This is a genomic window from Kitasatospora sp. NPDC101157 (assembly GCF_044768255.1).
Lineage (GTDB): Bacteria > Actinomycetota > Actinomycetes > Streptomycetales > Streptomycetaceae > Kitasatospora.
Genome location: NZ_JBIWPL010000016.1, coordinates 1 through 53,804 on the forward strand (window position 1 = coordinate 1; position 53,804 = coordinate 53,804).

The following is a 53,804-nucleotide window of genomic DNA, read 5'->3' on the forward strand; positions in this document are numbered from 1 at the left end:
CGGCACCTGGCCCGGGTGTTGCGCGGCCAGGGACCCCGCCATAGTCGGGTGGGGGGGGGGGCCGTCCCCCGCGGCCCCGGGCCCCACGTCCGCAGGCGCTCAGCGGGCGTCGCCCTCCGGCCGGGTCCGGCGGCGGCCGGCCATCCAGACGTAGACCAGGATGCCGGCGAACAGGAACAGCACGCCCTGGTAGACGGCCGCGTAGCCCGCGCCGGCGAGGAGCCACAGCGAGAAGGCGAAGGCGCCGAGGCCGAGGACGGCGTCGCGCACCAGGTGCGGGCCGTCGACCTTCTCGGTGGCGCCGCGGACCAGCCAGTACAACTGGGCGGCGGTGGACAGCAGGTAGGGCACGACGGCGGTGAAGGTGGTGACCAGCACCAGCATGTCGAACGCGCCCTTGGCGCCGCTGGCGAAGTTGGCGACGGTCAGCACCGAGGCCAGGGCCACGCTGACGATCACGCCGAAGGTCGGCACGCCGCGCCTCTCCTTGCCGAAGGCGGCCGGGAACAGCCCGTCCCGGGCGGCCGCGTACGGCGCCTGGGCGGCCAGCAGGGTCCAGCCGTTGAGCGCGCCGGTCATCGAGATGAGCGCGGCGACGGCGATCACCGTGCCGCCCCAGGTGCCGCCGAACATCGCGTTCATCGCGTCCGAGAACGGCGCGCTGGAGTCGACCAGTCGCTGGTGCGCGACGGTGCCGAACACCGCGAGGGTGCCGAGCAGGTAGACCACCGCGGCGCCGCTGGTGCCGAGCACGCTGGCCCGTCCGACGTTGCGCTCGGGGTCGCGGACCTGCCCGGCGCTCATCGCGGCCGACTCCACGCCCAGGTAGCTGAACAACAGGATCGCCGCGGAGGCGGTCATCCCGCCCATCCAGCCCTGGCCGCTGCCGTCGAAGGGCCCGGTGTTCTTCGGGTCGAAGAAGCACAGTCCGCCCACCGAGACCAGCAGCAGCGGGATGAACTTCAGCACCGTGGAAACGAGTTGGACCGCGCCGACGAAGCGGGTGCCGGCCAGGTTGGCCAGCGCGGGCAGCCACTGGAAGGCCAGCGCGGCGGTGATCTCCAGCGGGACGCTGTGGTGCAGCGGCACCAGTACGTCCAGGTAGCCGACGGCGGCCACGGCGAGCGCGGCGTTGCTGACCCAGGTGGTGATCCAGTACGACCAGGCCGAGAGGAACCCGGCGAAGTCCCCGAAGGCCTCGCGGGCGTAGACGTACGGCCCGCCGGTGCGCGGGGTACGGCGGGCCAGCTGCCCGAAGACCAGCGCCAGCGCGATCGCGCCCACGGTGAGGACGGCGAAGGCGAGCAGGCTGACCGTCCCGAACGGCGCCACGGCGGCCGGGATCATGAAGATGCCGCCGCCGATGATGTTGCCCATCACCAGGGCGGTGGCGGTCGGCAGCCCGAAGCGGCGGCCCTTCGCGGGAGCGGGAGCGGGGTCGGGGATGACCGGGTCCGCGCCGGCCGGGCCGCTGGGTCGGGCCGCCTGCCGGGTCGCCTGCCGGGTCGCGGCGGGGCTGGTCTGCATGAGGGTGGTGCGCCTTTCGTGGTCCTGCTCGTGCTCGGTGGAGCGACCGTTCATGCTCGGACCGGGCGGTACCTTGCACCAAATCGACGGGATTTGTTCATCCGGAGCGGCCGATCGCCGCAAGACTTGCGGTCGCACACCCGTCGGACGGGCACTCGTCCGGCGCACTCCGAGCGGCCGTTCGACCCGGAAATGCTGGCGTACGACCGGGTTCGTCCCGACCGTTCGTCCGGCCGGGGGAGATGTGTCACCCGGATGCCCCAGCGCGGTTGCGGCGCGCGCTCCGGTTGCGTGTTCGTGTGCCAGCCTTGGCGCGGCGCCTCCCCGGTGGGGCGCCGCCCGGCCCGTCGATTCGGCTCGAACTGGCCGTCCGGGGGCCCGGGTTGAGGACCACAGAGACGAACCAAAAGGACATCAGATGTCGCTTCGTGGGAACATCCGCAAGCTCGCCGTGATCGTTGCCGTGGCCGGTGCCGTCGTGGCGGTCCCGACCTCGGCGATGGCGGGGGGCCACACGCCGATGCAGTCGCAGGAGTCCGGCCAGAGCCTGGAGTCCGGCTCCGCGGGAGTCGGCCTGTTCGGCCCGCACGCCAACTGGTTCAACTTCCACGAGCACAACGAGAGCGAGAGCGACTGCGGCTGCTGATTCCCACCCGCACCCCGAGCCCGGAGGCCGCCCGTCGGCCCCCGGGCTCGGCGCTGCCCGCCGCCCCCGAGGCCGCCGCTGCGGTGCCGGGAGCCCTCTCAGGCCGGAACGGCCGCCCGCTCGCGCAGCTCCCGCAGCACCGCGATGTCCATCGCGTGCCCGGTGCCGTCCCCGCCGTGCTTGCGGTCCGGGGTCTCCACGAGCAGCGGCACCCCGGCCGTCTCCGGGTGCTCGAACAGCTCGCGGAACGGCTCCGCGCCGATCATCCCGGCACCGATGTTGGCGTGCCGGTCCTTGCGGGCGCCGACCACGTCCTCCGAGTCGTTGGCGTGGATCAGCCGCAGCCGGCCCGGACCGGCCGCCGAGGCCAGCGCGTCCAGCGCGGCCGTCACCCCGCCGGGCACGGCCAGGTCGTGCCCGGCGGCGAAGGCGTGGCAGGTGTCCAGGCAGACGCCCACCTTGGGGTGCCGGTCCAGCGCCTCCACGTACTCGGCCAGCTGTTCCAGCCGCGAGCAGAGCGAGCTGCCCTGGCCGGCGGTCGGCTCCAGCAGCAGCCAGGGCGCGTCGTCGCCGAGCGCGTCCAGCTCGTCCAGCAGCGGCCGGACGTCGGCGCGCACCTGCGCCATCGCCTCGGCCCGCCGCGAGCCGCCGCCGGGGGCCGTGCCGACGGCCGAGCCGGTGTGCAGCACCACGCCGAGCGCGCCGATCGCGTGGCCGCGGTGCAGCGAGTGCCGCAGCGACTCGGCCGAGCGCTCCCGGGTGGCCGGGTTGTCCGAGCCGAAGTTGATCAGGTACGGCGCGTGCACCCAGGCCGGGATGCCCAGCTCGGCACAGGCCGAGCGGAACGCCTCGTCCTGCGCCGGACTGCCGGCCGGAGTGGCCCAGCCGCGGGGGTTGGCCACGAACACCTGCACCGTCTCGGCGCCGACCTTCGCCGCGTACGCCAGACCCGTCCCGGCCAGGCCGCGGCCGGCGACCGGGACGTGGGCCCCGATCGGGTTGCGTCGGGCGGCGGCGGACGGGGCGGGCGCGGTGCTCATGCCCCCGAGGATGCCACGGGCCGGGTCGGCGGCGGCGCGCGGGCCCGTCGTCCCGGCGGACGGGCACGCCACGCCGGGCCGTCCCACCGGCGGCCGACGCCCCGTCAGCCCGGCAGCCCAGCCCTGGTGGCGGCCCCTGCGGAGCGCCCGTACCGTCGACTCGGTCGCACTCACCGTCCGTCACCACCCGCGCACAGCGGGTCGGACCGAATCCCCGAACATCCCGAAGACCGTCCCACCCGTCCCGCCGTCCCCCCACATCACCCGCCCGTCCCACCGCTTCACCCGTCCCACCCGCCGAACCGCAAACCCGCCCCGTCGCGCACGCCGAAAGACAGGTCACCACTCATGTCCATGTGTCGGGTCCACCACCTCGCCGCGGCCACCGCCGCCGCCACCGCCCTGACCACCGCCCTCGCCACCCTGGCCGTCGCACCCGCGGCCCACGCCGCCGGCGGCACCATGCACCTCGTCCGGCCGGGCGACTCGATCCAGCAGGCCGTCGACGCCGCCCAGCCTGGCGACACCGTCGAACTGCTCCCCGGTACCTACCGCGGCAGTGTCCGCATCACCACCCCCGGCCTCACCCTGCGCGGCGCCGGACCGGCCAGCGTGATCACCCCCGGGACCGGCACCGAGAACGCCTGCGCCACCGCCGGCCACGGCGTCTGCGTGGTCGGCACCGAGGCGGCCCCGATGTCCGACGTCACCATCGAGGCCCTCGCCGTCACCGGCTTCGCCAAGAACGGCATCGACGCCAGCGGCACCACCGGCCTGAGCGTCCGCTCCACCTACGTCCACGACAACGGCCAGCAGGGCATCAGCCAGGAGATGTCCACCAAGGCCGCCATCCTCGGCAACCGCGCGACCGACAACGGCCAGTCCGGCGTCTTCCTCGCCAACTACGCCTACCGCGAGGGCGGCGCGCCGGACACCGGGGGCACCGTCGTCGAAGGCAACGAGCTCTCCGGGAACCGGGTCGGCGTCACCGTGCGCCGGCTGCGCGCGCTGACCGTCCAGGGCAACGAGATCAGCGGCAACTGCGCCGGCGTCTTCGTGGTCGGCGACGAGGGCGTGCCCCGCGCCGGCGACCTCGACGTCCGGAAGAACCGGGTCGTCGGCAACAACAAGTTCTGCCCGGCCAACCCGCGCCTCGGCGCCATCCAGGGCGCCGGCATCGTGCTCACCGGCACCGAGGACACCCGGGTCACCGACAACGAGGTCCGCGACAACGCCGGCACGACGGACTTCTCCGGCGGCATCGTCCTGTTCAAGAGCGTCGTCGGCATCCCCAACACCCGGGCGACCGTCACCGACAACAAGCTGAGCGGCAACGGTCCGGCCGACCTCGCCGACCGCGACACCGGCACCGCCAACACCTTCGCCCGCAACACCTGCGCGGTCTCCGAGCCGTCCGGCCGTTGCTGACGCCCCCGATCGGGAAGGACCATCCATGACCACCGCCCCCGTCCACACCACCCCCCAGGCCGCGATGCGGCTGCGCGAGCTCGTCTTCGGCGCCGCCTGCGCCGCCGCCGTCCGCGCGGCCGCCCGGCTCGGGGTCGCCGACGTCCTCGACGACACCCCGGCCGACGTCACCGAACTCGCCGCCCGGCTCGACATCGAACCCCGCCAGCTGCGCCGCCTGCTGCGCGCGCTCACCTGCTACGGGCTCTTCGCCGAGACCGGCGACGACCGGTTCGAGCACACCGAGATGTCCCGACTGCTGCGCGAGGACGCCCCCAACTCCCTGCGGCACATCGCCCTCTGGTGCACCGAGCCGTGGACCTGGGAGGCCTGGCCGAAGCTGGACGAGGCGGTGCGCTCCGGGCGCAACGTCTTCCCCGAGCTGTTCGGCAAGGAGTTCTTCGACTACCTGCACAGCGACGCGGGCGACTCGGCGAAGGTCTTCGACAAGGCGATGACCACCTCCAGCCGGCAGTCCGCCCAGGACTTCGCCGAGTACCTGGACCTCACCGGCATCGACTCGGTGGCCGACATCGGCGGCGGCCAGGGCCACGTGCTGGCCAGCCTGCTGGAGAAGCACCCGGCCCTGCACGGCACCCTGCTCGACCTCCCCAAGGTCGTCGCCGGCGCCGACCCCCGGCTCCAGGACGGCGGCGCCTTCTCGGCCCGCGCCCGCCTCGTCCCGGGCGACTGCCGCCAGGCCATCCCGGTCCGCGCCGACCTCTACATCATCAAGAACATCCTGGAGTGGGACGACGACAGCACCCGCCGCACCCTCGCCAACGTGGTCGCCGTGGCCCGTCCCGGAGCCCGGGTCGTGGTGGTGGAGAACCTGGTCGACAACAGCCCGTCGATGCGCTTCACCACCGCCATGGACCTGATGCTGATGCTCAACGTCGGCGGCGCCAAGCACTCCGAGGAGAGCATGGTCCAGCTGATGGAGGAGGCCGGCCTCGACGTCGTCGCCGTCCGCCCGGTCAACTCCTACCTGCACGCCTTCGAGGCCACCGTCCGGGTCTGACCCGGCGCCGCCCGCGAGGGCGCACGACGACGGCCGCTGCTCCCCGACCCACCGGGGAGCAGCGGCCGTCCGACGTGCCGGCCTCAGGCCTTGTGCGAGGACTCCAGGTGCGCGAAGACCACCACGTTGTCCAGGTAGTCCTTCTTCTTCTTGTCGTACGTCCCGCCGCAGGTGATCAGCCGCAGCTGGGCGTCCGGGGTCTTGCCGTACACCTTCTTGTCGGGGAAGGCGTCCTTGGCGAAGGTCTCCACCGAGTCGACGGCGAACACCGCGACGGTGCCGTCGGCGCGGCTCACCTCGACCTTGTTGCCCGGGGTCAGCAGTCTCAGAAACAGGAACACCGCCGGGCCCTTGGTGGTGTCCACGTGCCCGGCCACGACCGCGCTGCCGAGCTCGCCCGGGGTGACGCCGTCCCGGTACCAGCCGACCAGGTTCTTGTCGTCCGGCGGCGGGGCGTTGAGCTGGCCGGCCGCGTCGAGGGTGAGCTCGGTGAACGGCGCGTCCACGGCGATCTGCGGGATCCGCAGCCGGGTCGGCTTGGAACGCGTGAGCGCGGGTGCGCCCGGGGCGCCGGCGGGCGTCGCCTGCCCGGCGGCGGTGGCCGACGGGCCCGGGGTGGTGGGCGCGACGGCCGCCGGGGGAGCGGCCTGGCCCACGAACGGGCCACCGCCCAGCTCGGTGTCCACCGAGTCGTAGATCAGCAGCAGGCCGACCGCCGCCGCGGCAATCCCGCCGCGCAGCAGCCGGGTCATTCCGGAGCCGGGACCGCCGGTCATTCCTGTCCTCCTCGAAGTCTTCGTCAGGTAACTGCTCCGCAACGGCCCGCCGCCCCCGTGCGCCCCACCCCGGTTGGGGGAGGCGCCCAGAGGCGGCGGTATCAGGCGTCAGACCGCGGCGGAACCGGACGCGCGACGCCCGCGGCGCAGCGCGTACGCGCCGGCCCCGAGGCCGCCGATCAGCAGCACGGCACCGGAGGTGAGGCCACCGCCGGTCAGCGCCATGCCGCCACCGCCGGTGTGCACGCCACCGTGCGGGCTGCGCTCGTCACCCCGGCCCTCGTTGCCCCGGCCCTCGTTGCCGCGACCCTCGTTGCCGCGGCCCTCGTTGCCGCGGCCCTCGTTGCCCCGGCCTTCGTTGCCGCGGCCTTCGTTGCCGCGGCCCTCGTTGCCCCGGCCTTCGTCGCCGCGGCCCTCGTTGCCGCGGCCTTCGTTGCCGTGACCCTCGTTGCCGTGGCCCTCGTTGCCCCGGCCTTCGTCGCCGCGGCCTTCGTTGCCCCGGCTGTCGTTGCCCCTGTCGGACTGCTTCTCCTGCCAGGTGAGGTTCTTGGCCTGGTCCGAGGAGGAGCCGTCGGCGAAGGCCATGGGGGTGCCGACGGTGAGGAGGGCGGCGACAGCCGCTCCGGCGAGCAGCGTGCGTGCAGAACGCATGAGGATGATCCTTTCGACGCGCGGACCGCGACCGCCGGCGGGGTGCCGGTCATGGGGATTCGCGGGAAGTGGCGTCTGATCCACCGTCAACCACGCCGGGGCTGCGTGCCACCGGAGAGTGGCCACTCGGGCACGGAAAGTGAGCCCTTCGGGTGGTGCCTTGGCTGTGTTCACCCGACTGCCCCGGTGATCCGGGTGAACCTGCGGCGGTGCTGAGTGGTACGGGTGCGCACCGGGCTATCCGGCCGTGCATCCGGGCCGCGGCCCGGTGATCCGACCGTCCACCCGGTCGCGCGCATCCGACCGCGCGCACCCGGCCGTCCACCCGGTCGCGCGCACCCGACTGTCCATCCGACCGTCCACCCGGTCGCGCGCACCCGACTGTCCACCCGGCCGTCCACCCGGTCGCGCGCACCCGACCGTGTACCCGGCCGCGCGTCCCGGCCGCCCCTGGGCACGCACATGGGGCCGCCCCCGGCCGCGCGCCCCGGCCGCCCCCGGCCGCGCGCCCCGGCCGCCCCCGGGCACGCACATGGGCCCGCCCCCGGCGCACGGCCGGGGGCGGGCCCAGACGGGACCGGGTTCAGCGGTCCCAGCGGTAGAACTCTCGTGCCATCGCGTCCTTCGGCTCGCGCCAGGTGGCCGGGTCGTAGGCCTGGACGAATGCGGTCAGGCGGTCGCTGACGCTCCGGAACTCCGGGTGGCCGAGGACCTTGGCCACGGCCGGGCCCGGCGGGCGGTCGGCCTCGATCAGGTGCAGGTAGATGTCGCCGAACTGGAACAGGCTGCGGCCGGTGACGCCGATCAGGTGCGGCAGTTCGCCCCGGTCGGAGTCGGCGAACACCTCGGCGATGTCCGGGGCGGCCCCGGGCTTCATCCGGGCGACGATCAGGGCGCGGTGGGTGTCGGTCACTGCTCGGCCGCCCGCTTCTCGACCTTCTCGCGGATCAGCTGCATCTGGATCCGGGAGTTCCTGTTGATGTGGTCGGTCATGCCGTCGTCGTTCACCGGGGCGGTGGGCTTCATCGCGAAGTCCTGGATCCAGCGCATCCTGGTGCCGGCCGGGACCTCCGCGTACTCCCAGCGGATCTCCATGAACTCGAACGGGCCGGGCTCGACCCGGCGGGCCGTGACGGCGAGCGAGGAGCGGTCGGTGGTGCGCTCGGAGACCCAGCTCCAGACCTTGCCGTTCTCGTCCGGGTGCATGGTGAGCCGGAACCGCACCCGGTCGCCGTTGCGCTCCAGCACCTCGACCGAGGCGTACTCGCTGAACAGCTCCGGCCAGTTCTCCAGGTCGTTGGTCATCTCCCAGACCAGGTCGAGCGGAGCGTTGATGATGATCTCGTTGTCCGTGTGTCCGGGCATCTCAGGCGCCTGCCTTCGCGGAAAGGGAGCTGTTGACCAGCTCCATGAACTCGGCCGGGGTCTTGGCGGACTCGGCGCCGGAGGTGACCTTGAGGCTGTGGCGGTTCTCCAACTCGCCGACGACGCCGAGCAGCCCGAGCGAGTCGACGCCGAACTCGTCGAACTGGGCGCCCGGCTTCTCCAGGTCCTCGGGGGCGACGGTGACGCCGGCCCGGGCCTGGAGCAGGGCGGCCAGCTCGGGATAACTGAGGGTGTTGCTCACGGGTTTCCCTTCCAGGGTGCAGCGGATCGGGGATAAGGGGGGATTCAGGACGGCTCCGCGCGCCGGAGCACCAGCGCGGAGTTGGAGCCCATCAGCCCGCGGCTGAGCACCAGCGCGGTGCGCAGTTCGGCCGGGCGGGCGCGGCCGGTCACCAGGGCGAGGTCGTGGCAGACCTCGGTGACGTTGGGGGTGGGCGGCAGCACGCCGTCCTCCATGGCCAGTACGGCGGCGGTGACGTCCAGCATCGGGGCGCCGCAATAGGCCCTGCCGGTACCGGACTTGGGAGCGGTGACCGGGACGCGCTCGGCGGCCGGGCCGAGCGCGTCGGCCAGTGCCAGGGCCTCGGCCCGGTCGGCGGCGGGAACGCCGAGGGCATCGGCGAAGACCACGTCGACCTCCTCCGCCGCGATCCGGGCCTCGTCCAGCGCCGTCCGGATCGCGGCGGCCAGCCCCTCCCGGGACTCCTCCCAGCGGGAGGCGCCGGTGAAGGTGGCGCCGTGCCCGGCCAGGTACGCCCGGACGTTGGCGCCGCGCCGCAGGGCCGCCTGCTCGTCCTCCAGCAGCAGCATGGCGCCGCCCTCGGCGGGGGCGAAGCCGCAGGCCTGCGCGGTGAACGGCAGGTAGGCCGCCTCCGGCCGGTCGGCCAGGCTCAGCTCGGGGTAGCCGAGCTGGCAGACCATGGAGTACGGCGCCAGCGGGGCCTCGGCGGCGCCGACCACCACGGCGTCGGTGCCGCGCTCGACCGAGCGGGCGGCGTGGGCGACGGCGTCCAGGCCGCCGGCCTCGTCGCTGGCGACCACCCCGCACGGGCCCTTGTAGCCGCCGCGGATCGAGATCTGGCCGGTGCTGGCCGCGTAGAACCAGGCGATGGACTGGTACGGTCCGACGAACCGCGGCCCCTGGCCCCAGAGTTGCTGGAGCTCGCGCTGGCCGAACTCGCCGCCGCCGGAGCCGGCCGCGGTCACCACGCCGACCGCGTAGGGCTGTTCGGGGTCGGGCCGGAACCCGGCGTCCGCCACCGCCAGGTCGGCGGCCGCCATCGCGTAGTGGGTGAAACGGTCGGTCTGTACGAGGAAGCGGCTGTCGATCACCGACTGCGGATCGAAATCCCGCACCTCGCCCGCGACTCTGAGCGGCATGTCGGTGCAGCCCTCGCGGGATATCCGGTCGAGGACGCTCACGCCCTGCCTGGTGGCCTTCCAGAAGGCGTCGGCACCGACGCCGTTCGGCGCCACCACGCCGAGGCCGGTGACCACCGCCCGGCGGCCCTGCTGACGTGACGTCATGGCATTCACCCCGTTCTGTTGAGCACGACGGCGGACTGGAATCCGCCGAATCCGCTGCCGACCGAGAGGATGTGGCTCAGCGGCAGCTCACGCGCGGTGCGCGGCACGTAGTCGAGATCGCACTCCGGGTCCGGCGTCTCGTAGTTGGCGGTGGGCGGCACCACGCCGTGGGCCAGCGCCAGGGTGCAGGCGACCACCTCGATCGCGCCGATCGCGCCGAGCGAGTGCCCGACCATCGACTTGATCGAGCTCATCGGCGTCTCGAAGGCGTGGTCGCCCAGCGAGCGCTTGACCGCGGCGGTCTCGTGCCGGTCGTTCTGCTTGGTGCCCGAGCCGTGCGCGTTGACGTAGTCGACGTCGGTGCGGTTGACCCGGGCGTGGTCGAGCGCGTGGTCGATCGCCCGGGACATCTCCAGCCCCTCCTTGGTGAGGCCGGTCATGTGGTACGCGTTGCCGAAGGTGGCGAAGCCGCCGACCTCGCCGTAGATCCGGGCGCCGCGACGGCGGGCGTGCTCCAGCTCCTCCAGCACCAGGACGGCGCCGCCCTCGCCGAGGACGAAGCCGTCCCGGTGGGCGTCGAAGGGGCGGGAGGCGTGCTCCGGGTCGTCGTTGCGCTCGCTGGTGGCCTTGATGGCGTCGAAGCAGGCGACGGTGATCGGCGAGATCGGGGAGTCGGAGGCGCCGGCGACGCAGATGTCGGCGCGCCCCTCCTCGACCGCCTGGAAGCCGTAGCCGATCGCGTCCAGGCCGGAGGTGCAGCCGGTGGAGACGGTCTGCACCGGACCGTGCGCGCCGACCCGCTCGGCCACCGCGGAGGCCAGCGTGCTGGGCGCGAAGGCCCGGTGCAGCTGCGGCTCGGCCTGGCGGTGGTCGACGTCCCAGCGCGCGCCGCTGGCGCTGACCAGGGCGTAGTCGTGCTCCAGCCGGGTGGTGCCGCCGACGGCGGTGCCGAGCGAGACGGCGATCCGCCACGGGTTCTCGGCGGCCAGGTCCAGCCCGGCGTCGGCGACCGCCTCGGCGGCCGCGACCATCGCGAACTGCACGTAGCGATCCGCCCGTTGGACCTCCTCGGGGCCGAGTCCGTGGGCCTGCGGGTCGAAGTCGCACTCGGCCGCGATCCGGGAGCGGAACTCGGTCGGGTCGAAGAGCGTGATGCCCCGGGTGGCGGTGCGGCCGGCCGTCAGGAGGTCCCAGAAGGCCGGGATCCCGATCCCTCCGGGCGCGACCACACCGATCCCCGTGACGGCGACGCGCCGTGTCACGAGCCCACCTTGGCGTGTTCCGGCGGGCCGGAGGTGGCCGACTCCTCGGTGCTGACGTGACCGAGGTCGGGACGCGGGGCGAGCGGGCCGCAGTGGAAGACCATCCGGGCCTCGGTCTTGCCGACGTTGCGGAAGCGGTGGCGCATGTTGATCGGGATCATCAGGCCCTGGTCCGGCTTGAGCGGGTGCGCCTTCCCGTCCAGGTCCACCTCCAGGTCGCCGGAGACGACGAACACGAACTCCTCGGAGTACGGGTGGTAGTGCTCGTTGATCTGCTCCCCGGGCTTGATGATGGCCAGGCCCATGAAGCCGCTGGTCGCCCCGCAGCTGGGAGGGGTGAGCATGGTGCGCAGCTCGGCGCCGTGGCGGCGGTTCTCCGGGGCCTCGTCGACGTTGATGATCCTCGGGTACGGCGTGGTCATGATGGTGTTCCTCCGGTGGGGTCGGCTGGGCGTCAGTCGCTCAGCGAGCTGCGGTCGGTGACCGGGCTCATGGCCCGGGCGGCGAGGAAGGCGCTCAGACCGGCGACGGTGCGCAGGTCACCGTTCGGGCCGAGCTGCAGCATCCCGGCCAGCTCGGCCGCCTCCTGGTCACCCGCCACCCCGAGCGCGGCGGCCGGGTCGGCCTCGGCCGGCACCCGCAGGTCGACCAGGCGCACCACGATGTCGTCACGCTGGAAGACGGTGGCCGCCGCGACCGGGCCGGTCGGGTCGGCGGTGGCGAGGTTGTCGTGGTCGAAGAGCAGCTCGGCGACGGCCTGCCCGCGGCCCGGGCGCACCGGGTAGAGCACGGCGTGCCGGTGCAGCCGGCCCGAGGCGGGGGAGCTGGCGATCGCCTGGTGCCGGGCGGGCAGCGCCGCCTTGGCGAAGAAGGCGCGGGCGGACTGCGGGTCGCCCAACTGCCGGGCCTCCTCCAGGTACGGGTTGAGCTCCTCCTCGACCGCCCGCACCTCGGGCTGCATCGCCACGTGGCGCAGCGCGTCGCCCAGGTTGCCGATCACCTCGACGGCCCGCACCACCCGGTTGCCGTGCATGAACAGGGAGGTGCGGTGCAGCCGGGTGTGCTCGTCGACCTCGGCCTTGGGGGAGGTGTACGCCGAGAGGATGCGGGCGACCTCGGCCTCGCTGCCGGGCTTCACCGTGAAGGTCAGCGCGTGGCGCACCACGCCGTCCGGGCCGGGCTCGGCCCTGGGCGGGCCGACGTGTCCGGCGGGCTCGCTGCGCGGCATGCCCGGCGGCACCTCGATCGGCGCCCGGGTGCCGGTGGAGCCGGCCGCGGAGGTCTGGCGCAGGACGGCGTAGCGCAGCGAGCGGAAGTTGTCGCTGACGCAGCCGTGCATCGGCTTGACCATCTCGCGGTGGGCGGGGCTGTCCACCCACTCCAGGAAGGTCTCCTGGTCCTCCCACTCGCTGGTGATCAGCCACTGGCGGGGGTCGTTGATGGACTGGCACAGCTGGTCGCTGACGTGGCCGGGCACCGCGGCCACCTGGTGGCGCAGCTGCTCGTAGACATCGAGGAAACGCTGCTGGGCGCCGTCCTGGATCTCCAGCATCAGCACCACCCTCAGCCGGGTGTCGGACTCTTCGTGCTGCTTCGGCTGCGGTTCGGACAGAGTTGTCATGATCCACTTTCTGCTCTCGGCCGCTCGCGGCGGGCCCTTGACGGCCGCGTCCGGCGGGTGCTCCCGGCCTGGGGGAGGGGGTGCGGTGGCGGTCGGCCCGGGCTCGGGGCCTGTCTTCGAACCCCCGTCTGCGGGGCTTCGGGCGGACGACGGGAGTTCGAAGACAGGCCCCTGGGCGCCAGGCCTGAGGTCGATCGTGAGCGGCCCACCGGGCGCGGCGCGAGATTTGCGGGCCATCCGGGCGAAGAGGCGGCACAGCCCCCCTCGGGTGGGGGATGGAAGAGCGGGGCCCCGGGCTGAGCGGGCCCGTCGAGGGCGGCGCCGAGTCCAGCTTCCGGGCCGCGGAATCCCCTTACAGGGTGGAGCAATTGATGAATCCGAAGGTTGACGACCGGGTGCCGGTCCTGATCGTGGGCGGCTCCCTGGTCGGGCTGTCGGCCTCGCTGTTCCTCGGCCGACTGGGTGTCAGGCACCTGCTCGTCGAGAAGCACGCGGACACCTCGCATCACCCGCGCGGACGAGGCAACAACGTCCGCACGATGGAGCTGTACCGGGTCGCCGGGATCGAGCCGGCGATCCGCGAGGCGGCCTCGGTACTCGCCCCGAACCACGGCATCCTCCAGGCACCCTCGCTGACCGGCGAGGAGCAGGAGTGGCTGTTCCGGGAGATCGACCCGGGCGGCCGACTCGCCCGGTTCAGTCCCAGCGGCTGGTGCCTGTGCAGCCAGAACGACCTGGAGCCGGTGCTGCTGCGCGCGGCCCGCGAGCTCGGCGGCGACGTGCGCTTCAGCACCGAGCTGGTCTCCTTCGAGCAGGACGCCGACGGCGTCACCTCCGTGCTGCGCAGCAGGGAGACCGGCGAGGAGCGGGTGGTGCGCTCGGAGTACCTGGTCGCCGCGGACGGCCCGCGCAGCCCGGCCCGGGTCCGGCTCGGCATCGGCCAGACCGGCAAGGGCGAGCTGTTCCACAACGTCAGCATCACCTTCCGCGCCAAGCGGCTGGCCGAGGTGGTCGGCGACCGGCACTTCATCGCCTGCTACCTGACCAACCCGGAGGCGGACGGAGCGCTGCTGCCGGTGGACAACCAGACCGAGTGGGTCTTCCACGCGCCCTGGCACCCCGAGCACGGCGAGCCGCTGGAGGCCTTCACCGACGAGCGCTGCGAGCGGCACATCCGCACCGCCGTCGGCCTGCCCGAACTGGACGTCGAGGTGACCGGCCGGGCGCCCTGGCACGCGGCCGAACGGGTCGCCGAACGGTACGGCGTCGGCCGGGTCTTCCTCGCCGGGGACTCCGCCCACGAGATGTCCCCGACCGGCGCCTTCGGCTCGAACACCGGCATCCAGGACGCCCACAACCTGGCCTGGAAGCTGGCCGCCGTGCTGTGCGGCTGGGCCGGGCCCGGCCTGCTGGAGACGTACGGGCAGGAGCGCCGCCCGGTCGCCGAGGTCACCAGCGAGCGCGCCTCGGCCCGCTCCGCCGAGCACAGCCACCCCGGCTACGCGGTGGTCCCGGGCGTCGGCCGCCAGGCCGGGGTGCTGGCCGTGGCGCTCGGCTACCGCTACCCGCGCGGCGCGGTGCTCGGCACCGACCCGGCGGGCGCCGTCGTCCCGGAGACCTTCGAGTCGAACGGCGAGCCGGGCAGCCGCGCCCCGCACCAGTGGCTGCTGCGCGCGGGCGTACGGCTGTCCACGCTGGACCTCTACGAGCAGGCGATGGTGCTGCTCACCGGCCCCGAGGGCACGGCCTGGCAGCAGGGCGCCCGGCGGGCGGCCGACCGGCTGGCCGTCCCGCTGGACGCCTACCGGATCGGCGACGGCGCCGAGGACGACCTGGCGCCGGAGCCCGGCACGGACTTCGCCGCGCTGCACGGACTGGAGCCCGGCGGCGCGCTGCTGGTGCGCCCGGACGGCTTCGTCGCCTGGCGTTCGCCCGGGCCGGCCGCCGACCCGGAGGCCGAGGTGGAGGCCGCGCTCCGGGCGGTGCTGGACCTGTAGGGGCGCACGCGGACGGGCCCGCCGGTCGACTCAGCGACCGGCGGGCCCGTCCCGTCAGGTGTCGGTGATCAGGTGATCACGTGATGGCGTGACCAGGTGATCGGGTGGTCAGTGCCCGCCGGCGTCCACCACCTCGACGTCGGCGACCTCGCGCTCGATGTCCTCGGCGGGCAGGGCGACCCGGATCGCCCAGTAGTAGATGCCCAGCGAGAACGCCGCCACGAGCCCCATGTCGTACCACATCGGGATCCGGCCGGCGCCGTCGCCGAAGCCGCCCTGCCAGGAGATCAGGCCGAGGCCCACCAGGTAGACCGGCAGCCACTGGGCGGCCTTCCAGTTGAGCCGCGGCGCGTTCGGCAGGCCCTTCTTGATCGCGTACGCGGCGTAGCCGCCGAGCAGGGCGTAGCCGAGCACGATGGCCAGGCCCAGGCGGGACAGGGTCTGCCAGCCGGCCCAGTAGATGATCAGGCTGGCGACCACGAACGAGGCCGGGGAGATCACGTTGCCCAGCGGCAGGCGGTAGGAGCGCTCACGGTCGGGCAGCCGGCGGCGCAGGGCGCCGAAGGCCAGCGGGGCGCCGGCGTACATCAGCACGCTGGCGGAGGTGATGAAGCCGACCAGCTGCTGCCAGCTCGGGAAGGGCAGGAAGCAGATTACGCCGGTCACGAAGGACAGGATCAGGCCGAACCAGGGCACGCCGTTCTTGTCCAGCTGCTCGAACTTCTGCGGCGCGTAGCCGTTGCGGCTCAGGCCGTAGGAGATGCGCGAGGTGGAGGTGGTGTAGATCAGGCCGGTGCCGGCGGGGGAGATCACCGCGTCGGCCTTCAGCACGTAGTACAGCCAGCCGAGGCCGACCAGGGTGGCCAGACCGGCGAAGGGGCCGTCGATGCCGGGGAAGTCCAGGTTCGCCCAGCCGTTGGCGAAGGCGGTGACCGGCAGCGCGCCGATGAAGACGACCTGCAGCAGGGTGTAGATCAGGGTGCCGATGGCGACCGAGCCGAGCACGGCGCGGGGGATGTCGCGCTTGGGGTTGCGGCTCTCACCGGCGATCTGGATGGCCTGCTCGAAGCCCAGCAGGGCGAAGATGATGCCGCTGGTGCTGATCGCGGCGAGCACGCCCTTGGCGCCGAACGGGGCGAAGCCGTGGGAGGTGAAGTTGGAGCCGTGGAAGCTGGTGATCGCCAGCATGAAGATCGTGAGCAGAGGAACGAAGATCTTCAGCCAGGTGGCGATGCTGTTGGTCCGGGCGAGGACCTTCACACCGAGGAAGTTGACCGCGACGAATACCGCCATCAGCGCGGTCGCGACGATGAACCCGCTGGTGGTGAGGGTGCCGTTGGCGTTCTGCAGCCCGCTGGCCCAGGGCGCGTCCTTGGCGTAGCCGATCATGGCCTCGACCTCGATCGGTGCCACGGTGGCCGCCTGGAGCCAGGAGAACCAGCCGAAGGACATGCCGGCCAGGCCGCCGAAGGCGTAGTGCGGATAGCGAGCCGTGCCGCCCGAGACCGGGAAGAGCCCGCCGAGCTCGGCGTGCACGAGCGCGAGCAGCACGATCCCTACGGCGCCGATGCCCCAGGAGATGACGGCTGCCGGTCCGGCGGCGGTGACGGCGCTCTTGGCGCCGAAGAGCCAGCCGGAGCCGATGATCGAGCCGACCGAGGCCCACATGAGGCCGACGAGTCCGACGTGGCGCTTGAGCGACCGGTGCGCGGTCCCGGCGGTGCCGGAGCCCTGGTCGGGCGGCGAGATCTGGTTGAGGGAAGCCATGGGCGATCTCTCTGTGTGTGGGGGCTCCGGGGGGTGGTCGGAGCGCGGAGAGTTGCCACACAGTAGGGCTATTCAGAGACCTCTGCACAGATTTCATTACTGAATGTTTACTTTCTTTACCTGATATCCGTGCAGGTAGGAGGCATTCTGTTCAGTTGTCTGTTACGTGACTGGTCAGTAGGTCCGCCATCTGAGCGGGAATTGAGCTTCGCGATTCGATCATGCATCCTTGACCACCCCGGGCGTTTATGAGAATGACGGCCACTGCATAGTCATTCCGCCGGGCGCCCGGGGCTCCCCTGACGGAGTGTCAAACCACCAGGTCGGAGGGGTCGGTGTTGGCGCCGCAGAGCAGCACGGCGATGCGCTCGCCCTCCACCCGGTCCAGGGCGGCCAGCGCGGTGGAAGCCGCGTACTCCACGGCGATCCGGCGGTCCTCCCAGAGCCGGCGGCGGGCCGCCACGATGTCCCCGTCCTCCACCAGGACCGAGCGCACCCCCTCGTAGCCGGCCGACGCCCCGGCCGCGTGCACGGCGAGCGCGGTGGCCCGGCGGGCGCCCAGCGCGTCCTGGGCCACCGAGGCCACCGGGACGTCCACCGGGCGACCGGCCGCCAGCGCCGCGTTCAGCGCCCGGCTCCCGGCCGGCTCCACCGCGACCACCCGCACCCCGTGCTCGCGGGCCGCCACCGCCACCCCGGCGAACAGCCCGCCGCCGCCCACCGACACCACCACCGTGTCCAGGCCGGGCACCCTGGCGCGGATCTCGTCCAGGACCGTCCCCGCACCCGCCGCGATCAGCGGGTGGTCGTACGCGTGCGAGGCCAACGCCCCACTGCCGGAAGCGAATTCCTCGCAGGCCGCCAGCGCGTCCGCGTACTCCCGGCCCACCAGCCGCACCTGCGCCCCGTACGAGCGCAGCCGGTCCAGCTTCACCGGCGAAGCCGTCTCCGGCAGGAACACCGTGGCCCGGACGCCCAGTTCACGCGCGGCCCAGGCACACGCGAGCCCGGCGTTGCCGCCCGAGGCGATGGTCACCCCGGCCGGTGGCAGGGTGCCCGCCTCGGCGTGGGCGAGCAGGAAGTTCTGCGCACCACGCGCCTTGAAGCTGCCGGTGTGCTGCAGGAACTCCAGCGCCAGCCACGTCCTGCCGCCGTCGTCCCCCGGCGCCACCGCGACCGGCCGCACCCGCCCGGCGATCCGCCGCCCGGCGGCCTCCACCTCGTCGTACGTCAGCTGCTCCATCGTCGGCTCCTTCGCGCGCGGGGTACGGATCGGTCGTCCGGACCGACCGTAGTGCGGCGGAAGGGGCCCGAGAAGATCGCCGACGGGCGGGCGTAGCCTGGACCCGTGCGTTTTGTGATCCTCCCCCCGCCGGCCCGCTAGCGGGCGGCGCAACACCTGGACCCGGCCGAGCGGGAGAGCCCCTCGGTGCCCGGGGCGATGGTTGCTGCCCGCGTACCCAGCGGACCAGAACCGGCGAACCATCGTGGAGTACGACGCATGACCTCGCACGCCGCCGTGCCGTTCCGGCACGGCCTGTTGTCCATTTCCGCCGCCGCCGTCGCCTGGGGGGTGGGCGGAGCCGTGGCCGCACTGCTGATGCGCACCAGCGGACTCGGCCCGGTGGCCGTCTCCTGCTGGCGCTTCGGCGTCGCGGCCCTCTGCCTGGCGCTGCTGCCCTCGGAACGCCCTTCCGGGAAGCCCGGATCCACCGTGCTGACCGGCCTCGGGCTGGCCGTCAGCCAGTGCGCCTACTTCGGCTCCGTGCACTACGCGGGCCTCGGGCTGGGCACCCTGATCACCATCGGGGCCGGACCGGTGCTCACCAGCCTCGGCGCCCACCTGCTGCTCGGCGAACGCCTCACCCGGCGGTCGGCGGCCGCCGTCCTGCTCGCCCTCGGCGGGCTCACCCTGCTCGTCGCCGCACCCGCCGCCGGACCGCGCCCGGCACTGGGCGCCGCCCTGGCGGTGCTCGCGGGCGCCGGCCAGAGCGGACTCACCCTGTGGGCCCGCGGCGGCGGCTCGGCCCGCGCGAGCACGGGCGCCTTCACCACCGGACTGCTCTGCCTGCTGCCGTTCGCGGCGCTCCAGGGCCTGCTGCCGACCCTCGGCCGGCCGGCGCTGACCGGCGGCGCCCTGATCTTCCTCGGAACCGTGCCGACGCTGCTCGCCTACCGCTGGTACTTCAGCGGCCTGACGAGCGTGCCGGGCACCACCGCGTCGGTACTGGTCCTGCTGGAGCCGGCCACCGCGGCGGTGATCGGCGTCCTCTTCCTCGGTGAGCCCTTCACCCTGGGACTGGCGGCAGGCTCCGCACTGCTGCTGGCGGCGATCGCGGCACTGACCCGGCCCTGACGGGCTGCGGAGCCGCAGGCACGCCCCACGGTGGCGGTGCCTGCGGCTCTCGTGCCTGCGGCTGTCGTGCCTGCGGTTGTCGTACCTTCCGCCTCGCGGCCTCGCGGCGCCGGGCCTGCGCTGGGCGTCGGCCCCGGGCCGGTGGGCACCCGGGGTTCCGGCCTCGGGCGGCTCGGGGCCTTCGCGGTCGTCCCTCGCCGGGCCGGCGAGGTGTGCACCCGGGCGGGCGAGCTGTGGTCGCCGGGCGTCGGCTGCCGTGCTGTCGTGGCGGCATGAAAACCTCACGCGCGGCCCGGGTGGCCGTCACGACCGCGATCGCCGTCCTCCTCGCCGTGGGCGCCGCAGCGCCGGCCGCGTATGCGGCGGCGAGCGGTCGGCGCGACGTCACCGCCGACACCTGTCGGGCCGCGGGCGGCCACGTGGAGGGCAGCGGCTACTGCGTGGACGCGAGCGGCGAGGACGCCTGGGGCGCGGAGATCGACGGCCAAGCGGTCAACCCGGACCCGCGCCCCGGTTTCGAGTGAGGCACGGCGGGCGCCGGCCTCCGGTCGCGCCGACGGTGTGGTCCGGGCCCGCCGCGCACGGGTGCGGGGCGGGCCCGGACCACCGGGGACAGCCTCTCCGGTGAGGGCCGGGGGCGGCCGGGCGGCGGGCTACGGCACCGGTCGCAGGGTTACCGGGGCCGGGGTCAGGGCGCGCAGGACCAGGTCGATGCGGACCTTCGCGGCGCCCGCGCGGTGCAGGGCGGCGGCGACGGCCCGGAGTTCCTCCGGGCCGGTGCAGACGAGGCGGAGTTCCAGGTCGGCGTCGCCGGCGAGGGCGAGGCCGCTCTGTACGGCGGGGAACTCCGCCGCGAGGCGGTCGAAGTCGAGCGGGACCGGTCCGTGGCTGATCCGGGCGATGGCGTGCAGGGCCCGGGCCCGCTCGGGGCGTCCCGGGGCGGGGGTGAAGCCGCCCGGGACGAGGTGGAGGGGGGCGGTCACCGGTGCTGGAGCTGGGTGGCCGGGGCCGGGGCGGGTGCGGCGGCGGGTGCCGTGGCGGAGGCGGGGACGGGCGGTGCGACCAGGCGGGGGTCGAGGACCAGGGTGTCGACGCCGAGCGGGCCGGTGAGGGTGCGCAGGGCGGGCTCGCCGAGTTCGGTGTAGGCCTGCTCCGGCCCGAGGAGCGCCGCGAGGGCCTCGGGGCTGCTGAACCCCACCGCGCAGCGGCGGCCGTCGCGGGTGCGGAAGAGGCGGAGGGTGGTGGTGCTTCCGGTGGCGTTGGTGGTGACCGGAACGTGCCAGACGACGCGGGCCATGCGGATGCTCCCGGTTGGGGTGGTGGTGGCTGCCGGAACTGCTCTGCCCCGACGCTAGGTCGGGTCGGGCCGCGCGTCGCCGGTCCTGACGCAGCGTTGACCGAATGGAGTGGTGCATTGACGCACTCCTGACACCCGACTCATTCGATTGGACTACGCCTGTGTCCCGGGCAGCCGAACATCGCCCGACGGTTTCCGGAACACCGGCCGTCCGTCGCCTGACCGGGACGGTCCAGGAGCCCTCCGCTTGCCCCCGGGGCGCTCGCGGACGACGGTGGAGTCGGCCCTCCCGGCGCCGCCGGATCCGACCGGCGCACGCTCCGGGGCGGGGGTAGGTGGAGCGAGGGGCCCGGGACGAGATATCTTGACGTCAAGACGTTGGAGACGTGAAGCGGAGTACCGATGACTGACTCGACCATCATCTATACGCACACCGACGAGGCTCCGGCCCTGGCGACCTACTCGTTCCTGCCGGTGGTCCAGGCCTACGCCTCGACGGCGGGTGTGCGGGTGGAGACCCGTGACATCTCCCTGGCCGGGCGGATCATCGCCAGCTTCCCGGAGCGTCTGACCGAGGACCAGCGGATCGGCGACGCCCTGGCCGAGCTGGGCGAGCTCGCCAAGACCCCGAGCGCCAACATCATCAAGCTGCCGAACATCTCGGCCTCCGTGCCGCAGCTGAAGGCCGCCATCGCCGAGCTGCAGAGCCAGGGCTACGCCCTGCCGGACTACCCGGACGACCCGCAGACCGACGAGGACAAGGACGTCCGCGCCCGCTACGACAAGGTCAAGGGCAGCGCCGTCAACCCGGTCCTGCGCGAGGGCAACTCGGACCGCCGCGCCCCCCTGTCGGTCAAGAACTACGCCAAGACCCACCCGCACCGCATGGGTGCCTGGACCTCCGAGTCCAAGACCAACGTCGCCACCATGGGCGAGGACGACTTCGCCAGCACCGAGAAGTCCGTGGTGATCGAGGCCGACGGCGCCCTGCGCATCGAGCTGGCCGGCCAGGACGGCACCACCACCGTGCTGCGCGAGAAGGTCCCGGTGCTGGCCGGCGAGGTCGTCGACGCCTCGGTCATGCGCGCCGCCGCCCTGAACGAGTTCCTGGCCGCCCAGGTCGCCCGTGCCAAGGCCGAGGGCGTGCTGTTCTCGGTGCACCTCAAGGCCACCATGATGAAGGTCTCCGACCCGATCATCTTCGGCCACGTGGTGCGCGCCTTCTTCCCGAAGACCTTCGCCGCGTACGGCGAGGCGCTGGCCGCTGCCGGCCTGAACCCGAACAACGGCCTCGGCGGCATCCTGGCCGGTCTCGACAAGCTGCCGAACGGCGCCGAGATCAAGGCCTCCTTCGACGCCGAGCTGGCCGAGGGCCCGGCCCTGGCCATGGTCGACTCCGACAAGGGCATCACCAACCTGCACGTGCCGAGCGACGTCATCGTCGACGCCTCGATGCCGGCCATGATCCGCACCTCCGGCCACATGTGGGGCCCGGACGGCCAGGAGGCCGACACCCTCGCCGTCCTGCCGGACCACAGCTACTCCGGCGTGTACCAGGCCGTCATCGACGACTGCCGCGCCAACGGCGCCCTGGACCCGGCCACCATCGGCTCGGTCCCGAACGTCGGCCTGATGGCCCAGAAGGCCGAGGAGTACGGCTCCCACGACAAGACCTTCGAGATCGAGGCCGCCGGCACCGTCCGCCTGGTCGACACCGAGGGCAACGTGCTCCTGGAGCAGGCCGTGCAGCCGGGCGACATCTTCCGCGCCTGCCAGACCAAGGACCTGCCGATCCAGGACTGGGTCAAGCTGGCCGTCACCCGCGCCCGCGCCACCGGCGACCCGGCGGTGTTCTGGCTGGACGAGAACCGCGCCCACGACGCGGTGCTGATCGAGAAGGTCAAGACCTACCTGCCGGAGCACGACACGACCGGCCTGCAGATCGAGATCATGTCCCCGGTCGAGGCCACCAAGTTCTCGCTGGAGCGCATCCGCCGCGGCGAGAACACCATCTCGGTGACCGGCAACGTGCTGCGTGACTACCTGACCGACCTGTTCCCGATCCTGGAGCTGGGCACCAGCGCCAAGATGCTGTCGGTCGTCCCGCTGATGGCGGGCGGCGGCCTGTTCGAGACCGGCGCCGGCGGCTCCGCCCCGAAGCACGTCCAGCAGCTGGTCAAGGAGAACTACCTGCGCTGGGACAGCCTGGGCGAGTTCTTCGCGCTGGCCGCCAGCTTCGAGCAGCTCGCCACCAGCACCGGCAACGCCCGCGCCCAGGTGCTGGCCGACACCCTGGACCGCGCCACCGGCACCTTCCTCAACGAGGACAAGTCGCCGAGCCGCCGCCTCGGTGGCATCGACAACCGCGGCAGCCACTTCTACCTGGCCATGTACTGGGCCCAGGAGCTGGCCAAGCAGACGGCCGACGCCGAGCTGGCCCGGGCCTTCGACGGCCTGGCCAAGGCGCTGACCGAGCAGGAGAAGGCCATCGTGGACGAGCTGATCGCCGTCCAGGGTTCGGCCGTCGACCTCGGTGGTTACTACCAGCCGGACCCGGCCAAGGCCGCGGCCGTGATGCGCCCGTCGAAGACCTTCAACGAGGCGATCGCCAACCTGGCCTGACGCCGGTCGGGTCGAAGCACCGGGAGGCCCCCGGGTCCGCTGCGGCGGGCCCGGGGGCCTTCCCGCTCGTCAGGCCGCGTCGCGGACCGGGCGGGCGGGCCGGCGGAGCAGCCGGGACTCGTGCATCGCGAGGACCACGCCGGGGCCGAAGACCAGGGCCGGCACGGCGACGATGCCGGTCAGGACGACCTTGAGGGCGATGTCGAAGGCGTCGTGGTCGGCGAGCTCCCCGGTCGAGGGGTCCGTCCACATCCGTGTCCGGTAGCCGTCGTGGTGGTTCTCGCCGGTCGTGCGGACCTGTTCCCAGCTCCGCCCGCCGGTCGTCCAGGAGTAGGTGCAGGCGTAGACCTCGCTGGTGACCGGGTAGTTGTCGACCATGTCCGTCCGGGTGTCCGAGTGGTGGCAGCCGTTGAGGGTGACCGTCACCGACCGGTCGGTGCGCACCCACTGCCGGACGTCCTGGACGAGCTTGGTGATCAGGGCGGTGTCGAGGACGGCGGGGACGGCGAAGAACAGGAACAGCACGAGGCCGGTGGCCGCCTCGGCCCAGCCCACCGCCGGGACCAGGCCGAGCGAACCCACCAGCAGCGCCGGACCGACCACCCAGAGGCGTGCGCCCAGCCAGGCCGGGTCGTCCACCGTCCAGTCCCGGGCGGCCAGGGCCGCCACCACCACCGCCGTGGCGAAGGCCAGTACGCTGATCGCGCCGCCGACCCGCTGGAGCGGGCTCCAGCCGTTCTCCGGTTCTGCCATGCCCGCCCCCTGCGCGCTCGGTTCCCGTCCCCATGCTGACGGACCGGGCGGCATGATCCAATGGTCCGTTCAGGCCAGCCCCAGCACCACCCCGGTGCCGGTCAGCAGCAGCAGCGCGAGCGCCGTGCCGACCGCCTCGCGCAGCAGCTGGTACGGGCCGTGCGCGAGCGGCCCGTCCGCGCCGAGCACCCGGCCGTGGGCGCCGGCCCGGCGGGCGGCCAGGGCTGAGCGGACGGTGTGGAAGCCGCTGGTGACGACGGTGCAGCGGTAGCCGGGGCGCTCGGCGGCCATCAGGGCGGCGCTGAAGCGCAGGTTCTCGGCGGTGTTCACGGCCCGCTCCTCGCGCCGGATCCGCTCGGCCGGGACGCCCCGGGCGACCAGGTAGCGGGCCATCGCGCCGGCCTCGGTGCACTCCTCGTGCGGGCCCTTGCCGCCGGTCACCAGCAGCAGCGGGGCGTGCCCGGCGGCCTCCTCCGCGGCGAGGCGGTCCAGCGCGGCGTCCAGCCGGGCCGCCAGGGTCGGCGCGGGGACGCAGCCGTCCAGCGCGGCGCCCAGGACCACCAGGTAGTCGGTGCCGACCGGCACCCGCCGTAGGCGTTGGTGCAGCGCGCAGACGAGGAAGCCGAGCAGCCAGAGCAGGACGTACCCGCCGAGCAGGGCGGCGGGTGTGAGCAGGGCGCGCATACCCGTCGAACGCGGCCGGTGGAGGCACCGTTCCGAGGCATGGGGGAGGGCGGTACGACGGAGCCCACGTCCTCGGCGAGGACGTGGGCTCCGTCGGGCGGGGTGTTCGGGGCTTTCCGGGCGCTCCGGGCGGCGGGGCTCAGCCGGCGTCGGCCGCCGGGGCCACGGGCGCGGCCGGGGTGGCGGGGGCCGCCGGGGCGGGGGCCGCCGGGCGTCGGCCGCCGCCCTTGTGGAGCGAGGCCAGGTAGGCGTTGTACGCCTCCAGTTCGGCGTCACCGCTGCGGTCCTCGGCGCGGTCGCGGCGGCGGGCCTGCCGCTGCTCGGAGCCCATCCACTGGTAGACCAGCGCGATCAGCACGAGCGCGGTCGGGATCTCGCCGAACGCCCAGGTGATGCCGCCGGCCAGCTTCTGGTCCTCCAGCAGGTCCGTCCCGGGTGGCGCGCCCTGGACGGTGAAGGTGGAGACCAGCGGGTGGCTGGCCATCATCACCGCCACGCCGAAGAAGGCGTGGAACGGCATCCCCATGAACAGCTCGATGATCCGCATCACGTGGCCGGGGCGGTGCGGGCCCGGGTCCACGCCCATGATCGGCCAGAAGAAGGCCAGACCGGTCATGAGGAAGTGGGCCATCATGAAGATGTGCCCGAGGCGGTACTGCATCAGCACGTCGAACACCGGGGTGAAGTAGACCCCGTACAGGCTCGCGATGAACAACGGGATGGTGAACGCCGGGTGCGAGACCACCCGGACGTACCGGCTGTGCAGCAGCGCCACCAGCAGTTCGCGCGGCCCGCGCGGCCGCCCCTTGCCCGTCGGGCGCAGCGCGCGCAGGGCGAGGGTGATCGGGGCGCCGAGCAGCAGCAGGATCGGCGTCAGCATGGACAGCACCATGTGCTGGATCATGTGCGCGCTGAAGAGCACCATGCCGTAGTCGTTCAGCCCGCTGCAGGTGACCAGCAGCATGCTGGCGACGCCCGCGACCCAGCCGATGACCCGGCCGATCGGCCAGCGGTCGCCGCGCCGGTACAGCCGGACCACGCCGACCAGGTACAGCGCCAGCGCGAACAGGCCGCCGAGCAGGAACACCCAGTCCGGGGACCAGGTCCACACGTGGGAGAGGCTGAACGGACCTAGTCGGGTCATCCCGCCGTGGTGGTGCATTCCTGACATTCCGTCGCCCATCGGCGGGTCCCGCTTTCCGTCCTCGTGGTCCCCGCTGGGGGTCCGGTTCGCCCGTTTTGCTTGGCATACAGCCTAGGTGGGCCTTACCTCGGCCGTACCGCCGCCCCCTCCGTACGGGCCCCGCGGGCGGCACCCGGGTGCGCGTCGACGTGGCTAGACTGACCGGCCGGTCGGCAAGGAGGAATCAGCCATGGCGGCGACGCAGCGGCCCGGGGCCCGGACCACGGTCGCACTCACCGGGGCGACCGGCTTCATCGGCTCGGCCGTACGGGCGGCCCTCGCGGCGCGCGGCGTCCCGGTGCGGGCGCTGGTGCGCGGGGAGCCGGTCCCGGACGGGCACACCGCCTGGGTGCGCGGCGACCTCGCCGACCGGGCGGCGCTGGACGAGCTGTGCGCGGGCGCCGGGGTGCTGCTCCACCTGGCCGCGCTGGTCGGCGGGGGCGCCGAGGAGTGCGCGGCGGTCAACGACCGGGGCGCGGCGGCAGTGATGGCGGCGGCCGGCCGGGCCGGGATCGGCCGGATCGTCCACCTGTCGACGACTGCGGTGTACGGCGAGGGCCCGCATGCGGGCATCGGCGTCGACGAGGTGGCCGCCGCGCCGCTGTCCGAGGCCAGCCGCACCAGGCTGCTCGGTGAGGGCCACGCCCTGGCGGCGGGTGCCGTGGTGCTGCGCCCCGCGCTGGTCACCGGTACGGGTGACCGCTGGGTGGTGCCCGGCCTGGCCGAGCTGGCCCGGCGGGTACCGGGCCGCTGGGCCGGCGGCGACGTCCGGATCTCCCTGGTGGACCGCACGGACCTCGCCCGGCTGATCACCGCGCTCGCGTTGGACGCGCCGGCCCCGGTGGCGGGCGTCCAGCACGCGGCCCACCCGGATCCGGTCCGCAGCGGTGACCTGCTCGACACGCTGGCCGGGCTCGGCCTGCTGCCCGCCCTGGACGGCCCGGCGCTGTCCTGGGAGGAGTGCCGCCGACTGCTCGCGGCGACGCCGGGGCAGGTCTCCGAGCGCCAGTTGGCGATGATCGCCCGCGACCACTGGTACCGCAGCGACGAGGTCTGGCGGCTGGCCGCCTGCGCGCCCGGCCCGGGGCCGCTGGCCCGCCTGGCGGGGGCGGCGCCGTGGTACCGGACGGCGCTGGGGGTGGGCTGAAAGCCGGCGTCGACTGCGGGGGTAGTTGCTACAGGTGTAGTTACTACGGCTGTAGTCACTGCACATGTAGTCACTGCACCTGTAGTTACTGCGCCTGTAGTCAGCGCAGCCGTCGTGCCCAGGAGCCCGTAGTCGCCGCGCCGTAACTACTGCGTCCGTAGCTCCACCTGGAGTCGGCGTGCGCGCGCCTCCAGGAACCGCTGTTCCGCCAGGCTCGCCGTGGCCTTCGCCGCGCGGCGGTAGTGGTCGTACGCGCCCGTCCGGTCACCGGCCCGCTCCAGCAGGTGCGCCCGGACGGAGAGCAGCCGGTGGTGCCCGGCCATCCGCTGGTCCCCGTCCAGGGTGACGAGCAGGGCGAGCCCGGCCTCCGGACCGTCCCGCTCGGCGAGGGCGACGGCGCGGTTGAGGGTGACCATCGGATTGGGGGCGATCCGCTCCAGGATCAGGTACAGGGCGTGCACCTGCGCCCAGTCGGTCTCCTCGGCGGTGGCGGCGTCCGCGTGGGTGGCGGCGATGGCGGCCTGGAGCTGGTACGGACCCAGCTCGGGGCCGGCCAGGGCGGCCTTGGCCAGCGCGGTGCCCTCGTCGAGCAGGTCGCGGTCCCAGACGCTGCGGTCCTGCTCGCCCAGCGGCACCAGGTCGCCCGCCGCCGTCGTCCGGGCCGCCCGCCGGGCGTGGGTGAGCAGCATCAGGGCGAGCAAGCCGGTCACCTCGCCGTCCTCGGGCAGCTGGGCGTGCACCATCCGGGCCAGCCGGATCGCTTCCTGGGCGAGGTCGGCGCGGTGCAGTTCGCTGCCCGAGGAGGCCGTGTAGCCCTCGTTGAAGATCAGGTAGAGCACGTGCAGGACGACCCGCAGCCGTTCCTCCCGTTCGGCGCCCTCGGGCGGGGTGAAGGAGCTGCCGGCCGCCCGGATCCGCTGCTTGGCCCGGCTGATCCGGGCCGCCATGGTGGCCTCCGGCACCAGGAACGCCCGGGCGATCTCGGCGGTGGTCAGCCCGCCGACCGCGCGCAGGGTGAGCGCGGTCTGGGAGGCGGCGGTGAGCGAGGGGTGGCAGCAGAGGAAGAGCAGCAGCAGGGTGTCGTCGGTGTCCGGGACGTCCTCGGGCACCACCTCGGCGGCCGTGGTCGCGCTCTCGCGCTCGCGGCGGGCGTGGTCGCTGCGGATCTGGTCGACCAGCCGCCGGGAGGCGACCGTGACCAGCCAGCCGCGCGGGTTGCCCGGCACGCCCTCCTCGGGCCACTGCACGCTGGCGGCCAGGACGGCCTCCTGCACGGCGTCCTCGCAGCCCTCGAAGCGGCCGTACCGTCGTACCAAGGTGCCGAGGACCTGCGGCGTGAGATCACGCAGCAGGTCCTCGAAGTCCGGTGCTGTCATGCCTCCAAGTGTCCGTCGGAGAACATCACCTGGCGCACCTCGACGCCCAGCCCCTCGATCGCGGCGTCCGGGATCTGCGCGGCGAGCTCGATCGCCCGCTCCCTGTCCTCGCAGTCGACCAGGTAGAAGCCGCCCAGGAACTCCTTGGCCTCCAGGAACGGGCCGTCGGTGACCGCCGGCTGGCCGTCGCGCACCGTGACCACGGCGGCCTGGGAGGGGTCGACCAGAGCCTGGGTGACGATCAGTTCGCCGGAGGACTTCAGTGCCTCGATGAACTTCCCGTGCCCGGCGCCGATCGCCGCCTTCTCCTCGTCGGTCAGCGCGTCCAGCACGGCCGGGTTGATGTGCAGGCTGATCAGGAACTTCATGGCGTACTCCTCGTCGTGGTCGGGCCCCGGTCGGGCCCCTCGACCGTACGGTCGGAGCCGGTGCCGCCGTCTTGACATCCCTGCCGGAGAAATCTCCCACGACTCCGCTCCCCTCGCACCGTTCACCGCTGTCGAGAAACCGCTGTCGAGAAACGGGTGTCGAGAAACGGGTGTCGAGAGGCCGGTGTCAAGAAGTCGGCGACCGCTCCGACCGCCCGGCGGATGGTTTCCGAGGCGGAGGAGTCGCCGAGATGAGAGTGAACCGGGCACGGCTGGGGCTGGCCCTACTGATGCTGCCGACCCTGCTGGTCGCGATGGACATGACGGCGCTGCTGCTCGCCCTGCCGAGGCTGAGCGCCGACCTGGGCGCCTCCGGCGTCCAGCAGCTGTGGATCAGCGATGGCTACGGCCTGATGGTGGCCGGGCTGGTCATCACCATGGGCACGCTGGGCGACCGGATCGGCCGTCGGCGCCTGCTGTTCTGCGGCGCGGCGGCCTTCGGCGCGCTGTCGGTGGTCGCCGCCTTCGCGGTCGACCCGCTGATGCTGATCGTCGTACGGGCCCTGCTGGGCGTGGCCGGGGCGACGCTGGCGCCGTCCACGCTCGCGCTGATCACCAACATGTTCCGGGACGAGCGCGAACGCGGACGGGCCGTCGCGGTCTGGGCGACCTGCCAGTTCGCGGGCGGGGCGCTGGGCCCGGTGCTGGCCGGGTTCCTGCTCCAGCACTTCTGGTGGGGCTCGGTGTTCCTGGCCGCTGTTCCGGCCATGGCGCTGCTGCTGGCGGCCGGGCCGGCCGTGCTGCCGGAGTTCCGTGGCGGGACGGCCGGGCGGCTGGACCCGGCCGGGGTCGGGCTGTCGCTGGTGGCGGTGCTGCTGATGCTGTACGGCATCAAGCAGCTGCCGGTCGGGGATGCGCCGCTGGTCCCGGTGGCGGCCCTGCTGGCGGGCACCGGCGTCGGGTACGTCTTCGTCCGGCGGCAACTGCGTTCGGAGCGGCCGCTGTTGGATCTGCGCCTGCTGCGCAGCCGTCCGTTCACGGCGGTGCTGGTCTCGTTGGTGCTGGCCGGGGTCGCGATGGCCGGCACCGGCCTGCTGGTGACCCAGTACCTGCAAAGTGTGCTGGGCCGCTCGCCGTTCGCCTCGGCCGTGCTGTTCGCCCCGATGGGCCTGGCGGTGGCGGTCGGCACCATGGCCGCGCCGCGGCTGGCCGGCCGGGTCGAGCGGACCACCGCGATCGCGGGCGGGCTGGCGCTGTCCGCGCTGGGCGCCCTGCTGCTGGCCGCCGTGGACCAGGACGCGGGCTCGCTGCCGCTGGTGATGACCGGCATCGCGGTGCTGGCGCTGGGTACCGGCCCCCTGTTCGCCCTGGGCACCTGGCTGGTGCTCGGCTCGGTGCCGCCGGAACGGGCGGGCTCGGCGGCGTCGATGTCGGAGACCGGCAACTACTTCGGCGGCTCGCTCGGCTTCGCCCTGCTGGGCACCGTCGCGTCGGCGGTCTACCGCGCCCGCGCCGGCGGCGGCTCCGACTCGCTGGCGGGCGCGGTCGAGGCGGCCCGCCGGCTGCCGGCCGGGCCGGGCGCCGAACTGCTGCACCGGGCGCATTCGGCGTTCACGGCAGCGCTGCACGTCAACGGGCTGATCGCGGCCGCGCTGTTCGCCGCGTTGGCCGTGCTGACAGTGGCGATGCGCCCGGCGAAGGGCACGGCGCCGGCCGGGAACGAGGCGGAGGAGGAGCGGGAGAAGGAGGGGTCCGTCTACGGAAGGGCTTGAACCTGCCACCTGTGTCAGGTCCTACCTTCGGGGGGCGACGAACGCGACATCCACCGAAGGGGGAAGAACGATGAGCAGCGAGCTGACCGGCAAGGTGGCCCTGGTGACCGGCGGCAGCCGGGGGATCGGAGCGGCGGTGGCCAGGCGGCTGGCGGCCGAGGGGGCGGCGGTGGCGCTCACCTACGTCCGGGCGGAGGAGCAGGCGCTGACGGTCGTCAAGGAGATCGAGGCGGCGGGCGGCCGGGCGGTGGCGATCCACGCCGACCTGGTCGAGCCGGAGGCCGCGACGCGCGCGGTGGAGGAGACGGTCCGGCGACTGGGCGGGATCGACGTCCTGGTGAACAACGCGGGCTTCCTGACCTACGGCCCGCTCGACGAGGTGTCGGTCGAGGAACTCGACCGGGTGCTCGCCGTCGACGTCCGCTCGGTGTTCCTGGCCGCCCGGGCCGCCGCCCGGCACATGGGCGAGGGCGGGCGGATCATCAGCATCGGCTCCTGCTTCAACGGCCGGGTCCCCGGCTCGAACTTCGTCCTCCAGGCGACGGCCAAGACCGCGTTGATCGGGCTGACCAAGGGCCTGGCCCGGGAGCTCGGCCCGCGCGGGATCACCGCCACCGTCGTCGACCCGGGCCCGATCGACACCGACATGAACCCGGCCGACGGCGACTCCGCCGCCTTCCAGCGCTCGCTCACGGCGCTGGACCGTTTCGGTGAGGCCGAGGACATCGCCGCCGCCGTCGCCTTCCTGGCCGGCCCCGGCGGCCGCTACGTCACCGGCACCGCCCTCGCGGTGGACGGGGGCTACACGGCGTGAGCTCACGGTGGGTGATCAACCCGTCATCCTTGGTAGCGTCGGTTGCGCCGCCGCTCAACCGCGGCGAGCACCGTCGAGTGAGAGAGCATCACATGGCCCCCAGGACGATCCGCCGAGCCGTCATCCCCGCCGCCGGACTCGGCTCCCGCCTGCTGCCGCTGACCAAGGCCACCCCGAAGGAGATGCTTCCGGTCGGCGACAAACCGGTGATCGAGCACACCGTGCGCGAGCTGATCGAGAGCGGCATCACCGACATCACCATCGTCGTCAACGGCGACAAGGGACTGATCCAGGAGCACTTCCGCCCCAACCCGGTGCTGGTCGACCAGCTGCGCCGGGACGGCAAGGCGGCGTTCGCGGACGCCGTCGAGGAGGTCGGCGAGCTGTCCCGCAGGGGGCACATCAGCTACCTCTACCAGCACGGCCCGTACGGCAACGGCACCCCGGTGCTCAACGCCGCCCGGCACTTCGGGGACGAGCCCTGCCTGGTGCTGTGGCCGGACGACGTGTTCGTGGCCGAGGTGCCCCGCGCGCAGCAGCTGATCAGGGCGCACGAGCAGACCAACGCGCCGGTGCTGGCGCTGATGCCGATGGCCCCCGAGGACTCCTACCGCTACGGCGTGCCGGTGGTGAAGGAGGACCTCGGGGGCGGATCGCTGCGGATCACCGGCCTGGTGGAGAAGCCCAAGCCGGCCGACGCCCCGTCCTCGTACGCCGCCATCGGCGGGTACGTCATCACTCCGGGCATCGTCGACGAGCTGCGCGAACTCACCCGCCGCTGGCACGAGAAGCCGGAGGACGAGGTCTACCTGACCGACGCCATCAACGTCTACGCGGCCCGCCGCGCCGTCTACGGGCAGGTCATCGCCGGCACCTGGTACGACACCGGCAATCCCGCCGCCTATCTGCGGGCCCAGTTCGCCGCGGCGCTCGCCAACCCCGATTTCGGGCACGAGCTGCGCCAACTGGCGGGCGAGCTCGCGCCGACCGAATGAGGTCCTAGCTGCGGTCGTGGTCCCCGGTCGCGCCGTCGGTGAGCTCGCGCAGGATGTCCATGTGCCCGGCGTGCCGGGCGGTCTCGGTGGCCATGTGGATGAGCACCCAGCGCAGCGAGACCGTCCGGCCCGACCAGGAGGTGCCCAGGGAGTCCAGCTCCAGTTGGTCGATCGCCTCGTCGGCGGCGGCCCGGGCGCGGGCGTAGAAGGCCAGCACGTCCGCCGTCGACTCGTGCGGCTCGATCCGCATGTCGGAGCTCTCGTCGGCGTCGATGTCGAACGGCAGCGGGCCGGTCTCCAGGCCGAAGGTCTCGCGGAACCAGCCGAGTTCGGCGCCGCCGAGGTGCTTGACCAGGCCCAGCAGGTTCGTTCCCGAGGGCGTCATGGGGCGGCGCAGCTGCTCGTCGTCCAAGCCCTGGACCTTCCACAGCACCACGTCGCGGTGCCGGTCCAGGGCCGTGTGCAGGCTTTCCTTCTCACTGCCGGTGAACGGCACGATCTTGACCATGCGCGGACGGTAGCAGACCCCGTAGGCCGGGCGTGGCCGGCCGGTGGGTCGTGCTCGGCCCGGTCGGACGGGGCCCCGGATCCGCTCAGGCCTTCGGCACCAGGGTGTTCTCGTTGGTGCGGCCCGCGGCGAAGTCGTCGATGTTGCGGGCGGTGGCGTCGATGATCTGGCCGACGGCGGTGCGGGTGAAGTAGGCCTGGTGGCTGGTGACCAGGACCTGGGGGAAGGTGACCAGGCGGGCGAGGGTGTCGTCGGTGATGCCGTGGACGGAGCGGTCGGTGAAGAAGACGCCGGTCTCCTCCTCGTAGACGTCGAGGCCGACGCCGGAGAGGCGTCCGGCGCGCAGGGTCTCGACCAGGGCGGCGCTGTCGATCAGGCCGCCGCGGCTGGAGTTGATGAGGATGGCGTCGTCCTTCATCCGGGCGAGGGCGGCGGTGTCGATGAGGTGGTGGGTGGCCGGCACCAGGGGCACGTGCAGGCTGATCAGGTCGGCGCGGGAGAGGAGTTCGGGCAACTCGGTGTAGTGCATGCCGAGTTGGCGGCAGGCCGGGTTCTCGGCGATGTCCCAGCCGAGCAGTTCGGTGCCGAAGCCGGCCGCGATCCGGGTGAAGCACTCGCCGATCTTGCCGGTGCCGATCACCCCGACGGTCATCCCGTGGACGTCCCGGCCGAGCAGCCCGTCCAGGCGGAAGTCGAACTCGCGGGTGCGGTTGGCGGCACGGGTGAGGCGGCGGTTGACGGCCAGGGCGAGGGCCCAGGCGTGCTCGGCGACGGCGTACGGGCTGTAGTGGGAGACCCGGGCGACGGTGAGGCCGAGGTCGGCGGCGGCCTCCAGGTCGATGTTGTTGAAGCCGGTGGAGCGCTGGGCGATCAGCTTGGTGCCGCCGGAGGCCAGCAGGGTGAGCGTCTCGGCGTCCAGCACGGCGTTGACGCTGCTGCTGACGGCCGGGGCCCCGGCGGCGAGCGGGGCGGTGTCGCGGTTGAGGAACACGTCCAGGCAGCGCAGCCCGTGCCGGCCCGCGAAGGCCCGTTCCAGCAGCGGCCGTTCGTCGGCCTGCACTCCGTACGCCAGGATTTCCATGGGCCGTCGTCCCTCCGGTGGGTGGGCTCCCGGGGCGGGTGGCACGCGCCCCGGCCCACGCTAACCGGAGGGCGGCGGGACCGCCCGCCGTACGTGCGGGAGCCCCCGGCCGGGCGACCGGGGGCTCCCGCACGTACGGACGGCCGGCGGTCAGAGGACCGTCTCGGCCTCCTGGTAGCGCTCCTGCGGGACGGTCTTCAGCTCGGCGACCGCCTCGGCCAGCGGCACCAGGTTGATGTCGGTGCCCTGCAGCGCGGTGATGTGTCCGAAGGCGCCCTTGTGGACGGCCTCGACGGCGTGCCAGCCGAAGCGGGTGGCGAGCACCCGGTCGTAGGCCGTCGGGGTGCCGCCGCGCTGGGTGTGGCCGAGGATCACCGGGCGGGCCTCCTTGCCGAGGCGGTGCTCCAGCTCGCGGGAGAGCTGGGTGGCGATGCCGGTGAAGCGCTCGTGGCCGTAGATGTCCTTGGTGCCCTCCTCCCAGTGCATGGTGCCGGGCTCGGGCTTGGCGCCCTCGGCGCAGACCACGATGGCGAACTTCTTCTGCCGGTCGAAGCGCTCGCGGACGACGGCGGTGAGCTGCTCGATGTGGAACGGGCGCTCGGGGACGACGATGGCGTGGGCGCCGGCCGCCATGCCCGCGTTCAGCGCGATCCAGCCGGTGTGCCGGCCCATGACCTCGACGACCATGACCCGCTGGTGGGACTCGGCGGTGGTCTTCAGCCGGTCCAGGGCCTCGGTGGCGACGGACACGGCGGTGTCGAAGCCGAAGGTCACGTCGGTGGCGGCGATGTCGTTGTCGATGGTCTTCGGCACACCGACGATCGGCAGGCCCGCGTCGCTCATCAGCTTGGCGGCCTTCAGGGTGCCCTCGCCGCCGATCGGGATCACCGCGTCCAGGCCGAGGTCCGAGCAGTACTTCTTGGCCCGCTCGACGCCGTCGCGCAGGTGGCTCGGCTGCACCCGGGAGGAACCGAGGATGGTGCCGCCCTGGGCGAGGATGCCGCTCACCGAGTCCAGGGTCAGGGGGCGGTGGTGCCCTTCCAGGAAACCGCGCCAACCGTCCTCGAACCCGATGATCTCGTCGCCGTGGTCGACCACCCCCCGGTGCACCACGGAACGGATCACCGCGTTCAGGCCGGGGCAGTCACCGCCACTGGTCAGCACTCCGATACGCATTAGCTTTGCAACTCCCGAGCAGAACCGAGGAACGGCCGGACCACAGGCTGGGACGACGAGCCGACACCGTAACGAGGCGTTCCCACACCGGGATGGCGGGGAGGTAGCCGCGGGGTGAAGGACCGGCCGATCCGGACAGAAGGTCCGAAACGGCCGTGAAGTCGAGCATACGGCCCCTGGTCCGGCCGGGCAGGAGCCGACGCGGGGGCGGCGCCGTCGGCGCCCCCGCGCGGAATTGCGGCCTGCTGCCGAGGAGGGTGTGCAGCCGGCAGCCCCATTGTCGTACGTCCGGGGCCGCCCGCGGACCGGGTGACCGCATCGCGGGCACCCGGGCGGGCGTCCGGTCGTACGACGTGGGGTGCGTCGTTGGGTACTACCGCGGTACTTACCGCTTACTACCGCGTCCTGGCGCCCGGTCCTACGCGGGGCGCGTGGTGGCGGCGATGCGCTCGGCGCGCAGCGCGTCGTACCAGGTGGTGTCGGCCGGCGGCAGGGCGTTGACGTCCAGTGCCAGCCGGATCAGCATGTCGGCGATGGCGGGATTGCGGGCCAGCACCGGGCCGTGCATGTAGGTGCCGAAGACGGTGTCCCGCCAGGCGCCTTCGGTGCCGTCACCGGTGCCGTTGCCCCGGCCGACGGTGACGGTCGCGAACGGCTGGACGCCCTGTCCGAGGTGGGTGACGCCCTGGTGGTTCTCGAAGCCGGTCAGCTGCGGCAGCCCGAGGCGCGGGTCGATGTCGGCCAGCACGTCGCCGACGCAGCGGGCGCCCTCGCCGCGGGTGGTCCAGACGTCCAGCAGGCCGAGGCCCTGCTCGCGCTCGCCCAGGTCGTTGACGAACTCGTGGCCCATGATCTGGAAACCGGCGCAGACGCCGAAGATGATCGCGCCGTTCTCGGCGGCCCGCACCAGGCCGCTGTCGGCGCGCAGCCGCTCGGCGGCCAGCCGCTGCGGACGGTCCTCGCCGCCGCCGATCAGGTAGATGTCCCCGCTGGTGGGGATCGCCTGGTCGGACCGGACGTCGATCCGGGTCACGTTGAGGTGGCGCTGGCGGGCCCGGCGCTCCACGACCAGGGCGTTGCCCCGGTCGCCGTAGGTGCTGAGCAGGTCGGGGTAGACCCAGACCACGCGCAGGCTGCTCTCACTCATCCTCGAAGGCCTTCCGTCACGAAAAGACTGGTGTGCGGGCGCGGCATCAGCCGGCCACGACCTTCCGCAGCTGCTGGAAGGCGGTGTAGTTGGCGATGGCCTCGATCCGGCCGGGCGGTGCCATCCGGACGGCCTGCTCCAGGGTGTCCACCACGTGGAACTGCAGTCCGGCGACCTCCAGGCGGACGGCCAGGTCCAGCTTGCGCTGGCCCATCACGAAGACCGGGTGCCCGGCGAGGCGCTCGTAGTCGACGTCCCACAGCCAGGAGGTGTCGGTGCCGTCGGCGTCGAGGGCGTTGACCGAGAGCAGGACCGGGGCCGGCGGGCCGTCGATCAGCGAGAACGTCTCCAGCCAGCCGGCCGGGTTCTTGGCGAGCAGCAGCCGGATGTCCCGGCCCTGGTACTGGACCACGTCGTAGCGGCCGGCCACGGCGGTCACCGAGCGCATCCGCTCCAGCGCCACCTGCGGGGAGACGCCGAACACGGCGGCGACGGCGGCCGAGCTGGTGGCGTTGGCCAGGTTGGCCCGGCCGGGCAGCTGCAGCTGGATCGGCCAGGCGCCGCGCTGCGGGTCGATCACGTGGGTGCCCTGGAGCGCCCAGTGCGGGTTGGGGCGCCGGAAGCCGCACTCCTGGCAGAACCAGTCGTCGCCCGGGCGCTGCATCACACCGCCGCACGCGGGGCAGGACCAGGCGTCCTCCTTCCAGGCCTGTCCGGCGGCCACCCAGACCACCTTCTTGCAGGAGGAGGCGGCCCAGGTCACCAGCGGGTCATCGGCGTTGGCGATGACCACGGCCTCGGTGTCCTGGAGGCCCTCGCGCCACTTCTCCGCCATCATGCGGGTCTCGGCGGCGCGGTCGAGCTGGTCGCGGGAGAGGTTGAGCAGGGCGATCGCCTTGGGGTGGGTGTCGCGGGCGACCGTCGCCAGGTACTTCTCGTCGACCTCGATCACGCCGAAGCGGGCGTCCGTGCCACCGGCCAGCGCGGAGGTGATGCCGGCCGGCATGTTGGCGCCCAGGGCGTTGGAGACCACCGGGCCGGCGGCGCGCAGCGCCTCGGCGATCAGGCGGGTGGTGGTGGTCTTGCCGTTGGTCGCGCTGACCAGGACGACGTCGAGGTGGTCGGCGAGGGTGGCGAGCAGGTCGGGGTCGAGCCTGAGGGCGACCTTGCCGCCGATCACCGAGCCGCTTCCGCGACCGGCCTTACGGGACACGGCGGCGGCGACCTTGCCGGCCGTGACCGCGATCTTGGCGCGGGCCGGCAGCGAGGCGTCGCGTGCGCCTGTGGGCTCCGATTCGGTGCCTGCCATGCTCAGTGGTTCCTCCTTGCTGCGGCACCGCCCGGTGGCCGGATAACGGGCCGTCGGGCGGCGGGGACGGGGTCAGCCTACCGACTCCGTCGCCCGACCGGACGATCCGGACCCCGCGCCGCCTGCTGCGACGCGGTCGCGGGGGCCGCTGACGGCCCGTCAAGAACGGCGGTGTACGGAGGGACCTTCGTTCCCCCGGGGACGCTCCGCCGCCGGTCCCGGGTTCCCGGGGGCATCCGGTAAGGATGTGGTGAAGAAATGATCAGTGGCCCCGGAGGGGTGCGGGGGCGGCCGCGGCTCCGGCGGCCAGGGTGGCGGTGATCACCAGGGTGCCGTCCTCGGCGCGGAAGTCCAGCGGCGCCGCCAGTCGGCGCATCGCGGCGATCAGCCCGGCGTTGGCGGCCTGGGTCACCGCGTACACCGTGCCGATCCCGGTCGCCCGGGCCGTCGCGGTCAGCCGCCGCAGCAGGGCCAGGCCCAGCCCGCGCCGCTGCCAGGCGTCCTCGACCAGGACGGCCAGCTCCGCCTCCCCGTCGTCCCACATCAGGTGCCCGAGCGCGAGGACCTGCCCGTCCGGGGCGGCCACGACCAGGCTGCGGCCGTGCCGCGGGTCCAGCAGGTGGTCCAGGTAGCGGCCGGCGTCCCGGACCGGCCCGTGGTAGCGCAGCCGCAGCGCGGCGGGGGAGCAGCGGCGGTGCATCGCCAGGGCCGCCGCCTTGTCGGCCGGGCCGGCCGGGCGCAGCACCAGCCCGGTCCCGTCCGGCAGGGACAGCCGGGACGCCGCCTCCCCGGCCCGTGCGGCCGGTGCCGGGTGCGGGCGGGCCGGCCGGTACGGGCCGCCGGCGGGCCCGGGCAGCCGGGCGCCCTGGGACTCGGGCGCCGCGCACCTGCGGTGGGACCTGCGGAAGGGCCGGTGCCAGAGCCGTTCGAGGTGAGTGCGGGATGCCGTCATGGGGCCGACGCTACCGAGACCTCGCTTCCGGCCGGTTACGTGATCGTGAACGCACGAATGCCCGCGGGTGCGCGGCCGCCCCCACCGGGACGACCCCGCCACAGGTCCAGACCGGTGCCTCATGCGGCCGGGACAGCGGGCGGCCGACGGTGGAGTCCGTGCCCGGCGCTCCTGGTGAGCAGGCCCGCCGGGGACCGTACGTCCACGAATCTCAGCGGCGGGCCGGCCGGGAGGTCGCGGAGGTCCTGCTGATCTGCCCGGGCAGCCCGGAGGTCCGCCGGGCCGGCGGGCGGCGGCACGGCCGCGAGGCCTCGTACGCCGACGCCGGGTACGTGACCATCCTGTTCTCGGTGTTCTCGGGCGCGATCAGCGGGCCCGAGCCGGAACGCTGCCCGGCCGAGACGGTCGACGAGGACACCTTCGTGGCCTGCGTGCACCGGATGCTGCCCGCGCTGGGCGAGGAGGTGATCCGCCGGATCGCCCGGATCGTGGGCGGGACCTACGAGTTCGAGTACAGCTTCCGCGAGCCGGCCGAGCGGCGGCCGGCGGCGCCGGTGACCGTCTTCAAGGCCTCGGGCGACGACGACTCGTTCATCGAGGGCAGCGCCGGCTACTCGGCCGCCCCGCCCACCGTGGTGGAACTGGCCGGGGACCACTACGGGGTGCTGAAGGAGCACGGGGTGCTCGAACTCGCCGCCGCCCTCCGGGCGGTGGCCCGGAGGGTGGCCCGAGCGGGTCTTGACCGGACACGCTCACGGATGGCCCAGGATCCGTGACGGCGGAAGTTCCTTCGGATAGGGATGGCTCGGCTTCTCCGCCGAACCCATCCCGACTCCGAAGGGGCTCCCGATGTCCGTGAAGAACTCCGCACTCGCCGCTGCCTGTTGTGCCCTGCTGCTGGCCGCGCCGATGGCGCTCGCCCAGTCGGCCGCCGCCAACACCAGCGTCAACAGCACCAGCAACACCGGCAACAACGGCCCCAAGACCCCCCAGGAGGCGGCCGCCTGCAGAGCCGTGACCAGCGCCCTGCTCGGGGGCTTCGGCAGCATGCTGGGCAACGCGGTGTGCGTGATCCAGCCCGCGACCCAGGGCTGAGCGGACCGGACCGGCGGCGGGTGCCTGCTCAGACGCCTGCCGCCGGTCCGTCGTGTCCGGCCCCCGGCCGCTGCCGGACCCGAACGACGAATGTGCGTGCTGACGTACCATCCGGCGGTCTGTTGAACGTTTGTTCGTGCGTAGCTGTCATGACCATGGAGAACGAGTAGCCGTCCGAAGGACGGGGGCTGGGCCCCGTCCGGGTCAGGCGATCCGGGTCGGGGCGTCCTGGAGGCTGTGGCCGCTGCTGGTGAGGAGGGCGGTCAGGGCGGTCGGGGTGAGGGTGTGCGGCGTGCGGAGGAAGAGTTCGTCGGCGGCCGGGTGGGGGTGGAACGAGAGCAGCGTGATCCGGTGCTCGGCGAGGGTGGTGGCGGTGTGGGCGAGCGCCGTGGTGCGCACCCGCCACAGAACGGTCGGGGGAGGGGCGTGCGGGGACCACCAGGCGTGCAGCAGGGCGGCGGCGAGCAGCGCGACGGCGGAGCCGGCGAGGACGACCGGGCCGTCGGAGCCGTGGAGGACGACCTTCGCGATCAGGTCGGCCGCGGTGACGGAGAGGAAGGCGGCGGCGAGCTCGACGGTGTCGCGGCGCCAGCGGCGGGCGCGGTGGAGGGAAGGCTTCGAGTGCTCCATGGCCTCCACCGTGCCCGAGCGGTGTTTCCTGATCGCGAAGCGGCCGTGACCTGGTGGTTAAGGTCCAGCACGGTGTGTTACGGCAGCAGCGTGCGGGCGGCGGCCTTCACCTCGGCGAGCAGGAGGTGGAGGTCCTCCTCGGTGGTCGTGGCGTTGAGCAGGCAGGCGCGGAGCATCTCCCGCCCGTCGAACCGGGCGCCGGTGACGAAGACCCGGCCGCGCTGCTGGACGGCGACCGGCAGCGCGCGGTTGAGGGTGTCCAGCCCGGCCCCGTCCAGTCCGGGGGCCCGGTGGCGGAACGCGACGATGGAGGTCTGCACCTCCGTCAGCAGCTCCAACTCCTCGTCGGCCTCGACGAGTTCACCGAGCCGTCGGGCGAGGGCGGTGCAGCGGGCGATGTCCCGGGCGAGGCCGGTGCGGCCGCGGTGGGCGATGGTGGCCCACACCTTGAGGGCGCGGAACGGGCGGGTCTGCTCGGTGCCGTACTCGGAGAACCAGCCGAGCGCCCCGGCCGCCTCGTCGCGCAGGTAGGACGGGACGAGGCTGAAGGTGCCGCGCAGTTCGCCGGTGTCGCGGACCAGTGCGCAGCCGCAGTCGACCGGGACGCCGAGCCACTTGTGCGGGTCCAGGGCGAGCGAGTCGGCGCGCTCCAGCCCGGCGTAGCGGTGGGCGATCGCGGGGTCGAGGCGGCCGAAGGCGCCGTACGCCCCGTCCACGTGCAGCCACAGGCCCTGCTCCTCGCAGAGGTCGGCGATCGGGTCGAACTCGTCCACCGCGCCGGTGCCGACGGTGCCGGCCGAGGCGACGACCAGGAAGGGCAGCAGTCCGGCCGCGCGGTCGCGCTCGACGGCCGCCCGCAGCTCGGCGGGGTCGAGCCGTCCGTCGGGGCCGGTGGCGACGGTGCGCAGGTGCCTGCTGCCGAGGCCGAGGAGCTCGGCGGCCTTGCGGACGCAGGAGTGGGTCTCGCCGGTGGCGTAGCCGACCAGCGGCGGCAGCCCGGCCACGCCGTCCGCGCGGACGTCGTGCCCGGCCCGGCGGGCGGCGCGGTTGCGGGCCGCGGCGAGGCAGACGATGGTCGCCATCGAGGTGCCGGAGGTGAGCAGCCCGCCGCCGGCCGGGTGCGGGAAGCCGACCAGTTCGGCGATCCAGCGGACGACGGCGCGTTCCAGGTGGACGTCGGCGTGGTCGCCGCCGGCCGAGCTGGGGTTCATCGCGGCGGCGGCGAGGGCGGCGAGCACCCCGGCGGGGGCCGGGGCGGAGTTGACCCAGCCGAAGAAGCGCGGGTGGCCGTTGCCCATGGGGTGGGGGAGGACGTCCCGCTCGACGGCGGCCAGCAGTTCGCCGAGCGGGCGCCCCTCGGCGGGAAGCGGGGCGTCGAGCAGGGCCTGCCGGGCTTCGTCGCCCATCGGCTGCCAGACCGGGCGGGCGGGCAGCTCGGCGAGGTAGTCGGAGACCAGGTCGGCGGTGGCGTGGGCGGCGCTGCGGAAGTCCTCGGTGGTCATGGCGTGCTCCGGGGAGGCCGTGGGTGGGACCGGGCCGGGCGCGGCTTCCTCGGCGCGACCCTGGTCGGGCGATGGTCGGGTGATCCTACGCAAACGGGCCCGCGCCGTGCGGCGCGGGCCCAGGAGCTGGGACGGGGACGACCGGTTCGCCGACCGGTCCGGCGGTCAGTCCAGCGAGCCGGACAGACCGCCCGCCGAACGGCAGTACCCCTGCATCTCCTTGTTGGTGATCTTCGTGCAGAGCCGCCCGGCCGCCCCGCCGTCGGTGTAGTTGACCGTGTAGTAGCTGACCAGGCCCTCCGCGCAGGCCTTGCGCTGCCAGCCGTCGGCGGCGGTGGCGCACTGCTGGGCGGCCCAGTCCTCGCGGTCCAGGTTGTACTTCATGGTGCGCGAGCCGACGCCCCGGCTGCAGTCCACGGCCCCGCCGTTGGACTTGCCGTTGAGGCACCACTTGAGGGCTTCGGCGTAGACCTCGGGGTGGTTCGGGTAGTCGTGCGAGGACAGGTAGAAGGTCGGGGCGTAGAAGTAGCAGGCGGACTGGAACAGCGACGGCTGGTCCTTGCACGGGTACAGCGGGTCCTGGGCGAGCTTGTCGGCGGGCAGGTTGGCCTTGGCCTGCTCGTCCTCCTCGTCCGGGCCGAAGAGCTGCATGAACAGGCCCTCGGAGCAGCGGATCCGGTTCTGCTCGGTGGTGAACTTGTTGCACAGGTCGCGGGCCTTGGCGACGTCCTGCTTGGCGACGAACATCGTGCCGTGGCCGACACCGTGGATGCAGGGGCCGGTGTTCTTGGGGGCGCACAGCTTGAGCAGGTCCACCTCGGGCTGGGTGGAGGCGTTGAGCATCTCCTCGACCGCGCCGTGCAGGTAGCCGGCCGCGCAGGTCTCGTGCGGGAAGGAGATGACCTTCTGGAAGTCCTCGTGGTAGCGCTTGACCGCCGCGTGGCCGAGCTCGTGCGCGATCGGGTGGCAGAAGCGCACGGTGTACGGCTTCTCCTTGGTGATCCGGTCGAGGTCGGCGAGGGCGACGCCGGGGTCGGTGGCGTCCATCTCGGCCATCATCTTGTTGCGCAGCGTCGAGCGGGTCCACACCGCCGGGTCCCCGGTCGGGGTGGCGCCCGCCCCGCCGACCGCCGCCGGCCGGGCGCCCGCACCGCCTCCCGGCGCGGTCGAGGAGGCCGGGGCCGTGTCGGCCGCCGCGGGCGACCAGTCGGTGACGGCCACCGAGCCCAGGCCGAGGACGCCCAGGAGCAGGGCGGTGAGAATCGCGAAGAATCGCGGCTGCATGACGGGATCCCCCGGAGGATCGAGGTTGAACGGTTCGCTCCCATCCTGACGGCACGGGGGGCGGGATTCCGCGTTTTCGCCCGCCAATCGGGAGGTGTCGGCGACGCTACCGCATCGTCCGTACGCCCCGACGCGCCGGGCCGGTTCCGGGTGATCGTGCGTCAGCGGTGGTGCCGGAACGACCGACCGCCGGCCGGGGGCGCCGGCTCCGACCGTTCACCCGGACGGCGCAAGGGCCCGTTCGGGTGGGCCGCCCGCGCCGTCCGGATCGGGGCGTCAGAGCTCCAGGGCCACCGGGTACTCGGTGAGCCAGGCGTCGAGGTCCAGCGCGAGGTCGACGGCCAGTCGCACGGCCTGGGGGTCGGTGTCCGGGGCCAGCGCGTCGGTGAGGCGCCGGCGGTCGAGCAGGTCGAGGGCCGGGGACTTGCGCTCGGCGGCGAGCCGGGCGAGTTCGGAGCGCAGCTGCGCCGGGTAGAGCGGGTCCATCGACACCGGGTACGGGCTCTTCGCCCGGTCGGCGACCTCGGCCGGCAGCACGTCGCGGACGGCGGCGCGCAGCAGGCTCTTCTCCCGGCCGTCGAAGGACTTCATCGCCCACGGCGTGTTGAAGACGTACTGGACCAGCCGGTGGTCGCAGAACGGCACCCGCACCTCCAGGCCGTTGGCCATGCTCATCCGGTCCTTGCGGTCGAGCAGGATGCAGACGAAGCGGGTCAGGTTGAGGTACGAGATCTCGCGCATCCGCCGCTCCAGCGGGTCGGCGGTGTCCAGGTGCGGGACTTCGGCGAGCGCCTCCCGGTACCGGGCCCGGCGGTAGCCCTCCAGGTCGAGCTTGCGCAGCAGGTCGGCGTCCAGCAGCCGTTCGCGCGGGGCGGAGCCGGTGCCGGCGATGGCGGCGACGCTGGCGGCCCAGGGGAAGTCGTCGGTGGCGACGGTCCCGGGGTCGTGGAACCAGCGGTAGCCGCCGAAGAGTTCGTCCGCGGACTCGCCGGACAGCGCGACGGTGGAGTGGCGGCGCACGTCCCGGAAGAGCAGCAGCAGCGAGACGTCCATGTCGCCGACGCCGTTGGGCAGGTCGCGGGCGCGCACCGTCGCGGCGCGCAGGGCCGGGTCGGCGAGCTCGGCGGCGTCCAGCTCGATCACGCTGTGGTCGGCGCCGACGTGGTCGGCGAGCAGCCGGGCGAAGGGGCCGTCCTGGGACTGCCGGACCGGGTCGGCGGGGAAGTCCTGCGGCTGCCCGGCGAAGTCCACCGCGAAGGAGCGCACCGGGCCGGCGCCGGCGGCGGCCAGCGTCCTGGCGGCGAGGGCGGTGACGGCGCTGGAGTCCAGGCCGCCGGAGAGCAGCGAGCAGAGCGGCACGTCCGCGTCCAGCTGGCGGTGGACGATGTCGTCCAGCAGCGCCCGGACGGTGGCGATCGTCGACTCCAGGCTGTCGGCGTGCTCGCGCGCCTCCAGGGCCCAGTAGCGGCGCACCGAGAGGCCGCCGCGGCGCACCCGCACCACGTGCCCGGGCCGGACCTCCAGGACGTCCCGGTACGGGGTGAGGCCGGGGATGCGGGTGTGGGCGAGCAGTTCGCGCAGCCCGTCCAGGTCGACCACGGCGCGGACCGAGGGGTGGGCCAGGACCGCCTTCATCTCGGAGCCGAACACCACGCCGTCGGGGGTGGGGCGGTAGTACAGCGGCTTGACACCCATCCGGTCGCGTACCAGCAGCAGTTCCTCGCGCCGGGCGTCCCAGACCGCGAAGGCGAACATGCCGTTCAGCCGCTCGGCCAGGCCCTCGCCCCACTCCAGGTAGGCGTGCAGCACGACCTCGGTGTCGCTGCGGGTGCGGAAGCGGTGCCCGGCCGCCTCCAGTTCGGCGCGCAGCTCGCGGTGGTTGTAGACCTCGCCGCTGTAGCTGAGCACGGCCAGCGGGCGGCCGTCGTGCTCGACGGCCATCGGCTGGAGGCCGCCCTCGATGTCGATCACCGCGAGGCGGCGGTGGCCGAGCGCGGCGTGCGGCTCCAGGTGGACGCCCCCGGCGTCGGGGCCGCGGCAGACCTGGGTGGCCGTCATCGTGTCGAGGACGTTCCGTTCGGCGGTCAGGTCGCGGTCGTAGGCGACCCATCCGGTGATCCCGCACATCAGCAAGCCCTCCGGTCTTCGGCGAGGTGTGCCGGAGATCACGCTAAGGGCGGAGTCGGCGCGGCATCAAGAGCCTGTCGGGGAGGTGGCGGGAAGGGGTCCTGGGGGTTGTCCGGGCCGAAAGTCGCGAAGTCTGCCCGATATCGGGCAGGATCTTTGGCTTCGGTGAGCGGCGCGACCTAGAGTCTTCCTTCGTGCCGAGCTCATCCCACCCTCACGAAGACCTCCTCGCCCACCTCGCCCGGACCAGCCCGCTCGGGCCCCGGGAAGCGGCGCGGGTCGTGGCTGAGGTGCTGGCGTACTTCTCCGAGACCACCGAGGAGTACGTCCGTCGCCGCCACGGCGAGCTCCAGGCACGAGGCCTCACCAACGAACGGATCTTCGCCCGGCTCGCCGAGGAACTGCCCGCCCGCCGCGTCGCGGCGCCGGAACTCTCGGCCCGTCAGCTGCGCCGGATCGTCTACGGCTGAGCCCGGCCGGCCGGCTGAGCCCGGGCCGCGGTCGGGCCCGGCGCGTTCCCAGTCCCTATTTCTGGAGGAGTCCACGCATGTGCGGAATCGTGGCCTACATCGGCCCCAAGGACGCGACCCCCTTCCTGCTGGAGGGACTTGCCCGGCTGGAGTACCGCGGCTACGACTCGGCCGGCGTCGCCGTCGCCGGGCGCACCGGCGGGCTCAAGCTCCGCAAGATCAAGGGCCGCGTCGCCGACCTCGCCGCCGCCGTACCGGCCCGCTTCAAGGGCGGCACCGGCATCGGCCACACCCGCTGGGCCACCCACGGCGTCCCCAGCGACGCCAACGCCCATCCGCACCTGGACAACGCCGAGCGGATCGCCGTCGTCCACAACGGCATCATCGAGAACGCCGACGAGCTGCGCGCCAAGCTGTCCGCCGACGGCGCCGTGTTCCGCTCCGAGACCGACACCGAGGTGCTCTCGCACCTGATCGCCGCCCACGCCGCGGAGGGCGTCGAACTGGAGGACGCCGTCCGCGCCGCGCTCGGCCTGGTCGTCGGCACCTACGGGATCGCCGTGCTGGACGCCGAGCAGCCGGACCGGATCGTGGTCGCCCGCAACGGCAGCCCGATCGTCCTCGGCATCGGCGAGAAGGAGATGTTCGCCGCCTCGGACGTCTCCGCCCTGGTCCGCTACACCCGCCAGGTCGTGCACCTGGAGGACGGCGAGCTCGCCACCGTCCGGGCCGACGGCTTCCGCACCTTCACCGCCGACGCCCGCACCACCCACCGCCAGCCGTCCACCGTCGACTGGGAGATCGACTCCTTCGACACCGGCGGCTACGAGCACTACCTGCTCAAGGAGATCCACGAGCAGCCCGGTTCGGTCGAGCGCACCCTCAGCGGCCGGCTCGACGAGCGCTTCAGCACCGCCCACCTCGGCGGCCTCAACCTGGACGCCCGGGAGCTGCGCGAGATCCGGCGGGTGAAGATCCTCGGCTGCGGATCCGCCTACTACGCGGGCGAGATGGGCGCCCAGCTGATCGAGGAGCTGGCCCGGATCCCCGCGCACAGCGAGCCCGCCTCGGAGTTCCGCTACCGCAACCCGGTGATCGAGGCCGACACCCTGTACGTCGCGGTCAGCCAGTCCGGCGAGACCTACGACACGCTCGCCGCCGTCCAGGAGATCAAGCGCAAGGGCGGCCGGGTGCTCGGCGTCGTCAACACCGTGGGCAGCGCGATCGCCCGCGAGTGCGACGGCGGCATCTACCTGCACGCGGGGCCCGAGGTCTCCGTCGCCTCCACCAAGGCGTTCACCTCCACCGTGGTCGCCTTCGCCCTGCTCGCCCTGCACTTCGGCCGCATCCACGACCTCTCGCCCGCCGACGGCCGCCGGATCGTCGTCGCCCTCCAGGCGCTGCCCGGCCAGATCCGCGAGGTGCTCGACCGGAGCGAGGCGATCGCGGAGCTGGCCGCCGAGTACGCCGGCTCCACCGGCATGATGTTCATCGGCCGGGTCCGCGGCTACCCGGTGGCCCGCGAGGGCGCGCAGAAGCTCAAGGAGATCTCCTACGTCCACGCCGAGGCCTACCCGGCGAGCGAGCTCAAGCACGGCCCGCTGGCCCTGATCAGCCCCGAACTGCCCACGGTGGCCCTGGTTCCGGACGACGAGCTGCTCGACAAGAACCTCACCACCCTCGGCGAGATCAAGGCCCGCTCCGGCCGGGTCATCGCCGTCGCCCACCGGCGCCCGGAGGACAAGTTCGTCGACCACTGCATCCTGGTGCCCAAGAGCGAGCCCGAGCTGGACCCGCTGCTCCTCAACATCCCGCTCCAGCTGCTCGCCTACCACGCGGCGGTCGCCCTCGGCCGGGACGTGGACAGGCCGCGGAACCTGGCGAAGAGCGTGACGGTCGAATAAGTCCCGCTCCGGGTGGGGAAGTCGGTCCCGGTCGCGACGACGTTCGCGACGACGTTCGCGACCGGGACCGCTCGGCCGTCAGAACACCGAGCAGCCCGAGAGGGTGGTGAGGGTGTCCAGGGCGGTCACCGCGGCGACGGAGTTGCCGGCCTGGTCGAGGCGGGGGCCCCAGGCGCAGACCGCGGCCCGGCCGGGGAGTATCGCCAGGATGCCGCCGCCCACGCCGCTCTTGCCCGGCAGGCCGACCCGGAAGGCGAACTCGCCGGCCGCGTCGTAGGTGCCGCAGGTGAGCAGGACGGCGTTGATCCGCTTGGCCTCGCTGCGGGTCATCAGACGGGTGCCGTCGGTGCGGACGCCGTAACGGGCGAGGAAGGCGCCGGCCAGCACGAGGTCGCGGCAGCTGGCGGCGATGGCGCAGTGGGCGTAGTAGTGCTCCAGCACGGTCTCGACCGGGTTCTGCAGGTTGCCGTGGCTGGCGATGAAGTGGGCGAGCGCGGCGTTGCGGTGGCCGTGCGCCGCCTCGGAGGCGGCCACCACCGGGTCGGTGCCCAGCAGCGGGTTGCCGGACTCGCGGCGCAGGAACTCCCGTACCGCGCCGGAGGCGTCGCCGGTCAGCGACTGGAGGCGGTCGGTGACCACCAGGGCGCCCGCGTTGATGAAGGGGTTGCGCGGGATGCCGTGCTCGGTCTCCAGCTGCACCAGCGAGTTGAACGGGTTGCCGGAGGGCTCGCGGCCCACGCCCCGCCAGAGCGCCTCGCCGCCGTCGTTGCTGTAGGCCAGGGCGAGGGCGAGCGAGAACAGCTTGGAGACGCTCTGGACGGAGAACGGCTGCTCCCAGTCCCCGACGCCGTACAGCTCGCCGTCGACGGTGGCCACGGCCATGCCGAAGGACTCCGGGTCGGCCTCGGCGAGGGCCGGGATGTAGTCGGCGACGTGGCCCCGGCCCGTGGTCGCCCGGGCGGCCGCCTCGGCGGCCTCCAGCAGGACGGGGAAGTCCAGGTTCTCCACATCGTTCAAGGCTCTTCACTCCACGCACGGACGGACGGGTACGGACACCATCGGGACCGGGGGCCGTCGTACGGCGACACCCGGTCCGACCAGTGATTATCCGTGCTCGGGGGAGTGCCGGCGCCCGGCGGGCGCCGGCCCCGGCCTACGGCGCGTTGCTCGGCGCCTGGACGGGCGGGCCGGTGAGCAGCGTTCCGGTGTCGGAGTAGGGCCAGCCGTTGGGGACGCAGCCGTGCAGGCCCTTGATCTGCTGCATCATCACCGGCGCCGGGGCGCCCGGGCCCGGGCAGTCGACGTGGCCGTTGCCCAGGATGTGGCCGACCTCGTGGTTGACCGCGAGCGCGTGGTACAGCTCGGGGCGGCCCTGGTAGAACTCGGACAGCTCCGTCCAGCGCTTGAGGTTGATCACCACCTGGTGCTGGACACCGCAGTTGACCCAGCCGCCGGTGTCCAGTCCGTACTGGCCGCAGATCCGGTCGGTGGACGTGGGGGTCGCCAGGTAGACCGTGAAGTCCACCGGGTCGGCGGGCATCCGCTGGAAGGACGCGGTGTTCCCGGCCGCCCAGCCGCGCCGGGTGTCGCCGAGGATCGCGTCCACCTCGGCCGCGAACTGCTCGGGGCTCTCCTGGATGCCGTCCTCCACCCGCACCTTGTAGCGGTACAGGTGCTCTCCGGTGCCGAAGCGGGCGGAGCCGCCGGGGGCGGTGGTGAAGGCCAGCGGCGCGGGTTCTTCGTGCCAGGGCTGCCACCGGAGCAGTCCGGCGGTCACCGTCGCGACCAGGGCCAGGGCGAGGGCACCGTGCCAGGGCTTCCAGCGCTTCATGGGGGCAGAACAGCTCCTGCGGTGTGGCGAAAGGGTTCGTCAGGAGGAACGGCCAGGTGGGCGGGGGTGGTTCAGGCGGTGGCGAGCGCGGTGGGGTGCGGTACTCGTCCTCGGACCCGCCCGGGCCGACGGGACCCACGGCCGGCCCCCGTCGGGCGCGGGGCCCGGCCGGTTCCCGGAACCACTCGATGGTGCCATCCCGGCGGCGTGTCCCTGGGCGCGGCGGCGGGATTCCGCTGTGGTGGTGGTCCGGATCGGCCGCCGGTCACCCCGGCTCGCCGGTCACCCCTGACAGGCCGATCGTCCCTGACGGCCGATCGTCCCTGACACGCCATTGGAGGCACCGCCATGTCCATCACCACCGTCCTCACCGTCGACGGCATGAGCTGCGGTCACTGCGAGCGGACCGTCAGTGCCGGGCTGGCCGCCATCCCCGGCGTCACCGAGGTCGTCGCGGACGCGCCGACCGGCCGGGTCACCGTGGCCTCCGCCGGGCCGCTGGAGGCGGCGGCGGTGCGCAGCGCGGTGGACGGCGCCGGGTTCACCCTCGTCGGCGAGATCTGAATCCGGACGGTGGCGGGGGCTGCCCGGCCAGGTGCGGCAGGCAGCCCCTGCTCGGCTCAGCCCATGCTCTTCGCACCGTCCAGGGCCTCGCGGATGATGTCGGCGTGGCCCGCGTGCTGGGCGGTCTCGGCGACGACGTGCAGCAGCACCCGGCGGGCCGACCACTCGGCCTCGGGCTCGAACCAGGGGGCCTTCGGCAGCGCCTGGGTCGCGTTCAGGTCGGGCAGCGTGACCACCAGCTCGTCGGTGCGGCGGGCGACCTCGGCGTACTCGGCGAGGACACCGGCCAGCGTCTCGCCGGGCAGCATCCGGAACTCGTCGGCCCGGCGGGCGAAGTCGGCCTCGGTCCAGGTGGAGAAGTCGGGCATCGCGGACGCGCCCTCCACGATGAAGTCCGCCCACAGCCGCTCGACCGCCGTCACGTGCTTGACGAGGCCGCCGAGGCACAGCTCGCTCGCGGTGGTCCGCAGGCCCGCCTGCTCGTCGGTGAGGTCGCGGGTGGTGAACCGCAGGAAGTGCCGCTGCTTCCCCAGCGCCACCAGGAGGTCGGCGCGCTCGCCGGTGACGGGGGCGGGGGTGGCGGGGGTGTTGGCAGTGGTGGTCGTGCTCGTGGTCATGGCTCGGGCCTTCCGTTCGGTTCCTGCTCCCTCGGACAAGAACAACGCTACGGGCCATTGCGGCCAGTTCCTGTCCTGAATTCAGGACAGAATCGAGGCATGGCGAACACCAGCACCCGAACGCTGCGACTGCTCTCCCTGCTCCAGACCCACCGCTACTGGCCCGGCGACGAACTCGCCGACCGGCTCGGCGTCTCCGTGCGCACCCTGCGCCGCGACATCGACCGGCTGCGCGAACTCGGCTACCCCGTCGAAGCCCAGCGCGGGGTCGACGGCGGCTACCAACTGGCGGCGGGCGCGGCCCTGCCGCCGCTGGTCATCGACGACGAGGAGGCGGTCGCCCTCGCGGTGGGGCTGCAGGCGGCCGCCGAGAGCCCGGTCGAGGGCGTCGCCGAGGCCTCCGTCCGGGTCCTGGCCAAGGTGGTGCAGGTGATGCCCGCCCGGCTGCGCCGCCGGGTCGAGGCGCTGCGCGCGGTCACCGTCCCCGTCAACTGGGGAGGCTCCGCCGGCTCCGGCGTCGACCCGGACGCCCTCACGGCCGTCGCCCTCGCCTGCCGCGACAGCGAACGGCTCCGCTTCTCCTACACCGCCGCCACCTCGGCCCGCACCGACCGGCACGTCGAACCGCACCGGCTGGTCTGCCTCGACCGGCGCTGGTACCTGGTCGCGTACGACCTCGACCGCGGCGACTGGCGCACCTTCCGCCTCGACCGCCTCACCACCGCCGAGGGCACCGGCACCCGCTTCGCCCCGCGCACCCTCCCGGCCGCCGACGCCGCCGAGTACGTCCGCGCGGGCCTCAACGCCACGCCCCGGTCCAACCGCGTCGAGGCGCTGGTCGAAGCCCCGGCCGACCGCGTCCGCGCCCACGTCGGCCGCTGGGGCGACGTCGAGGAAGTCGACCCCACCCACTGCCGCCTCCGGATGACCGCCGACTCCCTCGACTGGCCCGCGATGGCCCTCGGCTCCCTGGCCGCCGAGTTCCAGGTCATCCACCCACCCGAACTCCGCACCCTCATCGCCGAGTGGTCCACCCGCTTCGCCCGCGCGTCCCAGTAGAACCCCGCCTCGGCACCCTGCCCCGGCGCCCCGCCCGGCCCTCGGCCTTCTGCCCCGACATCCTCGGCAACACGCCACACACTTACCGATCGACCGCCCAGCAGGTTGACCGGCACAGCCACCTGCTGGCCCCCATGCGCGAGCCGATCCCGGGGGGGGGATGACGTGGGAGCCCGCAGAGGCAGCCACTGACTGACCGCCGCGGGGGGATCGGCAAGTCCGCCGGGTCGACTTCCCGTGCGGCGCGGGGCAGGGGACCCAGCGGTTCCTCGACCGTACCCGGGCCAGGCTCGTTGGCCTCCGCTCGAAGCTCGGAATTCGCTTGGCCGGAGCCGGGAGCCGGGCGATCATGGCGGGATGTCCGATCTGCTTGAGCGCGTGAACGCCTTCCGTGCCTCCTTCGCCCGCCGCCATGCGGCCGAGATCGTCGAACTGCCCGAGTTCCCCGGGGTCTTCGCGGTCCGGAACGCGGACTACGTCCTCTCCCACGAGCACAACCAGCTGATCGTCACCGGGCCCGGCACCGACCCGGCGGCGCTGCCCGGGCTGGCCGCCCGCTGGCTCGGGCAGCGCACGCAGTACGCGATCACCGTGCTGGACGAGCAGTGGGGCGAACGGGCCGCGCCGGTGCTGGCCGGGGCCGGGTACGAGCGGGGCACCGTCGTTGTCCTGGCCCGGGAGACGGCGGGCTGTGAACTGCCCGAACCGGCCGCGCTGCCGACGCAGTTCGCCGACATGCGGGAGGCCGTGCTGCGGCAGGAGGCGGAGTGGTACGAGGGCGAGGAGCTGATCCGGCAGCTCACCGACCGCCGGCCGACCCGGCTGCGCGGCGCCGAAGAGGTGCACTTCCTGACCGCCCGGACGGCGGACGGCGAGGTCGCGGCCTGGGTGGACCTCTACCTCGAACCGGCTGCCGGGCTGGCCCAGGTGGAGGACCTGGTCACCGCGGCCGCGCACCGCGGCGCGGGCCACGGGGACACCCTGCTCGGCAGCGGTCTGGCGCTGGCGGCGGCCGCCGGGATCCCGCAGCTCTTCCTCCTGGCGGAGGCGGACGGCTGGCCGCGCGAGTGGTACGCGCGCCGGGGCTTCACGGAGATCGGGCGCAGCCACTCCTTCCACACGAGCTGACCGCAGGAGTGGACCGCACGAATCGGTCGGACGAACCGGCCGGTGCGGTGAGGCCGTCGGTGAGGCGGGCGCCGAGTCTGTTGGACGCCTGCCGGCGGTCGTGCCGCTGGCCCCGGGGCGCCGGGGGCGGTGGCGTCGCCGGAGTGGGGCGGGGTGACCCCGCTCAGGCAGTGGGCGCGGGAACGGGCGCTGGGCCGGCCGGGAGTGGCCTCGCGCAGTGGGTGGCGACGGTGTCCGCGAAGGCGCGGGCGAGCGGGCCCAGGGTGTCCCATTCGCGGGCGGCCCAGCCGACGGTGAGGCCGGGCAGGTCGGGCAGCGGGACCAGCCGCAGGCGGGGGTGTCCGGGTCCCTGCCACTCGGGGAGCGCGGGTACCACGGCGTGGCCGAGGCCGAGTTCGGCCAGCAGGATCGCGGTGTCCCAGTCCGTGACGCTGGTGTCGAAGACCGGTCGGATGCCCGACTTGCCCAGCCAGTCGTCGAGTTGGGAGCGGGACACCGAGTTCTGCGGCAGCCCGATGAGCCGGGCGTCCTGCAGGTCGGCGGGTTCGATGCGGGACCGGGCGGCGAGCGGGTCGCCGGCCGCCACGGCGAGGACCCAGGGCAGGTCGGCGACCGGTCGTTGTTCGATGCCGCGGACCGGCGTGCCGAGGGTGATCCAGGCCAGGTCGACCTGGCCGGCGGTGAGCGCCTCCAGACAGTTGCGGCTGGACACGCCGGTCTGGAACTCCAGGTTGACCTGCGGGTAGCGCTCGCGGAAGTCCACCACGGCCGCGGACATGAAGTGCCGGATGCTGGTGGCGCCGGTGGTGATCCGCACCGATCCGCCCTCGCCGCGGGCGAGTTCGGCGATGGTGCGCAGGGCGTGGTCGATGCCGCCCAGGCCGTTGGCCACGGCGGTCTGCAGATGGCGTCCGGCGGTGGTGGGAACCACACCGCGCGGGTGGCGCTCGATCAGGGTGACTCCCAGCTCGCGTTCCAGCCGCTTCACGTGCTGGCTGACGGCGGACTGGCTGCAGGCCAGCTCGCGGGCGACGGCGCTGAGCGAGCCGGCCCGGCAGACGGCGGCGAAGATGCGGAGGTCGTCGAGGGTCACGAGCGCCCAGGGTACGCCGGGTCCGGGCCCACCCCGGCGGCCCCGACCCAAGGCAGGGCTTGGAGGTTTCCCAGCAAATCGGTGGATTGACTTGGATGTTCGCCAGGATCGATCATCGGTGGCAGGGCCCGCGAGAAGGGCGGCAACCCGCCCGCTGTCTTCGCGCGTTCCGGACGTTCAGGCGGGGGCGCGGCGGGTGTCGACCCGTACGGACGTGTACGTCAGGCAGTGGAGGGGGAGCGGTATGCGGTACGCCGATGGTCCGGGTACGC

At 73.4% G+C, this 53,804-nt stretch carries 53 protein-coding genes (1 of these 53 running past the window's edge); 19 read left to right on the forward strand and 34 right to left on the reverse strand.

The genetic code is table 11. The features are described 5' to 3' along the window. Positions 1–99: 99 nt before the first annotated feature. Positions 100–1,527 (reverse strand): amino acid permease, encoded by a 1,428-nt coding sequence (locus tag ACIRVF_RS27235; protein ID WP_402823519.1) that lies wholly within the window; start codon positions 1,525–1,527, stop codon positions 100–102. Between the two features lie 418 nt (positions 1,528–1,945). Between ACIRVF_RS27235 and ACIRVF_RS27240 the strand changes: the two genes are divergently transcribed. Beyond that, a complete protein-coding gene (locus ACIRVF_RS27240; RefSeq protein ID WP_402823038.1) occupies positions 1,946–2,173 on the forward strand; it encodes a hypothetical protein in 228 nt (75 codons plus the stop codon). Between the two features lie 98 nt (positions 2,174–2,271). Here ACIRVF_RS27240 and ACIRVF_RS27245 read toward each other — a convergent pair whose 3' ends face one another. Continuing rightward, positions 2,272–3,213 carry a deoxyribonuclease IV gene (locus tag ACIRVF_RS27245; RefSeq protein WP_402823041.1) on the reverse strand — a complete coding sequence of 314 codons (942 nt, stop codon included), beginning with the start codon at positions 3,211–3,213 and terminating at the stop codon, positions 2,272–2,274. Between the two features lie 348 nt (positions 3,214–3,561). On the opposite strand from ACIRVF_RS27245, the gene ACIRVF_RS27250 reads away from it, so the two are divergent. Together ACIRVF_RS27250 and ACIRVF_RS27255 are read left to right on the forward strand one after the other, a co-directional pair. Continuing rightward, on the forward strand, positions 3,562–4,641 hold the full coding sequence (locus ACIRVF_RS27250) for a nitrous oxide reductase family maturation protein NosD (RefSeq protein WP_402823044.1): 1,080 nt from the start codon (positions 3,562–3,564) through the stop codon (positions 4,639–4,641). Positions 4,642–4,666: 25 nt separating this feature from the next. Beyond that, complete coding sequence (locus tag ACIRVF_RS27255) at positions 4,667–5,701, forward strand: methyltransferase (RefSeq protein ID WP_402823047.1); 1,035 nt, start codon at positions 4,667–4,669, stop codon at positions 5,699–5,701. A gap of 83 nt (positions 5,702–5,784) precedes the next feature. On the opposite strand, the gene ACIRVF_RS27260 is transcribed toward ACIRVF_RS27255, so the two are convergent. The 9 genes from ACIRVF_RS27260 to ACIRVF_RS27300 form a co-directional block, all read right to left on the reverse strand. Further along, positions 5,785–6,477, reverse strand: a complete 693-nt coding sequence (locus ACIRVF_RS27260; protein WP_402823050.1) for a class F sortase — start codon at positions 6,475–6,477, stop codon at positions 5,785–5,787. A 108-nt stretch (positions 6,478–6,585) separates the two neighbouring features. Next, positions 6,586–7,128, reverse strand: a complete 543-nt coding sequence (locus ACIRVF_RS27265; protein WP_402823053.1) for a hypothetical protein — start codon at positions 7,126–7,128, stop codon at positions 6,586–6,588. Positions 7,129–7,711: 583 nt separating this feature from the next. Next, entirely contained in the window at positions 7,712–8,005 is a 294-nt protein-coding gene (locus ACIRVF_RS27270) for a TcmI family type II polyketide cyclase (protein ID WP_402823522.1), read from the reverse strand. A 32-nt stretch (positions 8,006–8,037) separates the two neighbouring features. Further along, positions 8,038–8,493: an SRPBCC family protein gene (locus ACIRVF_RS27275; protein ID WP_402823056.1), complete on the reverse strand. Its 456-nt coding sequence runs from the start codon at positions 8,491–8,493 to the stop codon at positions 8,038–8,040. A gap of 1 nt (position 8,494) precedes the next feature. Continuing rightward, on the reverse strand, positions 8,495–8,755 hold the full coding sequence (locus tag ACIRVF_RS27280; RefSeq protein WP_402823059.1) for an acyl carrier protein: 261 nt from the start codon (positions 8,753–8,755) through the stop codon (positions 8,495–8,497). Between the two features lie 44 nt (positions 8,756–8,799). After that, positions 8,800–10,041, reverse strand: a complete 1,242-nt coding sequence (locus tag ACIRVF_RS27285) for a beta-ketoacyl synthase N-terminal-like domain-containing protein (protein WP_402823062.1) — start codon at positions 10,039–10,041, stop codon at positions 8,800–8,802. A gap of 5 nt (positions 10,042–10,046) precedes the next feature. Continuing rightward, a complete protein-coding gene (locus ACIRVF_RS27290) occupies positions 10,047–11,303 on the reverse strand; it encodes a beta-ketoacyl-[acyl-carrier-protein] synthase family protein (protein ID WP_402823065.1) in 1,257 nt (418 codons plus the stop codon). Then, positions 11,300–11,725, reverse strand: a complete 426-nt coding sequence (locus tag ACIRVF_RS27295) for a cupin domain-containing protein (protein WP_402823068.1) — start codon at positions 11,723–11,725, stop codon at positions 11,300–11,302. Before ACIRVF_RS27295 ends, ACIRVF_RS27290 begins: the two co-directional genes overlap by 4 nt. Before the next feature lie 32 nt (positions 11,726–11,757). Beyond that, positions 11,758–12,924: a SchA/CurD-like domain-containing protein gene (locus ACIRVF_RS27300; RefSeq protein WP_402823071.1), complete on the reverse strand. Its 1,167-nt coding sequence runs from the start codon at positions 12,922–12,924 to the stop codon at positions 11,758–11,760. Between the two features lie 371 nt (positions 12,925–13,295). On the opposite strand from ACIRVF_RS27300, the gene ACIRVF_RS27305 reads away from it, so the two are divergent. Then, a complete protein-coding gene (locus ACIRVF_RS27305) occupies positions 13,296–14,921 on the forward strand; it encodes an FAD-dependent oxidoreductase (RefSeq protein ID WP_402823074.1) in 1,626 nt (541 codons plus the stop codon). 108 nt (positions 14,922–15,029) lie between these two features. Here the strand turns inward: ACIRVF_RS27305 and ACIRVF_RS27310 are convergent, their stop codons facing one another. Further along, positions 15,030–16,688, reverse strand: a complete 1,659-nt coding sequence (locus tag ACIRVF_RS27310; protein ID WP_402823077.1) for an APC family permease — start codon at positions 16,686–16,688, stop codon at positions 15,030–15,032. Between the two features lie 310 nt (positions 16,689–16,998). After that, complete coding sequence (locus ACIRVF_RS27315) at positions 16,999–17,931, reverse strand: serine/threonine dehydratase (protein WP_402823080.1); 933 nt, start codon at positions 17,929–17,931, stop codon at positions 16,999–17,001. Between the two features lie 258 nt (positions 17,932–18,189). On the opposite strand from ACIRVF_RS27315, the gene ACIRVF_RS27320 reads away from it, so the two are divergent. Together ACIRVF_RS27320 and ACIRVF_RS27325 are read left to right on the forward strand one after the other, a co-directional pair. After that, positions 18,190–19,044, forward strand: coding sequence for a DMT family transporter (locus tag ACIRVF_RS27320; RefSeq protein WP_402823083.1), 855 nt, complete (start codon positions 18,190–18,192; stop codon positions 19,042–19,044). 272 nt (positions 19,045–19,316) lie between these two features. Beyond that, positions 19,317–19,568, forward strand: a complete 252-nt coding sequence (locus ACIRVF_RS27325) for a hypothetical protein (protein ID WP_402823086.1) — start codon at positions 19,317–19,319, stop codon at positions 19,566–19,568. Positions 19,569–19,697: 129 nt separating this feature from the next. Here the strand turns inward: ACIRVF_RS27325 and ACIRVF_RS27330 are convergent, their stop codons facing one another. Next, positions 19,698–20,027, reverse strand: a complete 330-nt coding sequence (locus tag ACIRVF_RS27330; RefSeq protein WP_402823089.1) for a hypothetical protein — start codon at positions 20,025–20,027, stop codon at positions 19,698–19,700. Beyond that, on the reverse strand, positions 20,024–20,341 hold the full coding sequence (locus ACIRVF_RS27335; protein ID WP_402823092.1) for an SAV_915 family protein: 318 nt from the start codon (positions 20,339–20,341) through the stop codon (positions 20,024–20,026). The genes ACIRVF_RS27330 and ACIRVF_RS27335 overlap by 4 nt, the downstream gene beginning before the upstream one ends. A gap of 402 nt (positions 20,342–20,743) precedes the next feature. Here ACIRVF_RS27335 and ACIRVF_RS27340 point away from each other — a divergent pair, with 402 nt between their 5' ends. Then, positions 20,744–22,963 (forward strand): NADP-dependent isocitrate dehydrogenase, encoded by a 2,220-nt coding sequence (locus ACIRVF_RS27340; protein ID WP_402823095.1) that lies wholly within the window; start codon positions 20,744–20,746, stop codon positions 22,961–22,963. Positions 22,964–23,032: 69 nt separating this feature from the next. Here the strand turns inward: ACIRVF_RS27340 and ACIRVF_RS27345 are convergent, their stop codons facing one another. The 3 genes from ACIRVF_RS27345 to ACIRVF_RS27355 form a co-directional block, all read right to left on the reverse strand. Further along, on the reverse strand, positions 23,033–23,716 hold the full coding sequence (locus ACIRVF_RS27345) for a hypothetical protein (RefSeq protein WP_402823098.1): 684 nt from the start codon (positions 23,714–23,716) through the stop codon (positions 23,033–23,035). Between the two features lie 69 nt (positions 23,717–23,785). Continuing rightward, positions 23,786–24,400, reverse strand: a complete 615-nt coding sequence (locus tag ACIRVF_RS27350; protein WP_402823101.1) for a YdcF family protein — start codon at positions 24,398–24,400, stop codon at positions 23,786–23,788. Between the two features lie 139 nt (positions 24,401–24,539). Beyond that, positions 24,540–25,562 carry a cytochrome c oxidase assembly protein gene (locus ACIRVF_RS27355; protein WP_402823104.1) on the reverse strand — a complete coding sequence of 341 codons (1,023 nt, stop codon included), beginning with the start codon at positions 25,560–25,562 and terminating at the stop codon, positions 24,540–24,542. A 211-nt stretch (positions 25,563–25,773) separates the two neighbouring features. Between ACIRVF_RS27355 and ACIRVF_RS27360 the strand changes: the two genes are divergently transcribed. After that, the gene (locus tag ACIRVF_RS27360) at positions 25,774–26,730 is read left to right on the forward strand and encodes an NAD-dependent epimerase/dehydratase family protein (RefSeq protein WP_402823107.1); all 957 of its coding nucleotides are present in this window, start codon (positions 25,774–25,776) and stop codon (positions 26,728–26,730) included. A 146-nt stretch (positions 26,731–26,876) separates the two neighbouring features. Here ACIRVF_RS27360 and ACIRVF_RS27365 read toward each other — a convergent pair whose 3' ends face one another. Both ACIRVF_RS27365 and ACIRVF_RS27370 read right to left on the reverse strand, forming a co-directional pair. Beyond that, the gene (locus tag ACIRVF_RS27365) at positions 26,877–28,106 is read right to left on the reverse strand and encodes an RNA polymerase sigma factor (protein WP_402823110.1); all 1,230 of its coding nucleotides are present in this window, start codon (positions 28,104–28,106) and stop codon (positions 26,877–26,879) included. Next, the gene (locus ACIRVF_RS27370) at positions 28,103–28,474 is read right to left on the reverse strand and encodes a YciI family protein (RefSeq protein ID WP_402823113.1); all 372 of its coding nucleotides are present in this window, start codon (positions 28,472–28,474) and stop codon (positions 28,103–28,105) included. Before ACIRVF_RS27370 ends, ACIRVF_RS27365 begins: the two co-directional genes overlap by 4 nt. 251 nt (positions 28,475–28,725) lie before the next feature. Between ACIRVF_RS27370 and ACIRVF_RS27375 the strand changes: the two genes are divergently transcribed. The 3 genes from ACIRVF_RS27375 (at position 28,726) to ACIRVF_RS27385 (ending at position 32,055) form a co-directional block, all read left to right on the forward strand. Then, complete coding sequence (locus ACIRVF_RS27375) at positions 28,726–30,246, forward strand: MFS transporter (protein ID WP_402823116.1); 1,521 nt, start codon at positions 28,726–28,728, stop codon at positions 30,244–30,246. 70 nt (positions 30,247–30,316) lie between these two features. After that, on the forward strand, positions 30,317–31,060 hold the full coding sequence (locus ACIRVF_RS27380; RefSeq protein WP_402823119.1) for a 3-oxoacyl-ACP reductase family protein: 744 nt from the start codon (positions 30,317–30,319) through the stop codon (positions 31,058–31,060). Between the two features lie 92 nt (positions 31,061–31,152). Then, positions 31,153–32,055 (forward strand): UTP--glucose-1-phosphate uridylyltransferase, encoded by a 903-nt coding sequence (locus ACIRVF_RS27385; RefSeq protein WP_402823122.1) that lies wholly within the window; start codon positions 31,153–31,155, stop codon positions 32,053–32,055. Positions 32,056–32,059: 4 nt separating this feature from the next. On the opposite strand, the gene ACIRVF_RS27390 is transcribed toward ACIRVF_RS27385, so the two are convergent. The 6 genes from ACIRVF_RS27390 to ACIRVF_RS27415 form a co-directional block, all read right to left on the reverse strand. Next, positions 32,060–32,563, reverse strand: coding sequence for a DinB family protein (locus ACIRVF_RS27390; protein WP_402823125.1), 504 nt, complete (start codon positions 32,561–32,563; stop codon positions 32,060–32,062). A gap of 85 nt (positions 32,564–32,648) precedes the next feature. Continuing rightward, positions 32,649–33,644 (reverse strand): 2-hydroxyacid dehydrogenase, encoded by a 996-nt coding sequence (locus ACIRVF_RS27395; protein WP_402823128.1) that lies wholly within the window; start codon positions 33,642–33,644, stop codon positions 32,649–32,651. A gap of 150 nt (positions 33,645–33,794) precedes the next feature. After that, the gene (locus tag ACIRVF_RS27400) at positions 33,795–34,820 is read right to left on the reverse strand and encodes a 6-phosphofructokinase (protein ID WP_402823131.1); all 1,026 of its coding nucleotides are present in this window, start codon (positions 34,818–34,820) and stop codon (positions 33,795–33,797) included. Positions 34,821–35,238: 418 nt separating this feature from the next. Continuing rightward, positions 35,239–35,967: a type 1 glutamine amidotransferase gene (locus ACIRVF_RS27405; protein WP_402823134.1), complete on the reverse strand. Its 729-nt coding sequence runs from the start codon at positions 35,965–35,967 to the stop codon at positions 35,239–35,241. A gap of 46 nt (positions 35,968–36,013) precedes the next feature. Beyond that, a complete protein-coding gene (locus ACIRVF_RS27410; protein WP_380413930.1) occupies positions 36,014–37,276 on the reverse strand; it encodes a MurT ligase domain-containing protein in 1,263 nt (420 codons plus the stop codon). A gap of 262 nt (positions 37,277–37,538) precedes the next feature. Further along, positions 37,539–38,228, reverse strand: a complete 690-nt coding sequence (locus ACIRVF_RS27415; protein WP_402823139.1) for a GNAT family N-acetyltransferase — start codon at positions 38,226–38,228, stop codon at positions 37,539–37,541. Positions 38,229–38,386: 158 nt separating this feature from the next. On the opposite strand from ACIRVF_RS27415, the gene ACIRVF_RS27420 reads away from it, so the two are divergent. Both ACIRVF_RS27420 and ACIRVF_RS27425 read left to right on the forward strand, forming a co-directional pair. Further along, a complete protein-coding gene (locus ACIRVF_RS27420) occupies positions 38,387–39,004 on the forward strand; it encodes a hypothetical protein (protein ID WP_402823142.1) in 618 nt (205 codons plus the stop codon). Positions 39,005–39,077: 73 nt separating this feature from the next. Continuing rightward, entirely contained in the window at positions 39,078–39,323 is a 246-nt protein-coding gene (locus ACIRVF_RS27425) for a hypothetical protein (protein ID WP_402823145.1), read from the forward strand. Between the two features lie 204 nt (positions 39,324–39,527). Here the strand turns inward: ACIRVF_RS27425 and ACIRVF_RS27430 are convergent, their stop codons facing one another. The 4 genes from ACIRVF_RS27430 to asnB form a co-directional block, all read right to left on the reverse strand. Beyond that, entirely contained in the window at positions 39,528–39,953 is a 426-nt protein-coding gene (locus ACIRVF_RS27430) for a hypothetical protein (RefSeq protein WP_402823148.1), read from the reverse strand. Between the two features lie 77 nt (positions 39,954–40,030). Continuing rightward, the gene (locus ACIRVF_RS27435) at positions 40,031–41,455 is read right to left on the reverse strand and encodes a pyridoxal phosphate-dependent decarboxylase family protein (protein ID WP_402823151.1); all 1,425 of its coding nucleotides are present in this window, start codon (positions 41,453–41,455) and stop codon (positions 40,031–40,033) included. Positions 41,456–41,620: 165 nt separating this feature from the next. Next, positions 41,621–42,739, reverse strand: coding sequence for a hypothetical protein (locus tag ACIRVF_RS27440; protein WP_402823153.1), 1,119 nt, complete (start codon positions 42,737–42,739; stop codon positions 41,621–41,623). A gap of 276 nt (positions 42,740–43,015) precedes the next feature. Further along, a complete protein-coding gene (gene asnB, locus ACIRVF_RS27445; protein WP_402823155.1) occupies positions 43,016–44,866 on the reverse strand; it encodes an asparagine synthase (glutamine-hydrolyzing) in 1,851 nt (616 codons plus the stop codon). Between the two features lie 194 nt (positions 44,867–45,060). Here asnB and ACIRVF_RS27450 point away from each other — a divergent pair, with 194 nt between their 5' ends. Beyond that, positions 45,061–45,336, forward strand: a complete 276-nt coding sequence (locus ACIRVF_RS27450; RefSeq protein ID WP_402823158.1) for a hypothetical protein — start codon at positions 45,061–45,063, stop codon at positions 45,334–45,336. Between the two features lie 77 nt (positions 45,337–45,413). After that, the gene (glmS, locus tag ACIRVF_RS27455) at positions 45,414–47,240 is read left to right on the forward strand and encodes a glutamine--fructose-6-phosphate transaminase (isomerizing) (RefSeq protein WP_402823161.1); all 1,827 of its coding nucleotides are present in this window, start codon (positions 45,414–45,416) and stop codon (positions 47,238–47,240) included. Between the two features lie 78 nt (positions 47,241–47,318). On the opposite strand, the gene ACIRVF_RS27460 is transcribed toward glmS, so the two are convergent. Both ACIRVF_RS27460 and ACIRVF_RS27465 read right to left on the reverse strand, forming a co-directional pair. Beyond that, positions 47,319–48,239 (reverse strand): glutaminase, encoded by a 921-nt coding sequence (locus tag ACIRVF_RS27460; RefSeq protein ID WP_402823525.1) that lies wholly within the window; start codon positions 48,237–48,239, stop codon positions 47,319–47,321. A 154-nt stretch (positions 48,240–48,393) separates the two neighbouring features. Then, positions 48,394–49,071, reverse strand: a complete 678-nt coding sequence (locus tag ACIRVF_RS27465) for a DUF3152 domain-containing protein (RefSeq protein WP_402823164.1) — start codon at positions 49,069–49,071, stop codon at positions 48,394–48,396. A gap of 348 nt (positions 49,072–49,419) precedes the next feature. On the opposite strand from ACIRVF_RS27465, the gene ACIRVF_RS27470 reads away from it, so the two are divergent. After that, positions 49,420–49,635 (forward strand): heavy-metal-associated domain-containing protein, encoded by a 216-nt coding sequence (locus ACIRVF_RS27470; protein WP_402823167.1) that lies wholly within the window; start codon positions 49,420–49,422, stop codon positions 49,633–49,635. A gap of 56 nt (positions 49,636–49,691) precedes the next feature. On the opposite strand, the gene ACIRVF_RS27475 is transcribed toward ACIRVF_RS27470, so the two are convergent. Continuing rightward, positions 49,692–50,252 carry a DinB family protein gene (locus ACIRVF_RS27475; protein WP_402823170.1) on the reverse strand — a complete coding sequence of 187 codons (561 nt, stop codon included), beginning with the start codon at positions 50,250–50,252 and terminating at the stop codon, positions 49,692–49,694. A 99-nt stretch (positions 50,253–50,351) separates the two neighbouring features. Between ACIRVF_RS27475 and ACIRVF_RS27480 the strand changes: the two genes are divergently transcribed. Together ACIRVF_RS27480 and ACIRVF_RS27485 are read left to right on the forward strand one after the other, a co-directional pair. Next, on the forward strand, positions 50,352–51,311 hold the full coding sequence (locus ACIRVF_RS27480) for a helix-turn-helix transcriptional regulator (RefSeq protein ID WP_402823173.1): 960 nt from the start codon (positions 50,352–50,354) through the stop codon (positions 51,309–51,311). Between the two features lie 357 nt (positions 51,312–51,668). After that, on the forward strand, positions 51,669–52,439 hold the full coding sequence (locus ACIRVF_RS27485; RefSeq protein ID WP_402823176.1) for a GNAT family N-acetyltransferase: 771 nt from the start codon (positions 51,669–51,671) through the stop codon (positions 52,437–52,439). A gap of 163 nt (positions 52,440–52,602) precedes the next feature. Here ACIRVF_RS27485 and ACIRVF_RS27490 read toward each other — a convergent pair whose 3' ends face one another. After that, on the reverse strand, positions 52,603–53,532 hold the full coding sequence (locus ACIRVF_RS27490; protein ID WP_402823179.1) for a LysR family transcriptional regulator: 930 nt from the start codon (positions 53,530–53,532) through the stop codon (positions 52,603–52,605). A gap of 244 nt (positions 53,533–53,776) precedes the next feature. Between ACIRVF_RS27490 and ACIRVF_RS27495 the strand changes: the two genes are divergently transcribed. Continuing rightward, on the forward strand, positions 53,777–53,804 hold the 5' portion of the coding sequence (locus tag ACIRVF_RS27495; RefSeq protein WP_402823182.1) for an SRPBCC family protein. 533 nt of this gene lie beyond the right edge of the window; the window shows 28 of its 561 coding nt (coding positions 1–28); its start codon is at positions 53,777–53,779; its stop codon lies beyond the right edge, outside the window.

Excerpts from the sequence above, each read along its gene's own strand:
- ACIRVF_RS27235 (WP_402823519.1), bottom strand. The coding sequence starts at position 1,527 with ATGCAGACCAGCCCCGCCGCGACCCGGCAGGCGACCCGGCAGGCGGCC.
- ACIRVF_RS27240 (WP_402823038.1), top strand. The coding sequence starts at position 1,946 with ATGTCGCTTCGTGGGAACATCCGCAAGCTCGCCGTGATCGTTGCCGTG.
- ACIRVF_RS27245 (WP_402823041.1), bottom strand. The coding sequence starts at position 3,213 with ATGAGCACCGCGCCCGCCCCGTCCGCCGCCGCCCGACGCAACCCGATC.
- ACIRVF_RS27250 (WP_402823044.1), top strand. The coding sequence starts at position 3,562 with ATGTCCATGTGTCGGGTCCACCACCTCGCCGCGGCCACCGCCGCCGCC.
- ACIRVF_RS27255 (WP_402823047.1), top strand. The coding sequence starts at position 4,667 with ATGACCACCGCCCCCGTCCACACCACCCCCCAGGCCGCGATGCGGCTG.
- ACIRVF_RS27260 (WP_402823050.1), bottom strand. The coding sequence starts at position 6,477 with ATGACCGGCGGTCCCGGCTCCGGAATGACCCGGCTGCTGCGCGGCGGG.
- ACIRVF_RS27265 (WP_402823053.1), bottom strand. The coding sequence starts at position 7,128 with ATGCGTTCTGCACGCACGCTGCTCGCCGGAGCGGCTGTCGCCGCCCTC.
- ACIRVF_RS27270 (WP_402823522.1), bottom strand. The coding sequence starts at position 8,005 with ATGAAGCCCGGGGCCGCCCCGGACATCGCCGAGGTGTTCGCCGACTCC.
- ACIRVF_RS27275 (WP_402823056.1), bottom strand. The coding sequence starts at position 8,493 with ATGCCCGGACACACGGACAACGAGATCATCATCAACGCTCCGCTCGAC.
- ACIRVF_RS27285 (WP_402823062.1), bottom strand. The coding sequence starts at position 10,041 with ATGACGTCACGTCAGCAGGGCCGCCGGGCGGTGGTCACCGGCCTCGGC.
- ACIRVF_RS27295 (WP_402823068.1), bottom strand. The coding sequence starts at position 11,725 with ATGACCACGCCGTACCCGAGGATCATCAACGTCGACGAGGCCCCGGAG.
- ACIRVF_RS27300 (WP_402823071.1), bottom strand. The coding sequence starts at position 12,924 with ATGACAACTCTGTCCGAACCGCAGCCGAAGCAGCACGAAGAGTCCGAC.
- ACIRVF_RS27305 (WP_402823074.1), top strand. The coding sequence starts at position 13,296 with ATGAATCCGAAGGTTGACGACCGGGTGCCGGTCCTGATCGTGGGCGGC.
- ACIRVF_RS27310 (WP_402823077.1), bottom strand. The coding sequence starts at position 16,688 with ATGGCTTCCCTCAACCAGATCTCGCCGCCCGACCAGGGCTCCGGCACC.
- ACIRVF_RS27315 (WP_402823080.1), bottom strand. The coding sequence starts at position 17,931 with ATGGAGCAGCTGACGTACGACGAGGTGGAGGCCGCCGGGCGGCGGATC.
- ACIRVF_RS27320 (WP_402823083.1), top strand. The coding sequence starts at position 18,190 with ATGACCTCGCACGCCGCCGTGCCGTTCCGGCACGGCCTGTTGTCCATT.
- ACIRVF_RS27325 (WP_402823086.1), top strand. The coding sequence starts at position 19,317 with ATGAAAACCTCACGCGCGGCCCGGGTGGCCGTCACGACCGCGATCGCC.
- ACIRVF_RS27335 (WP_402823092.1), bottom strand. The coding sequence starts at position 20,341 with ATGGCCCGCGTCGTCTGGCACGTTCCGGTCACCACCAACGCCACCGGA.
- ACIRVF_RS27340 (WP_402823095.1), top strand. The coding sequence starts at position 20,744 with ATGACTGACTCGACCATCATCTATACGCACACCGACGAGGCTCCGGCC.
- ACIRVF_RS27345 (WP_402823098.1), bottom strand. The coding sequence starts at position 23,716 with ATGGCAGAACCGGAGAACGGCTGGAGCCCGCTCCAGCGGGTCGGCGGC.
- ACIRVF_RS27350 (WP_402823101.1), bottom strand. The coding sequence starts at position 24,400 with ATGCGCGCCCTGCTCACACCCGCCGCCCTGCTCGGCGGGTACGTCCTG.
- ACIRVF_RS27355 (WP_402823104.1), bottom strand. The coding sequence starts at position 25,562 with ATGCACCACCACGGCGGGATGACCCGACTAGGTCCGTTCAGCCTCTCC.
- ACIRVF_RS27360 (WP_402823107.1), top strand. The coding sequence starts at position 25,774 with ATGGCGGCGACGCAGCGGCCCGGGGCCCGGACCACGGTCGCACTCACC.
- ACIRVF_RS27365 (WP_402823110.1), bottom strand. The coding sequence starts at position 28,106 with ATGACAGCACCGGACTTCGAGGACCTGCTGCGTGATCTCACGCCGCAG.
- ACIRVF_RS27370 (WP_402823113.1), bottom strand. The coding sequence starts at position 28,474 with ATGAAGTTCCTGATCAGCCTGCACATCAACCCGGCCGTGCTGGACGCG.
- ACIRVF_RS27375 (WP_402823116.1), top strand. The coding sequence starts at position 28,726 with ATGAGAGTGAACCGGGCACGGCTGGGGCTGGCCCTACTGATGCTGCCG.
- ACIRVF_RS27380 (WP_402823119.1), top strand. The coding sequence starts at position 30,317 with ATGAGCAGCGAGCTGACCGGCAAGGTGGCCCTGGTGACCGGCGGCAGC.
- ACIRVF_RS27385 (WP_402823122.1), top strand. The coding sequence starts at position 31,153 with ATGGCCCCCAGGACGATCCGCCGAGCCGTCATCCCCGCCGCCGGACTC.
- ACIRVF_RS27390 (WP_402823125.1), bottom strand. The coding sequence starts at position 32,563 with ATGGTCAAGATCGTGCCGTTCACCGGCAGTGAGAAGGAAAGCCTGCAC.
- ACIRVF_RS27395 (WP_402823128.1), bottom strand. The coding sequence starts at position 33,644 with ATGGAAATCCTGGCGTACGGAGTGCAGGCCGACGAACGGCCGCTGCTG.
- ACIRVF_RS27400 (WP_402823131.1), bottom strand. The coding sequence starts at position 34,820 with ATGCGTATCGGAGTGCTGACCAGTGGCGGTGACTGCCCCGGCCTGAAC.
- ACIRVF_RS27405 (WP_402823134.1), bottom strand. The coding sequence starts at position 35,967 with ATGAGTGAGAGCAGCCTGCGCGTGGTCTGGGTCTACCCCGACCTGCTC.
- ACIRVF_RS27410 (WP_380413930.1), bottom strand. The coding sequence starts at position 37,276 with ATGGCAGGCACCGAATCGGAGCCCACAGGCGCACGCGACGCCTCGCTG.
- ACIRVF_RS27415 (WP_402823139.1), bottom strand. The coding sequence starts at position 38,228 with ATGACGGCATCCCGCACTCACCTCGAACGGCTCTGGCACCGGCCCTTC.
- ACIRVF_RS27425 (WP_402823145.1), top strand. The coding sequence starts at position 39,078 with ATGTCCGTGAAGAACTCCGCACTCGCCGCTGCCTGTTGTGCCCTGCTG.
- ACIRVF_RS27430 (WP_402823148.1), bottom strand. The coding sequence starts at position 39,953 with ATGGAGCACTCGAAGCCTTCCCTCCACCGCGCCCGCCGCTGGCGCCGC.
- ACIRVF_RS27435 (WP_402823151.1), bottom strand. The coding sequence starts at position 41,455 with ATGACCACCGAGGACTTCCGCAGCGCCGCCCACGCCACCGCCGACCTG.
- ACIRVF_RS27440 (WP_402823153.1), bottom strand. The coding sequence starts at position 42,739 with ATGCAGCCGCGATTCTTCGCGATTCTCACCGCCCTGCTCCTGGGCGTC.
- asnB (WP_402823155.1), bottom strand. The coding sequence starts at position 44,866 with ATGTGCGGGATCACCGGATGGGTCGCCTACGACCGCGACCTGACCGCC.
- glmS (WP_402823161.1), top strand. The coding sequence starts at position 45,414 with ATGTGCGGAATCGTGGCCTACATCGGCCCCAAGGACGCGACCCCCTTC.
- ACIRVF_RS27465 (WP_402823164.1), bottom strand. The coding sequence starts at position 49,071 with ATGAAGCGCTGGAAGCCCTGGCACGGTGCCCTCGCCCTGGCCCTGGTC.
- ACIRVF_RS27470 (WP_402823167.1), top strand. The coding sequence starts at position 49,420 with ATGTCCATCACCACCGTCCTCACCGTCGACGGCATGAGCTGCGGTCAC.
- ACIRVF_RS27475 (WP_402823170.1), bottom strand. The coding sequence starts at position 50,252 with ATGACCACGAGCACGACCACCACTGCCAACACCCCCGCCACCCCCGCC.
- ACIRVF_RS27480 (WP_402823173.1), top strand. The coding sequence starts at position 50,352 with ATGGCGAACACCAGCACCCGAACGCTGCGACTGCTCTCCCTGCTCCAG.
- ACIRVF_RS27485 (WP_402823176.1), top strand. The coding sequence starts at position 51,669 with ATGTCCGATCTGCTTGAGCGCGTGAACGCCTTCCGTGCCTCCTTCGCC.